48 protein-coding genes and 3 pseudogenes (1 of these 51 running past the window's edge) are annotated in these 57,671 nt (G+C 57.6%); 30 read left to right on the top strand and 21 right to left on the bottom strand.

Annotated elements, in window-relative coordinates:
* Positions 1-1,505: the 3' portion of an IlvD/Edd family dehydratase gene (locus tag D3P04_RS14435; protein WP_119750077.1), read on the top strand. 244 nt of this gene lie to the left of the window's left edge; 1,505 of the gene's 1,749 nt are visible here — the last part of the coding sequence; the start codon falls outside the window, past its left edge; its stop codon occupies positions 1,503-1,505.
* A 30-nt stretch (positions 1,506-1,535) separates the two neighbouring features.
* A complete protein-coding gene (locus tag D3P04_RS14430) occupies positions 1,536-2,300 on the top strand; it encodes an SDR family oxidoreductase (protein WP_119750075.1) in 765 nt (254 codons plus the stop codon).
* 38 nt (positions 2,301-2,338) lie between these two features.
* Here the strand turns inward: D3P04_RS14430 and D3P04_RS14425 are convergent, their stop codons facing one another.
* A complete protein-coding gene (locus D3P04_RS14425) occupies positions 2,339-3,091 on the bottom strand; it encodes a FadR/GntR family transcriptional regulator (RefSeq protein WP_119750074.1) in 753 nt (250 codons plus the stop codon).
* A gap of 577 nt (positions 3,092-3,668) precedes the next feature.
* Here D3P04_RS14425 and D3P04_RS14420 point away from each other — a divergent pair.
* The 9 genes from D3P04_RS14420 (at position 3,669) to D3P04_RS14380 (ending at position 13,654) form a co-directional block, all read left to right on the top strand.
* A complete protein-coding gene (locus D3P04_RS14420; protein ID WP_182912875.1) occupies positions 3,669-4,880 on the top strand; it encodes an acyl-CoA dehydrogenase family protein in 1,212 nt (403 codons plus the stop codon).
* Between the two features lie 46 nt (positions 4,881-4,926).
* Entirely contained in the window at positions 4,927-5,481 is a 555-nt protein-coding gene (locus D3P04_RS14415) for a flavin reductase family protein (protein WP_119750070.1), read from the top strand.
* A 122-nt stretch (positions 5,482-5,603) separates the two neighbouring features.
* On the top strand, positions 5,604-6,734 hold the full coding sequence (locus D3P04_RS14410; protein ID WP_182912874.1) for a sugar ABC transporter substrate-binding protein: 1,131 nt from the start codon (positions 5,604-5,606) through the stop codon (positions 6,732-6,734).
* Positions 6,735-6,793: 59 nt separating this feature from the next.
* Complete coding sequence (locus D3P04_RS14405) at positions 6,794-8,332, top strand: sugar ABC transporter ATP-binding protein (RefSeq protein WP_119750068.1); 1,539 nt, start codon at positions 6,794-6,796, stop codon at positions 8,330-8,332.
* Positions 8,333-8,372: 40 nt separating this feature from the next.
* Complete coding sequence (locus tag D3P04_RS14400; protein WP_220475348.1) at positions 8,373-10,415, top strand: ABC transporter permease subunit; 2,043 nt, start codon at positions 8,373-8,375, stop codon at positions 10,413-10,415.
* An 89-nt stretch (positions 10,416-10,504) separates the two neighbouring features.
* The gene (locus tag D3P04_RS14395; protein WP_119750174.1) at positions 10,505-11,440 is read left to right on the top strand and encodes an acetaldehyde dehydrogenase (acetylating); all 936 of its coding nucleotides are present in this window, start codon (positions 10,505-10,507) and stop codon (positions 11,438-11,440) included.
* Positions 11,437-12,444, top strand: coding sequence for a 4-hydroxy-2-oxovalerate aldolase (gene dmpG / locus D3P04_RS14390; protein WP_119750064.1), 1,008 nt, complete (start codon positions 11,437-11,439; stop codon positions 12,442-12,444). The genes D3P04_RS14395 and dmpG overlap by 4 nt, the downstream gene beginning before the upstream one ends.
* A 48-nt stretch (positions 12,445-12,492) precedes the next feature.
* The gene (locus D3P04_RS14385) at positions 12,493-12,834 is read left to right on the top strand and encodes a RidA family protein (RefSeq protein WP_119750062.1); all 342 of its coding nucleotides are present in this window, start codon (positions 12,493-12,495) and stop codon (positions 12,832-12,834) included.
* Positions 12,835-12,892: 58 nt separating this feature from the next.
* The gene (locus tag D3P04_RS14380; protein ID WP_119750060.1) at positions 12,893-13,654 is read left to right on the top strand and encodes a hydroxypyruvate isomerase family protein; all 762 of its coding nucleotides are present in this window, start codon (positions 12,893-12,895) and stop codon (positions 13,652-13,654) included.
* A gap of 143 nt (positions 13,655-13,797) precedes the next feature.
* Here the strand turns inward: D3P04_RS14380 and D3P04_RS23965 are convergent.
* The 6 genes and pseudogenes from D3P04_RS23965 to D3P04_RS14360 all read right to left on the bottom strand — a co-directional run.
* Positions 13,798-13,872, bottom strand: a pseudogene (locus D3P04_RS23965) (hypothetical protein); the annotation flags it as partial.
* A complete protein-coding gene (locus tag D3P04_RS23585) occupies positions 13,869-14,087 on the bottom strand; it encodes a hypothetical protein (protein ID WP_232845022.1) in 219 nt (72 codons plus the stop codon). The gene D3P04_RS23585 and the pseudogene D3P04_RS23965, both read right to left, overlap by 4 nt.
* A 27-nt stretch (positions 14,088-14,114) precedes the next feature.
* Positions 14,115-14,373 (bottom strand): annotated as a pseudogene (locus D3P04_RS23580) (Fic/DOC family N-terminal domain-containing protein); the annotation flags it as partial.
* Positions 14,374-14,989: 616 nt separating this feature from the next.
* On the bottom strand, positions 14,990-15,151 hold the full coding sequence (locus tag D3P04_RS23395; protein WP_182912873.1) for a hypothetical protein: 162 nt from the start codon (positions 15,149-15,151) through the stop codon (positions 14,990-14,992).
* A 9-nt stretch (positions 15,152-15,160) separates the two neighbouring features.
* Positions 15,161-15,406, bottom strand: a complete 246-nt coding sequence (locus D3P04_RS14365; protein WP_119750056.1) for a hypothetical protein — start codon at positions 15,404-15,406, stop codon at positions 15,161-15,163.
* Positions 15,403-16,917: an FAD-dependent oxidoreductase gene (locus tag D3P04_RS14360; protein ID WP_119750054.1), complete on the bottom strand. Its 1,515-nt coding sequence runs from the start codon at positions 16,915-16,917 to the stop codon at positions 15,403-15,405. Before D3P04_RS14360 ends, D3P04_RS14365 begins: the two co-directional genes overlap by 4 nt.
* A gap of 44 nt (positions 16,918-16,961) precedes the next feature.
* Here D3P04_RS14360 and D3P04_RS14355 point away from each other — a divergent pair, with 44 nt between their 5' ends.
* Together D3P04_RS14355 and D3P04_RS14350 are read left to right on the top strand one after the other, a co-directional pair.
* Positions 16,962-17,450, top strand: coding sequence for a MarR family winged helix-turn-helix transcriptional regulator (locus D3P04_RS14355; RefSeq protein ID WP_119750052.1), 489 nt, complete (start codon positions 16,962-16,964; stop codon positions 17,448-17,450).
* A 271-nt stretch (positions 17,451-17,721) separates the two neighbouring features.
* Positions 17,722-18,039: a hypothetical protein gene (locus tag D3P04_RS14350; protein WP_333473101.1), complete on the top strand. Its 318-nt coding sequence runs from the start codon at positions 17,722-17,724 to the stop codon at positions 18,037-18,039.
* A 2-nt stretch (positions 18,040-18,041) separates the two neighbouring features.
* Here the strand turns inward: D3P04_RS14350 and D3P04_RS14345 are convergent, their stop codons facing one another.
* Positions 18,042-18,677, bottom strand: a complete 636-nt coding sequence (locus D3P04_RS14345; protein ID WP_119750050.1) for a TetR/AcrR family transcriptional regulator — start codon at positions 18,675-18,677, stop codon at positions 18,042-18,044.
* A gap of 100 nt (positions 18,678-18,777) precedes the next feature.
* Here D3P04_RS14345 and D3P04_RS14340 point away from each other — a divergent pair, with 100 nt between their 5' ends.
* Complete coding sequence (locus tag D3P04_RS14340; protein WP_232845010.1) at positions 18,778-19,236, top strand: hypothetical protein; 459 nt, start codon at positions 18,778-18,780, stop codon at positions 19,234-19,236.
* Between the two features lie 859 nt (positions 19,237-20,095).
* Here D3P04_RS14340 and D3P04_RS14335 read toward each other — a convergent pair.
* From D3P04_RS14335 to D3P04_RS14315, 5 genes are all read right to left on the bottom strand, one after another.
* On the bottom strand, positions 20,096-20,956 hold the full coding sequence (locus tag D3P04_RS14335) for an ATP-binding cassette domain-containing protein (RefSeq protein ID WP_119750048.1): 861 nt from the start codon (positions 20,954-20,956) through the stop codon (positions 20,096-20,098).
* Positions 20,953-21,792 (bottom strand): ABC transporter ATP-binding protein, encoded by an 840-nt coding sequence (locus D3P04_RS14330; RefSeq protein ID WP_119750046.1) that lies wholly within the window; start codon positions 21,790-21,792, stop codon positions 20,953-20,955. The genes D3P04_RS14335 and D3P04_RS14330 overlap by 4 nt, the downstream gene beginning before the upstream one ends.
* A 4-nt stretch (positions 21,793-21,796) precedes the next feature.
* Positions 21,797-22,696 carry an ABC transporter permease subunit gene (locus tag D3P04_RS14325; protein ID WP_232845019.1) on the bottom strand — a complete coding sequence of 300 codons (900 nt, stop codon included), beginning with the start codon at positions 22,694-22,696 and terminating at the stop codon, positions 21,797-21,799.
* Between the two features lie 14 nt (positions 22,697-22,710).
* Positions 22,711-23,718 (bottom strand): ABC transporter permease subunit, encoded by a 1,008-nt coding sequence (locus D3P04_RS14320; protein ID WP_119750042.1) that lies wholly within the window; start codon positions 23,716-23,718, stop codon positions 22,711-22,713.
* A 75-nt stretch (positions 23,719-23,793) separates the two neighbouring features.
* The gene (locus D3P04_RS14315) at positions 23,794-25,386 is read right to left on the bottom strand and encodes an ABC transporter substrate-binding protein (RefSeq protein ID WP_119750170.1); all 1,593 of its coding nucleotides are present in this window, start codon (positions 25,384-25,386) and stop codon (positions 23,794-23,796) included.
* Between the two features lie 466 nt (positions 25,387-25,852).
* Here D3P04_RS14315 and D3P04_RS14310 point away from each other — a divergent pair, with 466 nt between their 5' ends.
* The 4 genes from D3P04_RS14310 to D3P04_RS14295 all read left to right on the top strand — a co-directional run bounded on the left by D3P04_RS14310 (position 25,853) and on the right by D3P04_RS14295 (position 32,310).
* Positions 25,853-26,422, top strand: a complete 570-nt coding sequence (locus D3P04_RS14310; RefSeq protein ID WP_119750040.1) for a TetR/AcrR family transcriptional regulator — start codon at positions 25,853-25,855, stop codon at positions 26,420-26,422.
* Between the two features lie 98 nt (positions 26,423-26,520).
* Positions 26,521-27,702: an efflux RND transporter periplasmic adaptor subunit gene (locus D3P04_RS14305; RefSeq protein WP_119750039.1), complete on the top strand. Its 1,182-nt coding sequence runs from the start codon at positions 26,521-26,523 to the stop codon at positions 27,700-27,702.
* A 6-nt stretch (positions 27,703-27,708) separates the two neighbouring features.
* Entirely contained in the window at positions 27,709-30,825 is a 3,117-nt protein-coding gene (locus D3P04_RS14300) for an efflux RND transporter permease subunit (RefSeq protein WP_119750037.1), read from the top strand.
* A gap of 99 nt (positions 30,826-30,924) precedes the next feature.
* A complete protein-coding gene (locus D3P04_RS14295) occupies positions 30,925-32,310 on the top strand; it encodes an efflux transporter outer membrane subunit (protein WP_119750168.1) in 1,386 nt (461 codons plus the stop codon).
* A gap of 473 nt (positions 32,311-32,783) precedes the next feature.
* On the opposite strand, the pseudogene D3P04_RS23960 reads toward D3P04_RS14295, so the two are convergent.
* Positions 32,784-32,981: pseudogene (locus tag D3P04_RS23960) on the bottom strand (hypothetical protein); the annotation flags it as partial.
* 39 nt (positions 32,982-33,020) lie between these two features.
* Positions 33,021-33,854, bottom strand: a complete 834-nt coding sequence (locus D3P04_RS14285) for a serine hydrolase (protein WP_119750035.1) — start codon at positions 33,852-33,854, stop codon at positions 33,021-33,023.
* Positions 33,855-34,229: 375 nt separating this feature from the next.
* Here D3P04_RS14285 and D3P04_RS14280 point away from each other — a divergent pair, with 375 nt between their 5' ends.
* Both D3P04_RS14280 and D3P04_RS14275 read left to right on the top strand, forming a co-directional pair.
* A complete protein-coding gene (locus tag D3P04_RS14280; protein ID WP_119750033.1) occupies positions 34,230-35,189 on the top strand; it encodes a glutaminase in 960 nt (319 codons plus the stop codon).
* 794 nt (positions 35,190-35,983) lie between these two features.
* Positions 35,984-36,970, top strand: coding sequence for a serine hydrolase domain-containing protein (locus tag D3P04_RS14275; protein WP_119750031.1), 987 nt, complete (start codon positions 35,984-35,986; stop codon positions 36,968-36,970).
* A gap of 183 nt (positions 36,971-37,153) precedes the next feature.
* On the opposite strand, the gene D3P04_RS14270 is transcribed toward D3P04_RS14275, so the two are convergent.
* Complete coding sequence (locus tag D3P04_RS14270; protein WP_182912872.1) at positions 37,154-38,140, bottom strand: helix-turn-helix transcriptional regulator; 987 nt, start codon at positions 38,138-38,140, stop codon at positions 37,154-37,156.
* Positions 38,141-38,380: 240 nt separating this feature from the next.
* Here D3P04_RS14270 and D3P04_RS14265 point away from each other — a divergent pair, with 240 nt between their 5' ends.
* Genes D3P04_RS14265 through D3P04_RS14245 form a run of 5 tightly spaced genes read left to right on the top strand, consistent with a single transcriptional unit; the run spans position 38,381 to position 44,544 of the window.
* Complete coding sequence (locus tag D3P04_RS14265) at positions 38,381-40,537, top strand: TonB-dependent siderophore receptor (protein WP_182912871.1); 2,157 nt, start codon at positions 38,381-38,383, stop codon at positions 40,535-40,537.
* 29 nt (positions 40,538-40,566) lie between these two features.
* A complete protein-coding gene (locus D3P04_RS14260; RefSeq protein ID WP_182912870.1) occupies positions 40,567-41,673 on the top strand; it encodes an ABC transporter substrate-binding protein in 1,107 nt (368 codons plus the stop codon).
* Positions 41,670-42,704: a FecCD family ABC transporter permease gene (locus tag D3P04_RS14255; protein WP_182912869.1), complete on the top strand. Its 1,035-nt coding sequence runs from the start codon at positions 41,670-41,672 to the stop codon at positions 42,702-42,704. The genes D3P04_RS14260 and D3P04_RS14255 overlap by 4 nt, the downstream gene beginning before the upstream one ends.
* The gene (locus tag D3P04_RS14250) at positions 42,701-43,495 is read left to right on the top strand and encodes an ABC transporter ATP-binding protein (protein WP_119750021.1); all 795 of its coding nucleotides are present in this window, start codon (positions 42,701-42,703) and stop codon (positions 43,493-43,495) included. The genes D3P04_RS14255 and D3P04_RS14250 overlap by 4 nt, the downstream gene beginning before the upstream one ends.
* On the top strand, positions 43,492-44,544 hold the full coding sequence (locus D3P04_RS14245) for a siderophore-interacting protein (RefSeq protein ID WP_119750019.1): 1,053 nt from the start codon (positions 43,492-43,494) through the stop codon (positions 44,542-44,544). The genes D3P04_RS14250 and D3P04_RS14245 overlap by 4 nt, the downstream gene beginning before the upstream one ends.
* 343 nt (positions 44,545-44,887) lie before the next feature.
* Here D3P04_RS14245 and D3P04_RS14240 read toward each other — a convergent pair whose 3' ends face one another.
* Together D3P04_RS14240 and D3P04_RS14235 are read right to left on the bottom strand one after the other, a co-directional pair.
* Complete coding sequence (locus tag D3P04_RS14240; protein WP_220475346.1) at positions 44,888-45,499, bottom strand: MmgE/PrpD family protein; 612 nt, start codon at positions 45,497-45,499, stop codon at positions 44,888-44,890.
* Between the two features lie 65 nt (positions 45,500-45,564).
* Positions 45,565-46,149, bottom strand: a complete 585-nt coding sequence (locus D3P04_RS14235) for a type 2 periplasmic-binding domain-containing protein (protein WP_119750015.1) — start codon at positions 46,147-46,149, stop codon at positions 45,565-45,567.
* A gap of 223 nt (positions 46,150-46,372) precedes the next feature.
* On the opposite strand from D3P04_RS14235, the gene D3P04_RS23955 reads away from it, so the two are divergent.
* The 5 genes from D3P04_RS23955 (at position 46,373) to D3P04_RS14205 (ending at position 53,074) form a co-directional block, all read left to right on the top strand.
* Entirely contained in the window at positions 46,373-46,561 is a 189-nt protein-coding gene (locus D3P04_RS23955) for an AbrB family transcriptional regulator (protein WP_119750011.1), read from the top strand.
* A 641-nt stretch (positions 46,562-47,202) separates the two neighbouring features.
* Positions 47,203-48,924 (top strand): glycosyltransferase, encoded by a 1,722-nt coding sequence (locus D3P04_RS14220; protein WP_182912867.1) that lies wholly within the window; start codon positions 47,203-47,205, stop codon positions 48,922-48,924.
* A 10-nt stretch (positions 48,925-48,934) separates the two neighbouring features.
* A complete protein-coding gene (locus D3P04_RS14215) occupies positions 48,935-50,827 on the top strand; it encodes a class I SAM-dependent methyltransferase (RefSeq protein ID WP_220475345.1) in 1,893 nt (630 codons plus the stop codon).
* Between the two features lie 379 nt (positions 50,828-51,206).
* Complete coding sequence (locus D3P04_RS14210; RefSeq protein WP_147391947.1) at positions 51,207-52,091, top strand: hypothetical protein; 885 nt, start codon at positions 51,207-51,209, stop codon at positions 52,089-52,091.
* 164 nt (positions 52,092-52,255) lie between these two features.
* A complete protein-coding gene (locus D3P04_RS14205; RefSeq protein ID WP_119750003.1) occupies positions 52,256-53,074 on the top strand; it encodes a Stf0 family sulfotransferase in 819 nt (272 codons plus the stop codon).
* 18 nt (positions 53,075-53,092) lie between these two features.
* Here the strand turns inward: D3P04_RS14205 and D3P04_RS14200 are convergent, their stop codons facing one another.
* From D3P04_RS14200 to D3P04_RS14190, 3 genes are read right to left on the bottom strand one after another with little or no spacing between them, the layout of a single operon-like run.
* A complete protein-coding gene (locus tag D3P04_RS14200) occupies positions 53,093-53,821 on the bottom strand; it encodes a hypothetical protein (RefSeq protein WP_119750001.1) in 729 nt (242 codons plus the stop codon).
* Positions 53,821-54,762, bottom strand: a complete 942-nt coding sequence (locus tag D3P04_RS14195; RefSeq protein ID WP_119749999.1) for an NAD-dependent epimerase/dehydratase family protein — start codon at positions 54,760-54,762, stop codon at positions 53,821-53,823. The genes D3P04_RS14200 and D3P04_RS14195 overlap by 1 nt, the downstream gene beginning before the upstream one ends.
* Positions 54,752-56,518, bottom strand: coding sequence for a glycosyltransferase (locus D3P04_RS14190; RefSeq protein ID WP_182912866.1), 1,767 nt, complete (start codon positions 56,516-56,518; stop codon positions 54,752-54,754). The genes D3P04_RS14195 and D3P04_RS14190 overlap by 11 nt, the downstream gene beginning before the upstream one ends.
* Between the last annotated feature and the right edge of the window lie 1,153 nt (positions 56,519-57,671).

Genomic DNA, 57,671 nt, shown 5'->3' with positions numbered 1-57,671 from the left:
CAGGTGGCTTCCCGGTCGAGTTTCCTGTGATGTCACTTGGCGAGACGCTGCTTCGTCCAACCGCCATGCTGTTTCGTAATCTCGTCAGCATGGATGTGGAAGAGTCAATTCGCGCCAATCCGATTGACGGTGTCGTCCTGTTGTGCGGCTGTGACAAGACTGCGCCTGCCCTCGTAATGGGAGCCGCCAGTTGCGACATCCCGACAATTGTTGTGTCTGGCGGGCCAATGCTGAACGGCAAGTTCCGAGGTCAGGACATTGGATCGGGTACGAACCTGTTCTCCATGAGTGAGGATGTCCGCGCCGGTCGCATGAGTGTTGACGACTTCGTGGGCGCAGAGTCCTGCATGTCCCGCTCGGCAGGACATTGCATGACAATGGGTACAGCATCTACCATGGCGAGCATCATAGAGGCCCTTGGTCTCAGTTTGCCGCATAATGCGGCCATTCCTGCCGTCGATGCACGCAGGTATGAACTCGCACAAAACTCGGGTCGTGAAATTGTCGGTATGGTGCATAACGGAATGCGCATGTCGCAACTCGTGGACCGGCGGTCGTTCGAGAATGCTGTCAAGGTTAACGCCGCCATTGGCGGGTCAACCAATGCCGTAATTCACATGCTCGCCATTGCAGGCCGGATGGATATTTCCCTTTCGCTCGATGATTTCGACGAATGGGGCAGAAATGTCCCACTTCTGGTAGATCTGATGCCTTCCGGCAGATTTCTGATGGAGGACTTTTATTACGCGGGGGGATTGCCTGCCGTCATGCGCGAAATGGGCCGCATGATTCTGCGCGATGCGAAGACGGTGAATGGGCAGACCATCGGCGAGAATATTGCCAATGCTGAATGTTGGAACCGGGAGGTCATCCGGCCACTCGACAGCCCGGTACAGGAAGCTGCCGGAATATCGGTGCTCCGGGGTAACCTTGCGCCAAATGGTGCAATTGTGAAATCGTCCGCCGCGTCCGAAAATCTGCTGAAACATCGCGGCAAAGCCGTCGTCTTTGACGGCCTCGAGGATCTCCGGGCACGGATCGACGATCCGGAGCTAGATGTGGATGCAAATTCAATTCTGGTCATGCGCAACGTCGGATTAAAAGGCTTTCCTGGAATGCCAGAGGTCGGGAACATGCCGCTGCCGACCAAACTGCTTGAACAGGGTGTTCGGGACATGGTCCGCATTTCAGACGCGCGTATGAGCGGCACCGCCTATGGAACGGTGATCTTGCACGTTTCACCGGAAGCGGCTGTGGGTGGCCCGCTTGCGCTGGTGAAAGATGGGGACATGATCGAGATCGATGTTAAAGCACGGCGCATCGATCTCGATGTGTCAGAAGATATTCTTGCCGATAGACAGGCGGACTTGCCCAAACAGCTTCCTCATTCGACTGGTGGCTACGAACAATTGTTCATTAATCACGTGCTGCAGCCCGAGAAAGGGGCTGACTTCGATTTTCTGGTTGGTCGCCGAGGGGCGAAAGTGTCTCAGAACGCGCATTGAAAGTATGCGAATCTCAGAGAGGATCATGAAATGACAGACGAAACCAAGGCGAAAAAAGTGGCAGTCGTTACCGGTGCGGGCTCAGGAATCGGGCGTTTGGTCAGCCTCGGCCTTGTGGCGAATGGATATCGAGTGGTCCTAGCCGCGCGCTCACTTGATGCGCTTGAAAGGGTCGCGCAGGAGGGAGGCCGGCCCGATGATGTTTTGGTCGTGCCGACGGATGTCACCGATCCTGCCGCCGTGGACAATTTAGTAAAGCAGGGCGTTGCATGGGCCGGCCGGGTCGATCTATTGTTTAACAATGCCGGCACATTCAGTGGCAGCACACCAATCGACGAAGTAGAGTCTGGGGATTGGCGCAAAATGATCGACGTCAATCTGACCGGTGCGTTTTACGCCGCCCAGGCCGCCTTCCGACAGATGAAAGTGCAACGTCCGTCGGGTGGGCGCATCATCAATAACGGCTCAATCTCGGCCCAGGTGCCTCGTCCACATGCCATTGCCTATACGGCCTCTAAGCATGCTATCACCGGCTTGACCAAGGGGATATCTCTGGAAGGGCGCAATTTTGGAATCGCCTGCGGACAGATCGACATAGGCAATGCTGCAACATCGATGACTGCAGGAATGGTCACCGGTATGCTTCAGGCTGACGGGAGCCTGCGTTCTGAACCGAGGATGGATGCCTCAAATGTCGTCAACGCAGTGCTTTTCATGGACCACATGCCATTAGAGGCAAACGCTCAATTCCTTACCTTAACGGCAACAAACATGCCCTATATAGGTAGAGGCTGAACTCCTTGCCGTCTTGACGTGTTGCGCTAAGTGATGCGTCAGTGTTCCAGAGCAATCACCGGACCGATGGTCAGCGTTAGCGCCTTGATGTGGGCTCTCATCGCTTGCTCCGCCAAATCTGGATCGCCGGCTTTGATGGCATTGTATACTTGCTCGTGTTCCTGTGAATAACGCTGTATCAAAGGGGGATTTAATTCCTGTGACGTTTTCACTGTCCAGCGCTTATGTGTCTTTAGTCGGATTATCTGATCAATTGTTTTAATTAAGATGCCGTTTCCTGAGGCTTCGGCAACGGCACGATGAAACAACTCATCCCACTTCTCCCAATCACCCCAGTTTTGCGATTCGTATCCGTTAGACAAGTATTTGCCGAGCAGTAACAATTCCTGCTGCTGAGCTCGGACTGCCGCAAAACGCGCGACGATTGGTTCGAAAGACAGGCGTGCCTCAAGAATTTCGGACAAGCTTGTTGACATGGCAAGTGCATTCAGGCTTGCGTCGATGGAAGCTTGGCTGCTGCCGACGAACGTGCCAATTCCAACTTGCCGCCAGATGATCCCATCCGCTTCAAGTTGCTCCAGTGCACCTCTCAGCGTTCCGCGTGATACGCCCAGCAGCTTTGCCAGTTCCCTTTCAGTAGGCAGCCTGCTGTGGATCGGGTAGCGAGCCGACGTGATCCACCCCACCAAAGTCTCGGCAGTAGATTCAGATAACTTCGTCATATCACCACCTCGCTTCGGGTCTTTCTCGAAGAGAATTGAGCAAAGCACGCTCGCATTTGCCACCATCATTTTCCAGCACCGCTAAGCAGCATATCCGCATTGGCCGGTTGCCGGAACAGCTGCAGAGTAGAATCGTCTTATTCCAGTTAAGATCAGGTGGCGCGTCGACCAACAGTAATGTCGAAGGATCCAGGTCAGCAATTATGTGGGCGAACAGTCCTACATCAGAGCCGTCGTCATAAGCTGGCGGATCAGACGCTGTTACAAACATGAAATCATTGCGTAAATGTTCAAGCAGCTTTGCAATTCTGATCGCCGAAACTTGGGATGCAAAATTATACCAATACATGAATTGGTCCAGAAATTCGATTGTTTGCTGGTTTTGCCGCCAGTATGAATGTTCAGAAGAACGAAAGATGAAGAGAAAGACTTCGGTTACTGACACGCGGCCTAGGGAGGTAAGGAGCCTAGTCCAGGTCGTTGTTAAGTAAAACTGTTTACCTAGGCTTCGGAAAAAATTCGGAATCTGCGCTGGAGTTGCTGACCGTTGCCGGCCTGAATGATCAGATTGGTGCCAACTACAGCTCATCCAGTGAGTTCGCGCCTATCCAGTCGGCATGAAAATCAAAACTCGGGGGGAATTACAATGAATATCGTAAATCAAAAGGCAGAAAGCTTCGTGGTCGCTCAAGACCTTGTGGAGAAGGCGCGAGAGGTTATTCCCTATCTGCGTGAAAAGTCGGATGAGGCCAATTCACTCCGCCGCCCGCCTGAAGATGTCAGAAAGATGATGAAATCGAGTGGCTTCTCCCGCCTTTGGATGCCTCGGCGCTTCGGTGGTGCGGAAGGTCCGCTCCGTGCGGGATGCGATATGCTCAGAACGCTCGCGCATGGATGCGGTTCCACGGCCTGGATTACGGTCCAGAACGCGTTACACAATCTCATGCTGGCCAATTGGCCGGTCGAGGCCCAGGAAGAAATCTGGGGGACGACGCCCGATGTCCTGGTTAGCGGTATTCTCATCCCTGGGATCGGCAAGGCGGCCAAGGTCGATGGCGGGTACAAGCTGTCCGGCCGGTGGCCCTTCGTCAGCGGTGTCGAGGTGGCGGACTGGATTATCTTTACCGGCAATTGCACGGACGAAGACGGCACGGTTCACGAGCTTCATTTTGTCATTCCGAAAGCGGATATCGAAGTCCTTGATACTTGGTATACGATCGGCCTGAAGGCGTCTTCAAGCCAGGATGTAAAACTCAACGACGTGTTCGTACCGGAGCATCGGACTGTCGTGGAAGAAGCACTCAAGGGGGGCGCCGATTGCCCGGCCGCGAAGCTCTATGATGGCGTGTGTTATAAGGTGCCGCCTTATTCGATCTTCGGGTGCTTCATCGGCAGCGCGGCCCTGGGCATTTCCGAGGCTGCAGTGGACTACTACATTTCCGGCGCCCGCAAGCGGGTTGCCACCATGGCAAACGGCAAGAATATCGCCAGTTACACGACTCAGCAGGTCAAGGTAGCTGAGGCGCAGTCCGCCGTTATCGCTGCGCGACAACTGATTTATTCGATTCTTGGTGATGCAGAGCAGCTGGCCGAGAGCGGCGCCGGAACCACAGAGGAAGATCGCACACGTTTCCGGGCACTCACCGCCTATGCCAACAAACTGGCAGACTCGGCTGGAGCCACGGTTCTGGAGGCCGGAGGCGGTGGCGTGATCTACGAACGCAACCCGGTCTCCCGATGCATCTCGGACCTCACGGTGACCAACCGTCACATCACTCAAAACTGGGACGTCAACGGCTCTACCTACGGTCGCGCGCTACTGGGGCTGCCCATCGAAAGCCCTATGCTGGAAGATTGAGCGGGCATTCAGAAGGGTGAGTTTGGCGAAGCCAGAAGCTTCAGAAATGAGGAATACGATGTCGAGACAAATTCAAACAGCCGTTTCAAAAAGTCTGGCAACAGTCGCCGATGGCGTCAGTCGGGAAGAATTTCTTCAGGCAATGAAACAGGCCGCATCCTTAGTGTCCGTGATTACCACTACAGTAGGAGGGCAACGAAAGGCGCTTACCGTCGGCTCGTTTCTTTCTGTTTCGGCGGATCCGCCGCTGATGTCTGTTTGTGTGAACCGAAACAGCAGAATGTGCCAGGCGATGAAGGACAGCAAGACATTCGGCATTCATGTCCTCTCTGACGCACAGTCCTATGTAGCGGACAATTTCGCGGGTCGGCCACAATCAGGAGATTCATACGATTTTTCCTGTGTAGAATGGCTGGAGCAGGGAGAAGGCCGTGAGGCGCTGATGGAGGGCGCATCCATTTCTGCGGAATGCGAAGTCGAAACCGTCGTCGATGCCGGATCGCATTGCATATTCATCGGTGCCGTCACCAACATCAAGACAGATGAGAAGCGCCCGCTTCTCTATTGGAACCGGTTATACGGCTTCCCCTCACACGCGTAAAACGCCCTAATATTAACAACGAAGAAAAAATGACCGGTTCGCGCAGCGGAAAAAGACGCTGCGCAGTACGCAGAAGATCACTCTTTTACAATATAAAAAACAGACAGGGAAAGGGAAGAAAAATGATGAATTTCCGCGAAGCAAAGAATGTTGGCCTGTTCCTCGGCGCCGCCGCTATCGGCTGTTGTATTTCTGGCTCGGTAGCGGCTCAGGATGCAAAGCACAAAATCTACCTTAGCATGAGTTATATAGGCAATGATTGGCAATCCGAGTCCGCGAATATGGTTCGCGCAATGGCGATCAGCCCGGAGTTAATCGACAAGATTGACCTACAAGTTCAAGTTTCCGGACCAAATGCGCAGAAGCAGATCCAGCAAATCAATTCCATGGTTCAGGCTGGTGCGGATGCGATCGTGATCTATCCGATTTCTCCGAGCGCCTTGAACAGTGCCATTAAAAATGCCTGCAACAAGGGTGTGGCGATTTTTACATATGACAGCGTTGTCACCGAACCCTGCGCGCATCAGGTGCATGTCGATCAGAAGGCGTGGGGCGTCGAATCCGCAGAATGGTTGGTCGGCCAGTTAGGCGGTGAGGGCAAGATAGTAATGATTAATGGCGTTCCCGGGACGACGACCGACGCAGATCGGATTGCGGGAGCCAAAAGCGTTTTCTCGAAGTACCCGGACATAAAGGTCATCGCCGAAGCGAACGGAATGTGGAGTCAGGCGGTCGCACGAACCGAACTGTCGAAGATTTTCGCAACAAACAGCTGGGACGAGGTGGATGGCATGTGGATGCAAGTTGGTTGCTTCACGGCGAATTCTCTGCAGTTCGAAGCAGGAATTGCTGAAACCGACTTGCGACCCTGCGCCGGGGAAGCCTCCAATGGCGGTCGCGTTCAGATGCTTCCAGTGGAAGCTCAGGTCGATGGGGCCAACGGCCACTACCGGCCTGTCGGTGCCAAGCGCTGGTCGGCTGGCTCCGGTAATTTCACGGGGGCATACGCCCTGAAGCTGGCTGTGCAGAAGCTCGAAGGAGCTGAAGTGCCCCAAGAAGTCATTGTTCCGAACCCGGCAGTCACCAATAAGAATGTGCAGCTTTGCGAGGAAGGGACATGGGAGGAAATGTCCAAAGGCTGCAATGTCTTCAAGCCGAGCATTGTCCCGAACCCTGGTTGGTTTGCTTCGATTTACTCTGATTTGACGCCTGAGGTGGGGCTGTCGGGGGCTCTGGTCGGGCAGCCCGAGTAAATCAGAACAATCGAGCTGGCCTGCGGAACGCAAGCCAGCTTTATTCGGGAGCGAAAACGATGCCTACGACACTATCTCATGAGGCTATATGCGTTTCGGCTGTGAGAAAGGCCTATGGTCCGACCGTCGCGCTTGATGATGTGAGCGTCACTGTCCGCAGCGGAACTGTTCATGCACTGTTAGGAGAGAACGGTGCCGGAAAATCGACCTTCGTTAAGCTTCTTTCAGGGCTGATTGTTCCCGACACTGGCGACGTCAGCGTATTCGGGAAAAATGTCCGGCTGGACTCTCCGCGCGCGGCGCATCGGCTGGGCATTCAAACCGCCTTTCAGGAGATGACACTCCTGCATAATCTCACCGTGCTCGAGAACATGCTTATCCCGAGTGCTCCCGTCTCTGTTACGGGCAGCATCAAACGGAAAAGAGCCAGAATCGACATCTCGCGACATTTCGAGGATATGGGTCTGTCCGACCTGAACCTCGACGACGAGATTGGCGAACTTGAACTTGCCCAGCGGCAAAAGATCGAGATTGCACGTGTCATTTACCGCCGACCGAAGGTCCTGTTGCTGGACGAACCGACCTCTTCGCTCTCGGGGCCGGATGTCGAATGGTTGGGTGAGGTCATCCGGCGTGAAAAAGAGCGCGGGACCACGATCATCTTCATCTCGCACCGTTTGTCGGAGGTCCGGGACTTCTGCGATGACCTGACGGTTCTCCGAGGCGGCACACATATCGGTTCGGGTCGCGTCGCGGACTTCAGGGATGAGGACGTGATCAAGATGATTGCAGGCCGGCCCCTTGTTCATTCGTTTCCACCCCGGACGCAGACGCGACACGCGCTTGGTGATGAAATCCTTTCTCTCGAAAATGCCGGAGCTGAGGGCAAACTCAGAGATGTCAGCCTAAGTCTGCGCGAGGGGGAAATCCTGGGGGTCGCCGGCCTGCAGGGTATGGGCCAGCACGATCTGTTCCTTTCCATTTTTGGTGACAAGCCACTAAGCTCAGGTCGGCTTAAGATTGGCGGGCAGAAGGTTGTCTTTACCAGTCCTCGCGATGCGATCCGGGCTAAGATAGGTATCAGTCTCGTTCCCGAGGAGCGTAAGACAGAAGGCCTTTTTCTCAGATTGAGCGGAACCCATAACGCGACGATTCCGATGATCGATAAATTCACCAAGTTTGGGCTTATCGACCGTAAAAGGGAATCTGCTGAGGTTCGACGCGCCTTCAGCAAGATCGACCTGGTGGAGCGGGCCGAGTGGTCCACCGCCGATACGTTTTCGGGCGGCAATCAGCAGAAGATTGCAATTGCGAAGTGGCTGCTCACGCAGGCGCCGATCCTGCTGGTTTACGATCCGACGCGCGGTGTCGACGTCGGGACAAAAAACGAGATCTACAAGATCTTGCTGAGATACGCCGAGGCGGGCGGTGCAGTCATATTCTATTCGACCGAAATCCCTGAGCTTGTCCATTTATCCGATCGAACGATCGTCTTCTATGGCGGAACGGTGATTGCGGAATATGCGAATGACGCCCTGACGGAAGAAAATATTCTCGCGGCAGCTCTTGGGTCCGCGCCTTTGAAACCTGCAATCTAGGAGGCTAAGCCAAATGGTAGTCCAATCCAGGGCAACGAGGATGGAAGCGCTCACAAAGCTCGCGTTAGGTCGCCATCGTGGATTGATCACCGTGCTGATCGTGCTTGCCATTCTCGCGATAATCATCGTGGGAGCCAGTGCGCATGCGCTGAGCTATTACGATATCTCCCAGATCGTAACGGGCGGGACAACGCTAAGCATCTTGGCCGTGGGGCAGACGCTTGTGGTGCTGACGGGAGGATTTGATCTTTCAGCGGCCGCAACGGTTTCCTTGGTGAATGTCAGCCTGGCAAGTCTGCCTCCCGGCATGGTCACTTCTCCTTTGCTGCTGGGACTTCTTGGAATCGGTATTGGTGCCGTAGTAGGTGCAGTGAATGGCTTTTTTGTGGCCTATATGCGACTACAGCCGATTGTCGTTACGCTGGCGACCATGTTCATCATTCAGGGCATAACGCTCCTGGTGATGCCTACGCCGGGAGGGATGATAGAAGGTTCGCTAAGCGGCTGGTTTGTATCGGACGCTATCCCAGGGATTCTCCCAATGTCTGGGCTGATCATCCTCGTGTGCCTCGCGTGTTGGTATTGGTTGAAGAAAACACCGTTTGGCTTGGCAATCTATGCGGTTGGCGGAGACGCTGAAAGTGCGCGTGATACCGGGCTTAAATCCTCACAAGTGCTTTTTCTCACCTATATGCTGGCAGGCGGATTATATGGCCTTGCCGGGGTTTGCATCAGCGCGCAAACCGGAGCAGGAGATCCGCTGGTCGGCAATCCGATGCTCCTTCAAATGTTTGCTGCTGTCGTCGTTGGCGGGACCATGCTGGGCGGGGGGCGCGGTGGGCTAACCGGCAGCGTTGCCGGTGCGTTCGTACTCATATTAACACTTAATATCCTGCTGATCCTGAACGTATCCGCCTATTATTCGACCGTCGCCGAAAGTTCGATTTTGCTCATAGCTGTGCTGCTGGGCGCCATTCACCGCAAATCAGTTTTGGCGCAGAATCTGTATCGCCTGCGGTCGTATATATCGGCCTGGCGGGAAGGAAGTCTTTCGTCCCAGCTTAACCTTGTCCACAAGAAGCTATCGCTTCCGATTAACGAAAACGAATCCGATGTCGCGCCCCGGCCGACGCTTTCAGAGTGGTGCGCGCGCAATCAGAGGACCATCATGCTGGTGTTACCGGCCTATCTGTCGGTGATGCTCGTCGTAATTGTGACGCAAGCGGTGCTTGGTAACACTTTGCTCAACGGCAATTACTACAATACAGTGCTCGTCCTATCCTCATTCTTGGCCGTTCTTGCTCTCGGGCAAGGTTGTGTGATCCTGACCGGAGGCCTTGATCTCTCGCTGCCATGGGTCATCGCGCTATCAGGTATCGTGGTCAGCAGCATGACGGCGGGTTCGAACCCGGCCCTTCTCTATGCGTTGCCGATCGTCCTTCTGATGGGATGCGTCATCGGCATGGCGAACGGGGCAGGTGTGGTGTTTCTCGGCCTGTCACCTTTCGTCATGACATTAGCGATGAACGGGATTTTGCAGGGCGCTGCTCTGCTCTATTCAAATGGAACACCGGACGGTTTTGCCGACCCCGCGCTACGTCAGTTCATGAGTTCACGGATTCTGGGTATCACGCCAGTTGTGTTGTTCATGCTGGTCTTCGTCATTTTCGCGATACTGCTGACAACGAGAACCGCCTTTGGCCGCAGACTCTATGCGATCGGGAACAGCAGAAGAGCTGCGGTGCTCTCGGGCATCAATGTCAATGTGACGATCATATTGGTTTACATGTTGTCGGGATTTTGCGCGGCCCTTGTCGGCATTCTGCTGAGCGGTCTGGCGGGGCAGGCAAGCCTGGGTATGGGTGATGAATATCTTTTACCCTCGATTGCTGCAGTGGTGATCGGAGGAACGCTCATCAACGGGGGGCGAGGCACCTATGTCGGCATGTTGGGCGGCGTCCTGTTGCTTACTGCACTACAGACACTGCTTTCAGGAACGACTCTTCCGACCTCAAGCCGTTCGATCGTCTACGGCATGGTCATTCTCAGCGCCGTCGTTCTCCTGCGTGAGCGCCGCAGTTGAGGCACATGCAGTGCCTGTTTATCGACGGAGCACAGGGCGCTCAGGCGAAAGGACAATATGTTGCAAATTCTGAAATGGAAGGTCAGGAGATGAAGAAAACAAAGGTGGCGATCATTGGATCCGGCAATATCGGGACCGATCTGATGATCAAGGTTCAACGGTCGAACAGGCATCTGGAAATGGCCGTGCTGGTCGGCGTCGACCCACAATCGGATGGGCTGGCTCGGGCCAGAAAGTTAGGCGTCGCAACGACGGCTGAAGGAATCGACGGATTAAGGCGAATGCCGGAATACGCCGATATTAGCGTCGTCTTCGATGCAACCTCAGCAGGGGCACACAAGGGGCATTCCGACATTCTCGCCGCAGATAGGAAAATCGCGGTCGACCTGACACCCGCTGCGATTGGCCCTTTCGTAATCCCTTCGGTCAATATCGATGAGCATGTTTCAGTTAACAACGTGAATATGGTGACCTGTGGGGGTCAGGCGACGGTGCCGATCGTGGCGGCGCTCAGCCGTGTCGCGCCGGTACCCTACGCGGAAATCGTTGCATCAATTGCATCGCTTTCAGCTGGTCCTGGCACCAGAGCGAATATCGACGAGTTCACCGAAACGACGGCCCATGCCATCGAGGTTGTCGGAGGAGCCAAACAAGGAAAGGCCATCATCATTCTGAATCCCGCCGAACCTCCGTTGATCATGCGAGATACTGTTTTCGCACTCATGGAGGCAGGGCATGAGGATGCTATCCGGTCTTCGGTTCAACGGATGGTTGAAGAGGTCCAGAAATATGTACCGGGTTACCGGCTCAAGCAGGCCGTGCAATTTGATGAAGTTTCCGGAGTGATGCCGAGGGAATTCAGCCCCGACATGAACAAGCAAATGGTCAAGGTCACAGTGTTTCTCGAAGTAGAGGGCGCCGCGCATTATCTGCCGGCCTATGCCGGCAACCTCGACATCATGACATCTGCAGCACTACGCACGGCAGAGAGCATGACCCAACGACGGGAGGAGCTCGCGATATGACGGAAAAGCTTTATATTCAGGATGTAACGCTGCGCGACGGCATGCATGCTATCGTTCACCAATATGGTCTTGATTCGGTTCGTGACATCGCACGGGCACTCGACCAGGCTGGAGTCGGTGCAATTGAAATCGCGCATGGCGACGGTCTTTCGGGGTCGAGCTTCTGCTACGGTTTTGGCCGTCACAGTGACGCAGAATGGATCTCCGAAGTGGCCGAAGTGGTAGAGAATGCACGTCTGACGACTTTGCTCATACCGGGAATTGGGACGATTGAGGATCTGAAACGCGCACAAGGTTGCGGTGTCCAATCGGTTCGAGTTGCCACGATGTGTACTGAGGCAGACGTGTCAGCGCAGCATATTCAGGTCGCGAGGGAACTTGGGCTCGATGTTGCCGGATTTCTCATGATGGCGCATATGACTGACCCGCAAACCCTTGCCGAACAGGCAAAACTGATGGAAAGCTACGGCGCGCAATGTGTCTATGTCACGGATTCCGCTGGAGCCCTGACCATGGAAACCACGCGTGACCGCGTATCTGCGCTGCGCCAGACTCTGTCCCCAGAAACTGAAGTTGGTATCCATGCACATCACAACCTGTCGCTCGGCGTCGCGAATTCAGTCGTTGCAATCGAAGAAGGAGCCCGGCGCGTTGACGCTTCCCTTGCGGGGATGGGGGCAGGAGCAGGAAACGCGCCACTGGAAGTCCTCGTTGCCGTTGCCAACCGGATGGGATTTGACCACGGCTGCGATCTTTACAAGCTGATGGACGCGGCCGATGATCTGGTGCGACCTTTGCAGGACAGGCCGGTCAGGGTGGACCGAGAGACACTGACCATCGGCTATGCCGGAGTCTATTCATCCTTTTTGCGCCACGCCGAGCGGGCATCAGAAATCTACAATGTAGATTCAAGAACAGTTCTGACCGAGCTGGGACGTCGTAAGATGGTGGGAGGTCAGGAGGACATGATCGTCGATGTTGCACTCGACATCGCCCGGGCCTGACATGCTGGAGGCGCAACAGGTTTCATCTACTTCACAGAAAGGAACATCATGATCCACCGTATCGACACGGGCTCCCGGCTAAGTCAGGCGCTCATTCACAACAATATTATGTATACCGCCGGACAAATCGGGGCATCTGGCAAGAGCGTTTCGGAGCAAACGACAGCAATCCTAGCCTCCATAGATCGCCTGCTTGCCGAGGCAGGCAGCAACAAGACAAAGATCCTTCAGGCGACGATCTGGCTCGCAGACATCAAGGATTTCGAAGAGATGAATGCCGTTTGGGATAAATGGGTCGACCCGGACAATGCTCCAGCGCGAGCGACTGGCGAAGTCCGCCTTTCTGATCCATCGCTGAAAGTCGAAATTATTGTCACGGCGGCTGTTTAATCTCTTGGCGCGTTAGAAAATTCGGCCAGTTGGGCAGCTCGCCAAGGAGTTAGTCTGAATGAAATTCTCAGCAAACCTTGGATTCCTGTGGACGGAGTTTGAACTGCCCGAAGCAATTTATCGGGCGGCAGAGGCAGGTTTTCAGGCCGTCGAACTGCATTGGCCATACCAGACTCCCGCTGAGAAAGTGAAAAGGGCTCTTGATGACACCGGGCTCTCTTTGCTTGCTCTGAATACGGCGCGCGGCCGGGCCAGTGAAAATGGGCTTTCAGCACTGTGCGGACGCGAAGCGGACGCCCGTGCAGCAATCGACCAGGCGATCGCCTACGCCCGGGCTGCTGGGGCGGAGGCGATCCATGTTATGTCGGGAAACAGTAAAGGACCGGAAGCTCATGCAGCCTTCCTCTCCAATTTGAAGTATGCACGTGCGAACGCGCCTGAGAACGCAATGATCTTGATCGAGCCGCTGAACCCGCGAGATTGGCCCGGCTATTTTCTGAGTCACTCTGAGCAGGCGATTCAAATCCTAGATTCGCTTCGAGATCCTGGTGTGAAACTGATGTTCGATTGCTATCATGTGAGTCGGACTGAGGGCGATATATTGGGAGGGTTGCAGGCACTTCTGCCGTGGATTGGGCACATCCAATTCGCCTCCGTGCCTGACCGAGGGCCGCCAGATCAGGGTAGTTTTGATTATGCCCAGATGTTTGCTGTGCTCAGGGATTTGAATTGGAGAAGACCGCTTGGCGCAGAATACAATCCTCGCGGTCCGACCGACCAATCCCTCGGTTGGCTACAACCCTTTATCAAAGAAGCATGAACCATGTATAGTAGACGTACTAGACTTGGCCCGCCGCCAGATCGCCTTCTCCCGCCATTCATAAAGCTGCAGGATAATCTGCCCAGTGCCTGAACCCGCGATGTCAGCCGATATGTCACTTCGCGCGGAAATTCGATGCTGACCTCGCGCGCAAGTAGGCCGCGCCGGGTCAGCCCGGCCAGTCGCTCGCTCAGAACCTTGGGTGTGATGCCAGTCAACCGGGCCTGAAGCTCACTGCAACGCAACGTATCATCGGTAAGATTCCATAGATCACGGTCCCGGTGGTGTCGTTCATCAAGACGGTGCCAGGGGTGTTGCGGATATCGAGTTCGACGCCCTTGATGGTGCGGCAGACCTCGACCGCGATGGTCGTCGAGAGCGGGCGCTGCTGCAGCATCCCGAAACCCCGATTCAGGGCGGTGCGATAGCGCAACGCCTCCTTGGTCGCCGGATCGGCTTGGCCACCCGCGTCATTGGCAAAGCGGAACAGCCGGTCTGTGGTGGTGACGATGTTCTCGATCGGAGCTCGCCTGGGCTTCGAGCAGGGGAATTGAGTTGATCAGCACTGCCTGGTTGGGGATGATCTGACCGAAGGTCCGCAACTCCGCCAGAGCAGCTCGTGCCTCTATGCAGGCCTTAAGCACGGGCTTGATCTCTATATCCTGAGCCGGCGGCAGGGCAGGGAGGTCGTTGAACGGGCGGTCTGATCGGAAGGTCATGTTGAGCACTGCTTTTCGATCGACATACGGAACTGACGTGTAGATCTCATCGACAGGTTGGGTTAATGTGTCGATTTTTATTAGATATATCGACGTGTATCGAGGGGCGCAAGTGGCAGGCCATTGGCAAGCAGGTTGAAGCGCATTTAAAAGAAGGACAGGGGGTATTCGCAGATGACGACCGCTGGACCCAATCAGGTGGAAACCATTCCCGGCGATGGCCAAAAGTTCTATTGTTCTATATAGAACAGTATGTTACGTTATGCAGCAAGCTTAGGGATATAGCGCTCAATCAATCGCAAGTATCGTTGGTTGCGAGCCCCCGCAACCAATGCAAACATAAGTCAATCATAATCCAAATATAACAATCGTTTGGACCATTTATGGGCGGGAAAGCGCGTATTTTGGGCTGGTCAGTTCGCGCTCGCCTGTCCCGACCCTGAAATCTCGTATCAAGGTGAAACGGGCAGTCGTGTGTGGAACTCCTGACGTTTTTGGCCGTTTACAGCCCTTCGTCGGTGGGATGGGTGACGCAGCGCAGCTTCACCGAACCAGTCATTCGCTGCGCATGTGAGATCAGAATCGGACAGATATCCTATGCGCTCGTCTCGTCGGATCACGGATTGCCCGAGTTCCCCAGCTCCATCTCTGCATCATGCAGTCGCTGTCTGATCGTAGCGACGAGTTCGTCGCCACCTTCACGTCGGACGTCGCGCATGACGGCAGCGACAGCACTCATTATCCGTACAACGGTGCTGTTGAACTGTAAGCGTTGCATCTGACCCCCTCATTGCGCCCTGCCCAGCTTGCCGATGACTGCGATCAGGCGCGGCAGGGTGATGCCGCCGCCCATCAGTTCGATGGCCGAGGCGCGCAGGACGCCTCCCAGTAAGGTTATGCTCACCACCGAGATCGACCCGATCTGGATAAAACGCATGGGAATTGCGTCGCGACCAGCGCTGGCGGCGGCGATCTGCAGGTTTTCCGCCAGGGCGCGAGCCTGCCCGGCAGCCGATACAATCGCGGCCCTCATTGCTGTGCCTCGCAATACGCCGGTAATCCCATGCGATCGAGGCAGGTTTCGAGCTCTGCGGATCCCGCCGGGCCGAGCGAAAGGACCGCTGCAACATAGCCGTCGGGCCGAACCAGCACGCATTCTCCCTGCGCCAGTTCGTAAGCCGCATCGACATGATCCAAGGCGTCGACGATATCGCCCTTTTCGCCGAGGCGATGGATATGCAGCCCCGGTCGGGGCGCGACAGCGCCTTGTCCGTTGACGAGCAGCGTCCAGTGCGCGCCCCTGAACAGCTGGAACAGCCGCGACGGGTGGCCGGCCGCACCTGCGATCGGTGCGTCCGGAGCGCGGTCGCCCGCCCGAATGCCATCCCTTTTTGGGGAGGATTCCACGTTGACTGACGAATTGGGGTAGCCGATGTCGAGCTGCCGTACCTCGCGCCCGCGCTTGATCTCGCCGCGCTTCCCGGCTTCGAGCAACCGGGTCGAGAGGCCGAGCATCGCTTCGGCCACCGGGCGGCGTTCGCACTCGTAGCTGTCGAGCAGGTCGTCACTCGCGCCGCGCAGCACAGCCGCCAGCTTCCAGCCGAGATTGTAGGCGTCCTGCACGCTGGTGTTCAGGCCCTGACCGCCAGTGGGCGGATGGATATGCGCCGCGTCGCCGGTCAGGAACACTCGGCCGACACGGTAACGCTCGGCCAGCCGAGCGTTCATCGCATAGGCCGAGGCCCAACTCACCGATTGTACGCGAACGTCGTTGCGTTTCGTACGCTCGGCAATCATATGCTGCAGCCCCTCTGCGGAAAGATCGACCTCGCCTTCCTGCGGGACCGGGCCCTGAAGCTGGAATAGGTCTGTCCCTCCAAGCGGGCAGATCGAAAGCATCCATTGCATGTCGCCGTCGTTGAACTGGTGCCACCAGCCACGGTCGAGCCCGGTCAGCGCGACATCGGCTACCATGGCGCCCACGTCCAGCGTCTTGCCAGGAAAACCCACACCGAGCGCGCTCCGCACGAAGCTGCGCCCGCCATCCGCACCGACGAGATAGCGAACGCGAAATGCCTCCTCGCGACCCGGCCCGGAAAGCCGCGCCGTGACGCCGTTGTCGTCCTGCTCGAAACCGACCAAGGCACAGCCGAACTCGACATGCCCGCTCAGTTCGGTGAGCCGTTCTCGCATGATCCGCTCCGTCATGAATTGCGGGATCATCAGGGGGATATGATACGGCTCCGCTGGCATCGGTTCGGGCCTTTCGCCGAAATCCTTTTCAACGAAGCTTCCATCCGGGCGATAGTCGCGCATCATTGGATAGATACCGCCGGCCGCGACGACCTTGTCGAGAATGCCGAGATCTTCGAACACTTCCTGCGTTCGCGGCTGGATGCCCTTGCCTCGCGAGCCGTGGAACGGCTCCCCCATCCTGTCGATGAGCCTGAAGGACACGCCGCGCCGCGCCAGTTCGATCGCCAGCGTTAAGCCAGCCGCTCCCGCACCGCAGACGAGCACGTCTGCCGCAAAATCATTTGGCATATTGGTCTCCATGAGTGTAATATGCACATAATAGGAGGCAAGGCATGTCGTCAACAGAAAAAGTGCAAATTACACATATTGGCCGTCAGATCCGCGAACTCCATGGGGCGCTTATCGAAATCGCGAGCCTCATGAACCGTCCGCAGCGAGACGAGCAGATGGTGCGTGAAGCCGGCATCGCCCTCGACCGTGCGCTCTTCCCGCTTCTCGTCGGGATAGAGCGCCTGGGGCCTATCGGGATCGTGGAACTTGCCGACCGGGCTGGCCGCGACTACACCACCGTCAGCCGCCAGGTGGCGAAGCTCGAAAGCCTGGGCTTAGCCGAGCGCAGGAAAAGCGCTGCCGATCGTCGCGTCAACGAAGCAGTGGTGACGCCGAAGGGCAAGGCGATGACCGACAAAATCGATGTCGCCCGCGAGCGAATGGCCAGCGCCGTCTTTGCAAGCTGGAATCCACATGATGTCGACGAGCTTGTGCGCCTAATGCGCAAGTTCGCCGACGCAATGGGCGGGGAACCGGAAGCACCCGGTTGATCGTCACCGGAGCAGATTGACCCGGGTCGAGTGACGTGGCCGCCACCGTTGGCTGTTCGTTCAACGGTTGGAAGATCACCAGTATCGTTGACGCCGTCTAGTCCGATGATGCCGGGATCAAACGCGACGCGTTCTCGTTAGGAGCGGAGGCGGAGCGCACGCAGCACGCTGTGGAGCGAGATCCCACCGCCCACCGTACAACGCCCGGCAGTACTTCCACTACAACGACCGCTGGGACAACGACCCGAACGACCCCGAACTCGGGACGATTGTGTCCAGCGAAGATGACTCGCGCCAAACCAAATGGATCAAGGCAATGATGCCGCGCCTTCAGATCATGAAGGCGATGCTCAAGCCTTCTGGCGTTCTTGCAATCTGCATTGATGACAACGAGCTCTTCCACCTACGGATGATGTTGGATGAAGTCTTTGGAGAGGAGAACCGGCTGGGGCAACGACGCCAACTGGCTTGCCCCATAGGTTTCCAGCCGCTTGTCCAATATCGCGTTGGCTTCGTTCGGTTCTCGATCCATCGCGAATACGAGGTTGCTGGATTGCATAAGCCGTCCACGCCGCGGGCCTGTCAATAAATCTATCCGGGTTGCGATGGCTCGCGGTGATGCTCCCGCAATTCCCCGATGAACAGCGCCAGTGATCGTTTCATCCATTGGGCGGGATTACCATTGGGCTGCCATTCCGGGAAATGCCCATCCACGAGCATGCGGGCCAGGCCATAAACCAGCGCGCGGCAGGACAGTACCAGCGTGTCGATATCGGCATCTTTCGACAACTGGCCGGTTGATTTCGCGGATTCCAACAGCGAGAGCATGCGTGTCCTGATCTCGTCATTGAGTTCACGCGACCTGCCTTCGAGGCCGACAAGGCTCCGCTGGCTGACGATCTCGAAATGGGCCGGGTTGTCCTGCGCCCATTCCAGGTAGCCCAGCCCGATCCGTTCGAGTTGGTCCAAGGGGTCGTCGTCATGTGGTGCCTGGGCCGCGCGCACCGCCGAGCTCAAGCGTTCCATCGCCTGTTCAGCCACGGCGGCAAGTAGCGCAGATTTGGACGGGAAATGCCGGAAAGGTGCTCCGGGGGACACGCCAGCACGCCTGGCGACCTCGCGCACCGAGACATGTTCGACGCCGCGTTCCTCGATGATGGCGATGGCTGCGGTGACCAACGCATTGGCCAGGTCGCCATGGTGATAAGGTTTCGACTCGTCGGGCATGCGCTTCTCCTCATCCACAAATGTAATCACTGATTATTTACTATGAAAGCCCTCGCGGAATGTTAGAAGTAATCATCGATTACATTTGGAGGAACGACTCATGCGCATTATGACCCGGAGACTTTCGGCCATCCTGACCGGCATGCTGGGATTGGTCGGAACCTCGGCCGTGGCGGAGGACGCGCCGATGCTTCGCATCACCTGGCCGCCGAAAGGCGCAGCCATTCCGCTCGCCGGTGATCCGGAAGGGGCAATCGGTGTGGTCGTGGAAAGCAATTTCCGGCTCATGTCCGCCGGAAGTTGCGGCGATGATCCACGTTGTGGCCATGTGCATATGAAGATCGATCCCGACGGAGACAGCTGCAACATTCCCGGCCGCACCTATAACAGCATGAACAGCGATACTGGCGGAACGCTGATCGTGGCCCGTTTCGGTCATTGCCCGGAACCGGCGGGTGACCATGTCATCGGCGTGTTGCTGGCGGACGATCGACATCAGCCGGTTCTTGTCGATGGCAAGCCGGTCACCGCGTTGGTTCCGGTGACGACACGGCGCTAGAATTGGCAGCTTTGCTTTTCACGCGAGTTTGAACGGTCGGTTTCCTCACTGTAGTGCTCGGAGGTATCGCTCCCGTGATGTCGTCCTTTCGGCAGTCCGAAGCCGACCATGCGGCTCATGCAGCGTGAGCGTCCGGCGAACCCGCCCTTGTGATGTGTCTTGCTGAGGCTTGATGTCCGCTATCGATGGTGGACACCAAGGCCCACTCTATCGGAGATGTCGCTCAGGCTGCGACGGGTTGTTTCGCCCCAGGCTCCGCATATTGCCACGGGAGCAGTTCATTCAGGCGGTTCATTTTCTGATCGTAAGCGTTGCATTTGGCCCCCGCCGAGCCCTCTGAAAGGTCCTTCGGTTGTTTCGAATTCTGTGCGCGTCGGCGGCGAGCCAATCTGTATTCACTATTTCTCGCATGAAATCGAAAGCCATGTCCGTTGTGCATTCAGCAAGGACACGGCCCGGCCAGAATCCGCGTGATTGTTTGCCAGCGCACACCCATTCCAAATTCATGACGTCGCTGACTGCAACCGCATTGCCATAGTCGACCTCCCATAACACCCCTCCATTCGCGATCTCAACAATATCGATGGCAGCGCCATAATTGTGATTGCTCAGACCACCCCGAGCATTGGTTTCGGAGGCCTGCACCGGGATTGGACGCTATATCGGCTTCTATAATATCTGCCGCCCGCATTCATCGCTTGGCGGGAAAACATCCGATCTGGCCTACTCCAACCAGCCGATATCCGAAGCGGGGGCGGTGTAACAGAGGCGGAAAACCACTTGGAAAGCACCCGAAACCTGTTCAGATCGGCCCAACCACCTCTATATCGGTATTGACGGTAAAGCTCTCCCCAATGTCTCAAACCGCCTGACGTTCCCGCGCTTCCCGACGGCGCTGGACACGGGCGCGGATCGCGTCGAGATCGGTGACGGGCGTCGCGGCGAACAATGCCTTGGTATAGGGATGCTGCGGATCGGCGAACAATGCCTCGCGGCTGCCCTGCTCGACGGCTTCACCCTTGGACAGCACCATCACGTCATCAGCGATATAGCGGACGACCGACAGGTCATGGCTGACGAAGACATAGGTCAATTCAAACTCATCCTGCAGATCGGCCAGCAAGTTCAGCACCTGCGCCTGCACCGACAGATCAAGCGCAGAAACGGGCTCGTCCAGCACCAGAAGGCGGGGATTCAGCATCAGCGCACGGGCAATCGCGATCCTCTGCCGCTGACCGCCAGAGAACATGTGCGGATAACGGTTGAAATGCTCGGGCTGAAGGCCGACTTTCTGCAACATCGCTTCGGCGCGCTCGCGCCGCTCGGCTGCAGGCGTCCTGGTATTGATGACCAGTGGCTCCATCAGCACATCGCCGACCTTCTGGCGCGGGTTCAGGCTGCCATAGGGGTTCTGGAATACCATCTGCACCTTGGATCGCATATCAGGTCCCGGCCTGCGGCGGGTGATATCGATCGGCTGTCCATCGATCAGCAATTCACCCTCCGACGGTGGGTCGATCAACGCAATGATCCGCGCCAATGTCGATTTGCCCGAGCCGCTTTCACCGACAATCGCCAGAGTCTTGCCCTGAGCGACGCTGAAATCGATACCTTTCAGCGCCCGGACCTGTTTGCCGCCGGTAAACAGACTGCCGGGGACGTGGTAATCCTGCACAAGCGCGCGGCCTTCGACGACGGCGATATCTTTTGCATCACTCATTCCGCATCCTCCCGCAGAAACATTTCTGACACGGTTGGCAACCGGTCCCCCGTCGCATGTTCCGGCAAGGCCGAGAGGAGTGCGCGGGTATAGGCGCTTTTCGGCGATTCAAACAGGCTCAGCACATCGGCCTCTTCCATTTTCCTGCCCTTGTACTGCACCACGACGCGATCGGCGGTTTCGGCGACCACGCCCATGTCATGCGTGATCAGGATCAGGGCCATGCCGTAATCCTCCTGCAATTTCATCAGCAGATCCAAGATTTGCTTCTGGATCGTCACATCAAGCGCCGTGGTCGGTTCATCCGCGATCAGAAGGCGCGGGTTCGAGGCGATGGCCATGGCGATCATCACCCGCTGACTTTGCCCACCCGACATCTGATGCGGATAGGATTTCAGCTTTTCCTCTGGCTGCGGAATGCCCACGGCGGTGAACAGTTCCAATGCGCGTGCGCGGGCCTGTTTGCGCGACATGCCCAAATTCAGGCGCAAGACCTCCTCGATCTGGAACCCGGCTGTGAACGAAGGGTTCAGCGAGGCGATGGGTTCCTGAAAGATCATCGTGATCTCGCGCCCGATCAGTTTTCGCCGCTGGGACCGGGACATGCGCAGCAGATCACGGCCATCATAGGTCATTTCATCGGCGGTGACGGTGGCGGTATCGGGCAGAAGTCCCATCACCGCCAGCATCGACACCGACTTGCCCGAGCCGGACTCGCCGACGATGGCCAGAACCTCACCCGGATCGACATGCAGATCGATTCCGTCAACGGCGGTAAAGCTGCCCGTCGCCGTGGCGAATTTGACCGTAAGGTTACGGATGTTCAGTTGCGCCATGTCCTCAGCTCCGCTTCAGCTTGGGGTCAAGCGCGTCGCGCAGCCCGTCGCCCATCAGGTTGATCGCCAGCACCGAAATCAGGATGGCAAGGCCGGGGAATGTCACCACCCACCACGCGCTTGAAATGAACTCCCGCGCTTCGGCCAGCATTGTCCCCCATTCGGGAGCGGGTGGTCTTGCACCCATACCCAGAAAGCCAAGAGCCGCGGAATCCAGCACAGCCGAGGAAAAGGACAGCGTCGCCTGCACGATCAGCGGCGCGAGACAGTTCGGCAGGATCGTCCTGAACATCAGCCGCAGATTACCCGCACCAGAGACGCGCGCGGCGGTGACATATTCGCGCTTCTGCTCGGCCATCACGGCGGCACGGGTCAGGCGGGCGAAATGCGGTTGATAGACAATGGCGATGGCAATCATCGCATTGGTCAGCCCCGGCCCCAGCACCGCCACCAGCACAAGCGCCAGCAACAGCGACGGGAAGGCAAGGATGATATCCATCACGCGCATGATGAAATTATCGATCCAGCCGCCGAAGAATCCGGCAATCAGGCCGATAATGGTTCCGCCGATCAGTGCGACGGAAACGACGACGATGCCGATGAACAGCGAATATTGCGCCCCAAAGATCAGGCGGGACAGGATGTCCCTGCCAACGGCATCGGTGCCAAGGAGATAACCTTCGTGTCCTCCTTCCTGCCAGATCGGCGGCACCAGCAGCAGGTCGCGATACTGGGCTGTCGGGCTGTGCGGGGCCAGAAGCGGCGCAAAGATCGCGATCAGCACCAGCAGGATAAACACCACAAGGCCCGCGACCGCTCCCCGGTTCTGGCGAAAATAGAACCAGAACTCGGCAATCATGCGACGGCGGATGGCCGCATCCGAGAGTTTTACAGGCGCGTTCATTTCAGAAATATCGCTCATTTGACGCGTATCCTCGGATTGATGAGGCCATAGGTCAGATCGACCAGCAGATTGACGACCATCACCAATATGGCGATCAGCAGCAGGCCCGATTGCACGACCGGATAGTCGCGGCTTGAAATCGCATCGACCATCCATTTGCCGATGCCCGGCCATGAGAAGATCGTCTCGGTCAGGATCGCGCCGGCCATCAGAACGCCAATCTGCAAACCGATGGTCGTGATGACCGGGATCATCGCATTGCGCAGCGCATGGACACCGATCACCCGGCGCCCCGGCATGCCCTTGGCCCGTGCGGTGCGGACATAATCCTCGCCCATCACTTCCAGCATCGCGGACCGGGTCTGGCGCGCGATCACCGCCAGCGGGATGGTCGACAGCACGATCGCGGGCAGAATCAGATGAAGCACGGCAGATTTGAAGGCCCCTTCCTGACCTGACAGCAGGCTGTCAATCAGCATGAAACCCGTCACATTGGGAAAGTAATACAGATAGCTGATCCTGCCGGAAACCGGGGTCCAGCCCAAATAGCCCGAGAAGAAGATGATCAGCAGCAGGCCCCACCAGAAAATCGGCATCGAAAATCCGACCAGCGCCGAGGTCATCGAGATCTGGTCGAACCAGCTTCCGCGCTTGATGGCAGCAAGAACGCCGACGGGAACCCCGATGATGACGGCGAGAAAGATTGCGCAGAGGCCAAGCTCCACCGTCGCCGGAAACAACGTCAGAAATTCATTCAGGACGGGCTTGTTAGTGGAAAGCGAATTACCGAGATCGCCTTGAAATAGCCGCCCCAGGAAGTTTAAATACTGCATAATCAGCGGTTTGTCATATCCCAGCATGGCCGTCAGCTGGGCATGCCGTTCGGGGGATACCCCGCGCTCGCCCGCCATCAGCAGCACCGGGTCCCCGGGCAGGATACGCACCAGCCCGAAAGCGATGATGGTGATCCCCAGAAAGGTCGGGATCAGATAGAGAAGCTTGGTTAAAATGAAACGAACCATGCGCCTTTTCCTTGCAGAACGCGCGGGGAAAGACGACCCCGCGCGTTCGGTTTCGGTTGAGGAGTTTCCGCCCGATTACTCGGCGATATCGACGGTGTCGAAGACGTAATCACCCAGCGGGCTGATGACGAAACCAGTGACACCTTTCGCCATCGGCACATAAGTGGTCGAGTGGGCAATGGTGAACCACGGGGCTTCCTCCTTGAAGATCACCTGTGCCTCTTCATAGAGTTTGGTCCGCTCTTCCTGATCGGTGGTCCGGGTGGCCTCGCTCAGCAAGCCCGAGAATTCCTCATTGCACCAGAATGCGCGGTTTGCGCCGCCTTCATCGGCCGATGCGCAGGACAGTAGCACCGACAGGAAGTTGTCAGGGTCGCCATTGTCCCCGGTCCAACCCAGAATAACCGCACCCTCCCGGCCGGCTTCCATCGATTTGGACAGATATTCGCCCCATTCATAGGACACGATTTCAACATCCACACCGACCTTGGACAGATCTTCCTGCATCAGTTCCGCCGTGCGGCGGGCATTGGGCATATAAGGTCGCTGAACCGGCATCGCCCAGATCTGCATCTTCAGATCGGTGACACCCTCGTCTTCCAGCATTTTCTTCGCGGCCTCGGGATCATAAGGATCATCCTCGATCGCGTCATTATAGGACCACATGGTGGGTGGCAGCGGGTTCTTGGCAGGTTCGGCCGCGCCCTGAAACACCGCTCCGATGATGGCTTCCTTGTTGATCGCCATATTCAGAGCCTTGCGAACCTTGGGATTGTCGAACGGCTCGACCGTCGTGTTATAGGCCAGATAGCCGACATTCAGCCCAGCCTGTTCACCCAGTTGAAGGTTTGGATCGGCCTTGATCGCCTCCAGATCCGCGGGGGCGGGATAAGACATCAGATGGCACTCGCCTGCCTTCAGTTTCTGTAAACGCACCGCCGCGTCGGGAGTGATGGCGAAAACCAGATCATCCACCAGTGGAGCGGTGCCCCAATAGTCGGGATTCTTCTTGTAGCGGATCACCGCGTCTTGCTGATAGTTGACGAACTGGAACGGGCCGGTTCCGATTGGCGCGTTGTTCAGCGCGGCCATATTGCCGGATTCCTCCAGCGAATCGGCATATTCCTTGGATACGATCGAGACGAAGGGCATGGCGATATTTGCCAGGAACGGTGCTGCCGGCTCGGTAAGCGTGAATTTCACCGTGTAATCGTCCACTTTCTCGATCTTCTCGATCAGTTCGGACATGCTCATCGATGAATAATATTCGTAGGTGAGCCCCGGAATATACTGGTGCCATGGGTGATCGGCATTGGCCTGACGCTCGAACGAGAAGATCACGTCATCGGCGTTGAAATCACGCGTCGGGGTGAAGCTGTCATTGGAATGCCATTTCACGCCCTGACGCAGATGAAAGGTATATTCCTTACCATCCTCTGATATATCCCAGCTTTCCGCCAGTGACGGCTCAACCTCGGTCGTGCCCTTCACGAATTCCGTCAGGCGGTTATAGACCGGATGGGCGCTCGCATCGAAGGTGCCGCCTGCGGTATAAGGCGCGGGGTCAAACCCCTCGGGCGAGGCTTCCGCGCAATAAACAAAGGTCTTTGCTTCTGCCACGGCGGCCGACATGGCGAGCGCCGATGCGAATATGAGCAGTTTTTTCATCGTATTTCCCTTTTCCCTGTTGTGATTCACAATGCATCTGCTGGTTTTACCGATCTGGCGGATCAATTTCATCCCTATGTATCACATTCTCTGCCATTCCCCTGCGTCACTTGTTAGCAGCACTGTTAACAATAGGTGTTATCGACAATATTTTTGGGTTCTTTCAGGGATACCCATGGCATCCTTGGTTCGGGCGCTCGATCTGCGTCCATGAGTTGATCGAAAAGCCCGGCCATGTAGTGTTTCGCCGCAATCTCACCGGCCTCCGGTCAGATCGGCCTCTGGAAGTCTCTGGTTGGATGATTGACCGGGCTCCACTTGCCGCTGAATGAAAATCCCGGGGCAGGTCAGGGAATGCTCCGGAAGAAGAAGCAAATTTTTAATTTGCCCAGCAAAAGGACTACCGGCGGGCTTGACGTGTGGCAACTATTTATTTACGAACGATCGTGTTGAAAAAGGAAAGACCATGGGCCGCAAGCGTAGTATTGATCGTGAATGCCTGATGCAGGCCGTCGAATGTGTTGCGCGTCGTCATGGCGTAAGCGGTCTCAGCATTGACGCCGTTGCAAAAGAGGCTGGCATCAGCAAGTCCAGTGTCGTCTATGATTGCGAAAGCAAGGCCGGGCTTATGGTCGCATTCACGCGCTATCAGCTTGACCAGCATCGCGACAAATTCGAAGAGGCTTATGCCCGGCATGAGGGTAAGCCCAATGCTTGCCTGCGCGCAATGATCGATGAATTCCGCACAGCGCCGACTGACGAAGATATTGCCATGGCGCTTCTGATAAGTGCGGGCATGGGCGAGAGTGCCGAATGCCATGAAATCATGCGCCAGGAACTTCGCGGCGATGCAGAGCGCGTCGCGGCCGGCGCGGCCGAGCCGCGCAAGATGCTACGGGCGCTTCTGACACTGCATGGCATGGCTTTCATGGAATATTTCGGTTTCCATCGTTTCGATGACGTGACCCGAAATGAGATCCTCGATGACCTGATGGCCATCGCGGACAGCGACAAAGGTGCGCCAGCCGACAAATAGTCTTTTCCTCCTCCACCTAATCATCTTCCTCCCCGAAGACCGATCTGAAAGTAAGACCATTGCATTATTCCCGAACGCCTGGCAGGCTTGCCTGCCTGATGGCCGGCTTCGTATTGCTTGCCGGCCCCGTCCTCTCACAGCAACTGCCTCCGCCCGAGGTCAGCGTCCTGACGCTTCAGCCCGAGCCGTTGCCCGTCATCAATGAATTGCCCGGCAGGGTCGCCGCGACGCGCACGGCCGAGGTGCGCCCGCGTATCGGCGGCATCGTCGTCAGCCGGGTTTTCGAACAGGGCAGCACCGTGAAGGCGGGTGACGTCCTCTATAAGATCGACCCGGCGCCCTACGCCGTTCGCGTTGCCAGCGCCGAGGCGACATTGGCCCGCGCGGAAGCCAGCCGCAAGAACGCCGAGGATCAGCTTCGCCGTACCGAGCAATTGCGCGAACGCCGTGTGACTGCCGGGGTCGAACTGGACAATGCCACGACGGTTCTGGCGCAGGCCGAGGCGGATGTGGCAATCGCCCGGGCCTCGCTGCAGGAGGCGGAGCTGAATTTCGGCTATACCGATGTCACTGCGCCGATCGATGGCGTGGTCGGCCGCGCCCTTGTGACAGAAGGCGCGCTGGTGAATGCGGAAACCGACGTCATGGCGACGATTCAACAGCTTGATCCCGTTTATGTGGATGTGACGCAATCATCCGCGGATCTGTTCGCGCTGCGCCGCGCGCGCGATGCGGGGACCCTGATGATGGAGACATCGGAAGAGGCGCAGGTTCAGTTGATCTTCGATGATGGCACGGAATACGCTCATCCGGGCAAGTTGCTGTTTTCCGAGGCGAATGTTGACAGCACAACAGGGCAGATCACATTGCGGGCGGAATTTCCCAACCCGGACGGGGATCTGTTGCCGGGGCTTTATGTCCGTGCCCGGATCGAACAGGCCGTGCGCGAAAACGCTTTGGCCGTGCCGCAGATGGCCGTGCAGCGTGACCAGTCGGGGCAATCCTATGTCTATGTGCTGAAGGATGCCGATACCGTCGAACGCCGTGATGTCCGGCTTGGCCAGACCCTCGACAATCGCTGGCTGGTCGAGAACGGATTGGCTGCGGGTGACAAGGTCGTGGTGGAAGGCGCGCAGAAGCTTTACCCCGACGCCAAGGTCGTTCCCGAGCCGGTGGAACTTGCCCAATCCGCCAAGGCGGATGATGCCGCCCCGGGCGCACAACCTGCGATCGAGGTCGCGGATCGTGCCACCGCCTCTTCGGCTCCGACCAGGGAATAATACCGGATGGCACAGTTCTTTATCCTTCGCCCGGTTCTCGCCTGGGTGATCGCAATCTTCATCGTTATCGCCGGGTTGATCGCGCTTCCGCAGATGCCGATCGCGCAATATCCGCAAGTGGCGCCGCCGCAGATCCAGATATCCACGGTCTATACTGGCGCGACACCGACCGAGATGTATCAATCCGTTGCCCAGCCCATCGAAGAGGAACTTAACGGCATTCAGGGCATCCAGTATTTCGAATCGACATCGGATGTCTCCGGCGCGATTTCGATCACTGCGACTTTTGCGCCGGGAACCGATGTCGGGACCGCGCAGGTCGATATCCAGAATGCGGTAAGCAGGGTGGAGCCTGTCCTGCCGCAAACGGTCGTGGATCAGGGTGTTACCGTTGAAGAGGCCGGGGCCGGGTTTCTGATGATGGTGTCGCTGACCTCGATCGATGGAACGATGGATGCGGTCGCGCTTGGCGATTATATCAACCGCAATGTCGTGGGCGAGATTCGCCGGATCGACGGTGTGGGCCGTGCGCAGGTCTTTGCGTCGCAAGAGGCGATGCGGATCTGGCTTGATCCCGACAAGCTGACCGGTCTGAACATGTCGCCTGCCGATGTGCAGGCAGCGATCCGGGCGCAAAACGCCCAGGTCGCCGCTGGGCAGATCGGCGCTGATCCAAACCCCGTCAATCAGGAACTGACCGCGACTGTTCTGGTCAAGGGACAGCTGACCGAGGCCGAGGAATTCGGAAATATCGTGCTGCGCGCCAATACCGACGGCTCGACGGTACGGCTGCGCGATGTCGCGCGGATCGAGATCGGCGCGGATACCTATAATTTCGCGTCACGACTGAACGGTCAGCCCACGGCGGCGATCGGCATTCAGCTTTCCAGCACAGGTAACGCATTGGCCACCTCGCATTCTGTGCAAACCGCGATGGAAGAGCTGTCGCAGTTCTTCCCCGAGGGGATCGAATATGCGGTCCCTTACGATACGGCGCCCTTTGTCGAGAAATCCATCGAGAAAGTCATCCATACGCTGGTCGAGGCCGTGGCTCTCGTTTTCGTCGTGATGTTCCTGTTCCTGCAAAACTTCCGTTACACGGTGATCCCGACCATCGTGGTGCCGATCGCACTGGCGGGTACGCTCGGGGTGATGCTGGTTGCCGGTTTTTCGATCAATGTGCTGACCATGTTCGCCATGGTTCTGGCGATCGGTATCCTTGTGGATGACGCCATTGTCGTGATCGAAAATGTCGAACGTATCATGGCGCGCGAAGGTCTTCCGCCCAAAGAGGCCACGCAAAAGGCGATGGGCGAGATTTCGGGCGCAATCATCGGCATTACGCTAGTTCTGGCGGCGGTCTTCATCCCGATGGCATTCTTCCCGGGTTCCACCGGGATCATCTATCGCCAGTTTGCCCTGACGATGGTGGTCTCGATTCTGTTCTCGGCCTTCCTCGCATTGACGCTGACACCCGCCTTATGCGCGACATTTCTCAAGCCGATCAAAGGGCATCACGAGAAAAAGGGTTTCTTCGGCTGGTTCAATCGCAAATTCGATGCCGCGACCCAGCGTTACGGGCGTGGCGTATCGGTCCTGACGCGGCGCACCGGGCTGGTGATGCTGATCTATCTGGGCGTCGTGGCGTTGACCGGTCTGGGCTTCACCTCGCTGCCCACGGCATTCCTGCCGAATGAAGATCAGGGCTTCGTCATCGCGGATATCCAGACACCGCCAACCGCCAGTTCGCAGCGAACCGATGCTGCGATCCGCACGATCGAGGAATATTACGGTGAGAACCCGGCGGTTGAGAATGTCGTGGGGATTCGCGGTTTCTCGTTCTCGGGGCAGGGACCGAATGCCGGTCTGGCCTTCATCACCTTTACCGATTGGGCCGAGCGTAACCAATCCGCCAGCGAGATCGCGGATGCTGCCAATATGGCGCTGTTCCAGACCAAGGACGCGCAGATCTATTCGCTTTCGCCACCGGCGATTCCGGGTTTCGGCACCTCGGGCGGCTTTACCTTCCGTCTTCAGGACCGGGGCGGGGCCGGGCAGGAGGCACTTAACGCCGCCGCCCAGCAGCTTATGGACGAAGCGCAGGCGGGTGGTATCGTCACCGGTCTGCGGGTCGAGGGGATGCCTGCCGCGGCGCAGGTCGCGATCAATATCGACCGCGACAAGGCCCAGACTTTCGGCGTGGCCTTTGGCGATATCAACCAGACGATTTCGGCCAATCTCGGCTCCAGCTATGTGAATGATTTCCCGAATCAGGGAAAGATGCAGCGTGTGATCGTGCAGGCACAGGAAGAAAGCCGGATGCAGGCTGAAAGCATTCTTGACCTGACGGTGCGGAATTCGAATGGCGGTATGGTGCCATTTTCCTCCTTTGCGACGCTGGACTGGGATCAGGGGCCAAGCCAGGTGGTCGGCTATAACGGATATCCGGCCGTTCGCATCGCCGGTAATGCGGCAGAGGGCTATTCCTCGGGTGCCGCCGTCGCCGAGATGGAGCGGTTGGCCGCCCAGTTGCCGCAGGGCTTCGCCTATGAATGGACGGGCCAGACGCTGGAAGAGATCAGTTCGGGCAATACCTCGACCATTCTTTTCGCGATGTCGATCCTGTTCGTTTTCCTGCTGCTGTCGGGCCTTTATGAAAGCTGGGCGATTCCGTTGTCCGTGATGCTGGTGGTGCCGCTTGGGGTGATCGGCTGCATCGCGGCGGTGATGCTGCGTGACATGCCGAACGATGTCTATTTCAAGGTCGGCCTTATCGCGATCATCGGGCTTTCGGCCAAAAACGCCATCCTGATCGTGGAATTCGCCAAGGATCTGCGCGAGCAGGGCATGACCCTGATCGAGGCGGCGGTCGAGGCCGCGAAGCTGCGTTTCCGTCCGATCCTGATGACGTCGATGGCCTTCACGCTTGGCGTGGTTCCTCTGGCCATCGCCACAGGCGCTTCGGCGGCCAGCCAGAACGCGATCGGCACGGGTGTCATTGGCGGCATGGTCGCGGCGACCATTCTTGGGGTGTTCTTCGTGCCCGTTTTCTTCGTGTTCGTCCTTGGATTGTTCAGCCGGACCAGAAGACGTGCCGCGAATTCCGAAACGACGGCGGCCTGACAAGGTCTGCCGCGCGCGGGCGGGGATGCTCCGACCCTTGCCCGCGCCTTATCCATTCACGCCCTGATTATCGGGGCTAAGAAAGTTCAGTTGATCCAGATGTCCCAATCCTCAATCCTGTCCCGCCGTATCGTTCTGAGCGGCCTTGCCTCGTCATTTGCGCTGGCCGCATGCAGCCCCGCCGCCTATCGCGCCCCCGAAGCTGACCTGCCCGAGCGGTTCGCTGCCGACAGCCCCGCCCGCCGCGCGGGAACCAACGCGTGGTGGTCGGCATTTCGTGACAGCCGGCTTGACGGACTGGTCGCCGCCGGGCTGGCGCGCAACCTTGATGTGCGGACCGCCGTTTCGGTCATCCGCGAAGCGCAGGCGAATGCGCGGCTGGTCGGCTCAAACGATCTGCCAAGCGCCGATGTTACGGGTGCAGCCTCGCGCGGCGACAGCGAAGGCTCGGGGGCCGTGATCGAGCAAAGCTCGGCGACACTGGGGGTTTCCTGGCTCATCGATATTTTCGGGGCGAACCGGGCGGCGCGACAGGGGGCCTCTGCCCAGCTTGACGCAGCCTATCTTTCGGCCGAGGTCGCACGGCTGACCGTGGCAAGTGCAGTCGCGCAGGCCTATGTGGATGCGCGCTATTACCAGGAAGCCGCGGCCTTGACCCGGCAAAGTCTTGAAAGCCGCAAGCGGACGCTGACCCTGACCCGCGAGCAGGATCTGCTTGGCAGCGTTTCACGCATCGAGGTCTTGCAGGCCGAACAACTCGTGACGCAGGCCGAGGCCGCGCTTCCCGCGCTGGAAGCGGGCTATGATCAGTCGATCAACAGGTTGGCGACGCTGATCGCAAGCCGCAGCGCCGATGTGGCGGCGCGTCTGCAGAAGGGCGGAGGCCAGCCGCGCGCCCGTTATCGCGCCAGCGTCGGTGTTCCTGCCGATGTGGTCCGGGCGCGCCCCGATGTCCGCGTGGCCGAGCGGAATCTGGCAGCCGCCGTCGCGGCAGTGGGCGAGGCGCGGGCGGCCTTTTATCCCAGACTTACGCTGACGGGCAATGTGACCCCGATCGATCTGGGCCGCGCGGGCAGTATGAAGACCTGGGGTTTCGGCCCGCAAATCTCGGTGCCGCTGTTCAATGCCGCCAATCAGGCTCAGCTTTCGGTGGCACAGGCCCGGGCCGAGCAGGCGCGGCTGGCTTGGCAATCGGCGGTTCTGAACGCCGTGGAAGAGGTCGAGAACGCCCTTGCCGGTTATAATCGCGATGCCCGCGCAGTCGATGCACAGTCGCGCCTAGTCGAGAATGCGCGCGAAGCGGTCGATCTGGCCCGGACCTCCTATGAACTGGGCGATGCGGATTTCTTCCCGGTTCTCGATGCCGAACGCACGCTCCTCGAGGCGCGTCAAAGCCTTGCCAATGCCGTTCGCGAACAGGCGTTGAATTTTGTGGCGCTCAGCGCGGCATCCTCGGGTGGGGTGGGGCTTCCGGCGGGCAAGTAATTGAAAGGGTGCCGTGATTGTACAGCTCGTTGTTCAGTTTCTGGAGGCTGAAATATATGCGGTGGGATCTGAGGCAGGAATTCTTCGGGCTCATTCAATGCAGAAACGGGATGAACCAGTAAGCATGACGGATCAATTGCCTGGTGGCTGCCAACTTTGATGTCCGGCATCATGAACCGACGGCAGTCAGCGCCAGATGATGAGGCAGGTGCCCGGTGCTATACGGATCAGCTGGTTGCAGCATTGTGGAAGATGTTAAATGCCCGCGATATTGCGAAGCAGTGCTCAAATTCCACCCTCGAGGTGGAAATTTATAAATAAAATATATACTTAATTGGAAAGTCCGTCCTGTTTGTGCCGCGACCCGAATGTTGCGGGTAGGCGTCGGGTAAGCAGAGATTGCAACGTGACAGTAACGCTTGCAGCAGAGTGCCCCCTTACAATTATCCCATCGCCGCAAGACTCACGCTGGTGTCGTTATCCGACAGTGTATCAAAAGCCCCGTCACCGGTCACGGAGCCTATCTCCTGATCGGATGGGAACTGGTCGAGCAATTCCGGTAACATCGGCGCATCGCCGATATGACTTCCGTTTGCAGGCTCTCGCGAATCAGTGGCGTTCGCCTGCTCATCTTCGATGGCTCGTATCTCTGGCGTTTGCGGATGAATGCCTTCATTGTCATCACCGCCTGAAGGGTGTTTGAACGGCCGTTACAGGCCGGCATTTCTTCCTGTCACCAGCGTTCGGAGCAAACTGCCGGCAGCACGCATGATTTCGGTGACAGCATCTGCGCGGTCGGCCTCGGGGTTCCAGTTGGCGATAAGGCAGTAGCTACAGGCATTCTCGCCCACGAAGAGGCCCGCATCCGCGCGCACGCCGCTATCTGAACCCGTCTTGTTATAAAAGCTTTCAGCCCCATAAGCGGAGCCATGTATCAGGGGATCGAGGTTCAGCGCGGAGGCAATCATGGAATGGTCGGTGCCCGTTCCAAGCCAGTACTCCACCTGTGCATCCACATCCCTGGAAACCAGATTCCGGCGGTGCATGCGTGCGAACAGATCGGTCCAGTCCGATGCTCGTCCCTCGCTGACGGTCGGCGGGTGCGCAGGCCCCCGATCGTCCCTGATATAGTCTGCCAGCAGACTTTCGGAATATCCCAGCACATTGCTCCGGGCCCGCACAGCGTCGAGGCCGACGCGATGCAACAGTGCATTGGTCGCCCAGTTGTCACTGACAGCCGCCACGAGGGTGGCAGCATCGGCAAGAGGAAGGATATCGGTTTTCAGATACCGCCAAAGGCCCGAATCCTGCACTTTTGGAACGTCGCGGCGGTCTATGGGCTCATCAGCTGTAAGCGTCCCCTCACTCAGCCGCGCCGCCACTTCAATAAGCAGGAATACTTTTGCCAGGCTCGCTGTTTTCAATACCCGCGTCGCACCCAGTGAAAAGGCGGTTGTGTTGGTTGGAATGTCGCGAAGCTCGATACTCCAACGGATATCCGGAGTGCGTGCGATCAGACTTTCCAGGCAAGAGCTTTTATTCAATTTTCATCCATTTGTTTGTCATGATTATGGCGGGTCTCGTGGAGGGCGTAAACGTATTTATCACCATTGTCCGGTTGATGGCATTCCGTCAGAGAGGAATGCTTTCGCATTGACCGTCGCCTTTCTGTGGCGCTTTTCGAGCGTGACCGGTAAGCCGGTTTTATGTGCTGTTTCGGACAGGATGCGGCACAAATCCTGTCGGGTCCTGTCGCCGGGCTGGAAAGTGTAAGATTCCCGCTTGTTCCGAAATCACCCGGCCGCCCATGACGGATTTACCCTGGCACAAAGGATGAAATGATCGCCCGTGATGTTCAGTTGCTGCTTGTCCTGATATGATCTTCCGTTACGTCTGCAATTCGGTTCAGGATTAAAATAATGTCCCTTCAGAGATCGCCCCTTTCAAAGGATTTGAAGCGCCGCTTGGACACCGTGCTCAGGGACATTGAAGCGGAATTAAGGGAAAGCACTGAGCGTGGCGAGGTTGCGAACTACATTCCGCCGCTGGCGAGTATCGATCCCGCTAAATTCGGTATCGCGGTTGTCCTGCCTGACGATACGACGTTGCTGGCGGGAGATGCCGATGAAAAATTCTCGGTTCAAAGTATTTCCAAGGTTTTTGCCTTAACTCTGGTTCTTGGCAACAGGGGTGACAGCATCTGGCAGCGTGTTGGTCGCGAACCTTCGGGCGATCCTTTCAACTCCAGCGTCCTGCTTGAACTGGAAAAGGGTATCCCGCGTAATCCATTTATCAATGCCGGGGCGATCGTCGTCGCGGATATTCTGCTTGGTGCTTATCAGCCCCGGGAGACAATCGGTGAGTTTTTGCGGTTCATGCGGTTTGTCACCGCCGATGATGATATCTATATTGATCATCACGTTGCTCAGGCTGAAAATGATTCCGGCTTCAACAACGCAGCTTTAGCCAATCTGCTGAAAGCCAATGGTAATCTTGACGGTGCGCCCGCGCATGTCCTTGGCGTCTATCACCACTACTGCGCACTTGCCATGTCTTGCCGGCAGCTTGCGCGCTCCGGGCTGTTTCTCACCTCATCCGGACGCAACCCGATTACCGATACGCGCATCGTGGCCGCCCAGCGCGTGCGCCGAATAAATGCGTTGATGATGACTTGTGGTCATTATGATGGTTCGGGCGATTTTGCGTTTCGGGTCGGCATACCAGCAAAAAGCGGCGTTGGCGGCGGTATTCTGGCGATTGTACCCGGCATTGCATCAATCGCCGTCTGGTCTCCAGGGCTGAATCGACATGGTAATTCTCTTCTTGGTACGCAAGCATTGGAGATGCTGTGCCAGCAGATGAACTGGTCCGTTTTCTAAGCTTATACTGACATCTGAATAGAGTTCCGATATTCGCCAGGATCAAACACTCACATCTGGCAACCCTATCTGTCAGACGGGGCGATCCACCCGGCTTTGGCAGGATTTGAGCAGGGCGTGGCAATAGTGAACATGTATTTACATCATAAAAAGCCCCGCGCAGGGAGGAGGGAGCGCGGGGCTTCTTATTGCGCCCGCAGGGAGGAGGAGGGCGGGCATAGGCTTCCTGTTGAACTTCGGCCTGTGTTGATAGTTACCTCTTTTCTTCGCGGCACCAATCTTTGGCGTGGAAAATCTGTGGCAAAAGCATCGGATGCTGCTTATTCCAGCAGGTCTCATGCTGCGATGCAGAAACACCGGGCATGAAGAAGCCCGCATCAGGGAACCGGGTTTTCCCGGAAGAGATTTCGGAACGCCGATCATGAAGGTGCTTTTCTGGCTGCTCTGCGAAACCGGAGATATATGAGTCCGGGTCCTTCGGCCGTGAAGACTGCCAAAACCGTCCCCTATCTGGCGCGCGAACGTGATATCCGAGTTGAAAAAAAATAATGACCACGCCTCCGGACGAATCGGCATGCATGCTGAGGACTGAGCGCGACGATCATGATAGGTTATGAATTCATATCCCATAGGGTGCTCCGCATATTGCGGTCCCGAAAACATAACAATCTATTTCAGATGGATGCATGTTCCGGAAAAACGTTCCACAATCACCTGCCCGCGCCGGTTTCTGGCCTGTTAAATTCGCGCCATGCCTGTAAGACAATCGCGCATATCTGCGAGAGAGGTATTTCATGTTGAACCGTCGCGCCTTCTCGGCTGCCCTTTTATCCACGGTTGCCGCCCCCGCCGCGATCCGGGCGCAGGCCCAGACCATAAGTGACTTCCGTTCACAGGCCATGGGACTGTCCCAGCTTCACGCGATCATGGTGCAGCGCGGTAACGATATCCTCGTTGCCGAAGCTCCGCGTGGCCCCGGTCTCGACCGTGCCGCGAATATCAAATCCTGTTCGAAAAGCATTGTGGCGTTGCTGACCGGTGCTGCAATTTCACAAGGGGCCATTGCCGGGGTCAACGCGACGTTGGGATCAGTCGCGCCCGGCATCATCCCGCAGGACGCAACGGCCGGCGTCGCGGATCTGACGATCGAGGATCTGGTTACGCTGCGCGCCGGCCTTGAAGGTACTTCGGGCGGCAATTATGGAAGCTGGGTAAATTCGGGCGATTGGGTCGCGTTCGCTCTGCGCAGGCCGATGATCGCCCGGCCCGGCCAGCGCATGATCTATTCGACCGGCAGCACGCATGTTCTTGGTGCCGCGCTCGCGACGGCGACCGGTGAAAGTCTGCTTGAACAGGCGCGGACCGTTCTTGGCGGGCCGCTTGGGATTGAGATCCCGGCCTGGACGCGCGATCCGCAAGGCTTCTACATGGGCGGTAACGAAATGGCACTGACACCGCGCGCCATGTTGCGGATTGCCGTTCTCATGCGCGACAGCGGACGGTTCGAGGGTCGGCAGGTCATTCCGTCCGATTGGATGCGGGCCTCGGTCCAGCCCCGTACGCGCTCACCCTATTCGGGCCTCAGCTATGGCTATGGATGGTTCCTCAGTGACAGTGGTTTCGTGATCGCCCGTGGTTATGGCGGACAGATAATCGCTGCCCATCCTGAACATGCGCTGGCGGTCGCCATCACGTCGGACCCAAATGTCCCGGCGAGATCGGATGGACATTTCGGACAATTGATGGATTTGCTTGAGGGTGCTGCGCTTGCTTTGACCTGAAGTGACGCGCATGTCGGGTTGGTTCGTCGTGATCCTGCGCCGCATGCAGGACGGCGGCATGACATTCCGGCGGGGGTCGCGTTCGCGAATGGACCTGCAACCCGTTGCATGCCTGATCGCAGGCCGACCCGGTGGGGGAGGATCAATTGGTCACCGGTCAATGTTCAGGAGAGCCCATACCCCTTACTTGCCGACCAGCAGACTCGGGGTGACCGCGAAATGCTTGCGGAACGCCGTGGTGAAATTCGCCGGATGAGAGTAACCGGCGATCATTGCCGCCTCACTGATACCGAACTCGCCACGCATCAGCCCATCTCTGGCGCGCTCAAGCCGAATGCGGCGGACATATTCGAAAACGCCGCAACCTTCATCCTGACGGAACAGCGATTGGAGGCCGCTGACACTGATGGCGGCCTCTTTCGCGATACGGGCGACGGAGATGTCATTGCAGGCTTCCACCGCAATGAACTCTTTGGCCCGCCGCAGTGCCGCAGCCCTTCTTTTAGATGATCCGTTCAGTCCTTCGGTGATCGATGCCTCGCGCTTTGTCGCACAGCATATGGACTCCGCTACGATCTGAATTGTCAGGGCCTCGGTATATAATCTTTGAAGCGGTGTCTTGTCGATGGATGCAGCCATCACGGCACGAACAAGTTCCAGCAATTGCTGCGGCACAAGCCAGCGGTGATCGATCAGGTTCTCGGCGAACAGGGTCTGTGTCGCGCCTTTGTCCCGAGCGGTATCATGACCGTGGATTTCCAGCCATTCCCGCGACGCGTCAATGACCAGGTGAGTGACTTTCTGCCGGGAAAGGGTGCGGCGTGAGAATGTCTCGGCGCGCGCATTCATCATCGTCACCGCGTGGATAGGTTGACTGTCCAAAGCCTGAAACCCAAATCGGCGGTCGCCAATGCAGGTGTCCACCGTACCATTCAGAAAGAAGATGCAGGACAACCCTTCTTCGATCGACGAGTGAACGTCGAACGCCCGTTCTTCGATGAAATCGCCGCCATGCAGGGTCAGTCCGTTTCCCAGTTTTCTTTTCAGGAACCGGCCCGACATCAGTGCCGTGTCGTCGTCGACATCCGATGGGATATCCAGACGGATCTCACGGCTGGCGCAAAGATCCGAAACGGTTACCTGCTCGGCAGGAGCCGATAGGCTGTTCACTGATCCGTGCTCGTACATTCGCCCTGCCTAATCTTCAGTATTTGTTGTTCCGCATAACTCTTTTGCATATGCGCAAAACCCTTTGGCTTGGCGGAAGATTAACAGGCGGCTACAGACTAGGCAATCTTGACTGTTCCTATCAGATTAATCACGGAGCCAGCGATGCGTAACGGAAATTGCAGGTCAGTTTGCAGACGCGTCTTGCAAAATGGCGTGGCCATCCTGTCAACCACAGTATCGATGGCAAGTTTTGCCGCCGCGCAGGAGGTGCGCGATGCCGATGCCGACGGGCAGCCCACAATTCTGGACGAAATAACGCTGAACGCGCAAAATGACGCGACCGGTGGCGACATGCTGATACCGCAAGACAGCCGTTCAGCAACCAAGTCGGATATCCCGCTGACACGGACCCCTCAGACCGTGAACGTGGTGCCACGCGCACAGTTCGAAGCCCAGTCCGCCGATCTGATCACGGAAGCGCTGCGCTATACGCCCGGCGTTATGGCCGAATCCAATGGCTACGACATCCGCTATGACTGGCTGTGGATCCGCGGCTTCGACGCTTATGGCTATACATGGCAGGATGGTCTTCTCCTTCCCGGCGAACCGGCGAATTATGCCACTCCGGCGATTGATCCATTCACGCTGGAGCGTGTAGAGGTGATCAAGGGGCCGGCTTCGGCGCTTTACGGGCAGAATATGCCGGGCGGCATGATCAATCTGGTCAGCAAGCGCCCTCGGTCCGAGGCCAGCCGCGAGGTATTTGCCAAGACCAGCAGTCTGGGCGGCTATCAGATCGGCGGGGATTTTACCGGGCCGCTCAACCGTGACGGTTCGCTAAGCTATCGCCTGATCGGCACTGCCAAGAATATGGGCAGCCAGATTGACCGGGAACGTAATCGCAAGCTGACCTTCGCGCCCAGCCTGACATGGGAGCCGGATGACAGCACCCGCCTGACCGCATTCGCCTATTATCAGAAGGATGAGGATACATTCAGCCCGCGCTTCTATCCGGCACATGGGACATTGCTGCCGAACCCCGCCGGAGAAATCCCCCGTGACCTGTATCTGGGCGATCCGGCGGCGGATGAATTCAACCGCGAATATGCTGCGATCGGGTATGAGCTGGAACATGACCTGACTGCCAACTGGACGCTGCGTCAGAACCTGCGTTATGCGCGTTCCAGACAGGACATGTTCCTTGTGCTGGTCAACCCCGCCTTTTCATGGCCCGGCTGGCCGGGAACCCCGGGACCGGTGATGAACCGCGTCACCGCGGCCTCAGACGACGAATTGCGCAGCCTGGCAATGGATCTCAGCGTCGAGGGCAGGTTCGCAACCGGTTCTGTCGATCATACGGCACTGATCGGTGTGGATTACAGTTGGGTCCGGTCATCGACCAATTTCGGCAACTCGGCCATGGATGTCCCTGTTCCGGGACTGGACTTCACCGATCCGGAATATGGCGGTTTTTCGGTGGATCGTCCGCCCTTTACCCGCTCGGCCGTGCAGAACCGGCGTCAGCTTGGGATCTATGTTCAGGATCAGTTAAGCTGGGGTTCGTGGATTGCGACCGCTGCGCTGCGCTATGACAGATCTGAAATCGATACATTCGATCGTATCGCGGGCGCGCGCCAGCCCGACAATAATGACGACGCCGTTACGGGGCGTCTTGGGATTAGTTACCAGTTTGCGAATGGAATATCACCCTATGCCGCCTATTCCAGCTCGTTCGTTCCGCAATTGGGCGTCGGAGACGACGGCAAGCCCTTCGAGGCAAGCAAAACCGAAATGTACGAGATCGGTTTGAAATATACGCCGCCGGGCACCAGCAACATGTTCACCGCGTCACTATTCCAACTGACCGAGGACAACACCCTGATCCCCAACCCGCTGGATGGCTGGGCGACGATACAGGGCGGAGAACAGCGCGTGCGCGGGCTTGAGCTCGAGGCGAAATTCGCCATGACGCCCCGTCTGGACGTGATCGCGGGCTATGCCTATTCCGACTCGGAAGTGCTCAGTTCGGTTTACGAAAGCGCTGTTGGCAACGAGGTTCTGCGCCTGCCGCGTCATCAGGCATCGCTGTGGATGCAATACAAGGATGCGGGCCTGCCCGGTCTGGATATCAGTGCGGGAATCCGTGGCGTCTCGGATTATCAGTCCAGCCCGCAGCATATCGAGGAATTGCGCATCCCCGGCTATGGGCTGGTTGATCTGGGTGTCACCTATGATCTGGCCGAATCTCCGTGGAAGGTGGAAGGGGCGACGGTACAGCTGCATGCCAGCAACATCTTTGACAGACGCTTCGTCGCGCAGTGCCTTAACCTGACAGGCGGAAGCTGCAATTATGGCGAAGGCCGCACGATCGAGGCAAAAATCGGTTACAAATGGTAATACGCACCCAAAAGAAAGGCGCAGGGCGCGTGCGCGGCATCACCTTCATCATGGCATTCGCGTTCATGCTGTCATGCGGGACAATAGCGCGTGCCGAAATCACGCTGACCGATGCCACGGGGCGCGAGGTGGTGCTGGATCAGCCCGCCCGTCAGATCGGTATCAATGAGGCCGATCTGATCCTGTCGCTGATGCTGCTGAGCGACGATCCCGTCGCGCCGATTGCCGTATGGGGCAGCGCGCAGCGGCTGGATCCCGGTATCAAGGCGGCCTTGCAGGCGAAATTTCCGCAGATCGACCGGATCCCCGAGGCAGGGTCGGCCACGCCGTCGGACTTCTCGGTCGAAGGTGTCGTCGCGCAGGCCCCGGATCTCTATGTCATCCGCATTTTCGATCCCATGTGGGAACCTGTTCGCAAGCGTCTGGAGGCCGCGGGAATTCCGGTGATCTATCTGGACAGCCCGGATCTGCCGGTGACGGCGCCCGAGGATCGCGTAACCTTTTCGCTGAAGCTTCTGGGCGACGCCATCGGTCAAGGGCAGCGCGCGCAGGAATATGAGGAATTCATCGCGCCGCGCTATGCGCGGGTCGCCCGGCTTGTCGCCGATGCCCCGGCCCGCCCGCCGGTGCTGGTCGACGGTCATGCGACACCGGATTGCTGCTGGGTGCCGGGTGCGGGAAATCGGCTGGGCGATCTCGTGGATTTCGCAGGCGGGCAGATCGTCGGTTCGGAACTGGTTTCGGATTATGCTGGCAAGATCGCGGCCGAACATATTCTTGCCGCCGATCCGCAGGTTCTGATCGCGACTGGTGGTCCGCATCTTGCGGCATCGCATGGGCTGGTGCTGGGCGTGGGGCGCGATGACGCTTCGGCGCAAGCCTCGCTCGATTCGGTGCTGGCGACCGGTATTCGCCCGGAATTATCAGCCGTGCGAGAGGGTCGTGCGCATGGCATCCTGCACCTTCTGACGATCTCTCCCTTCGAGGTTCTGGCCGTCGAGGCCTTTGCCCGCTGGATTCATCCCGAAGCGGCAGGCGATATCGATCCCGCCGAAACATTGGCAGAGATGAACCGGCGCTTCCTGCCGGTGCCGCTGGAAGGCACATTCTGGATCGATCAGCAGGCGGCGCCGTGACATCCGTTGCCGAACAGATCGCCGTTTACAGAAGCAGTCAGAGACGGCGCAGGTTGTTCGTCGCATTATTGGCAGCGGGCTGCCTGCTGTCTTTGCTTGCCTCTCTCATCATAGGACCATCGGGAGTATCGCCGGGACAGATTATCGCCGCAATGTTCGGTCAGGGTGATCGGACTACCGGCGTGATCCTGTGGCAACTTCGGCTGCCGATGGCCCTGCTGGCCCTGTTGGCCGGGGCAGGACTGGGCCTGGCCGGAGCCGAGATGCAGACCGTTCTGGATAACCCATTGGCCGAACCCTACACGCTGGGCGTGTCGTCGTCAGCCGCATTGGGCGCGGCGCTTGCCATTGTGCTGGGTATCTCGGTTCCCGGTTTCGGGCTGTGGGGCGTGCCGTTGAACGCATTTCTTTTTGCCTTCGGAGCGCTTTCCCTCGTGCAATTGCTGATCCGGCTGCGTGGCGCGGGCACCGATATGCTGGTCCTGTTCGGGGTGGGGGTCGGACTGACGGCCTCGGCCCTGTTGTCGCTGATCCAATATGTCGCCAGCGCAGATACGCTGCAATCGCTGGTGTTCTGGATGATGGGCAGTCTGACTCGGGCGGATCTGCCGTCGCTGGCCGTTCTGGCTGCGGTTCAACTGGTTGTCATTCCCTGGTCGCTGATGTCGGCGAGGGATCTGATGGCCCTGCGATTGGGTGAGGATCGCGCCCACGCCATGGGTATCGCGGTCGATCGCCTGCGGCTTTTCTCGTTGATCCGCATCAGTCTGCTGGCAGGAACAGCGGTGGCCTTTGTTGGCATTATCGGATTCATCGGTCTGATCGCGCCCCATATCGCGCGGCTTTGCGTGGGTGAGAACCATCGCCTGCTCTTGCCCGCAAGCTGTCTGACAGGCGCGCTTATCCTGTCGCTTGCAGGTATCGCCAGCACTGTGATCGTGCCGGGAGTGATCATCCCGGTCGGAATCGTGACGGCACTGGTCGGGCTGCCGGTTTTCTTTGCAGTCATCCTGCGCCGGGGGCGTATATGACAGCGGATTTGCAGATCAACGGGATAAGCTGCGGCTACCGCAACCGGGCGGTGATCCGAGATATCACGCTGCCATTGTTGGAGCCGGGGGCCATCGTGGCGTTGATCGGCCCGAACGGGGCGGGTAAATCAACGCTGCTGCGGGGGCTTGCCGGATTGCTGCCTGTTACCGGATCGGTGACGTTGGACGGGCAGGAGCTGGTGCATCTGCCCGCGCCACGCCGTGCCGATCTGGTCGGGTTCATGCCTCAGAGCGTGATCGGGCGGGTCGGGCTCAGCGTCTTGGAATGCGTCATGACTGCGCTGCCGCGTCATTCGCCCGATGGCATGGAGGCTGATGTGGCGGCGCTTGCCGTCCTCGCGCGGCTTGGTGCCGACGATCTGGCTAATCGCGCGGTCGGTCAATTGTCGGGAGGCCAACGGCAGGCTGTCGGGCTGGCCGTCGCGATCGCGCGTGATCCAAAGCTGCTGTTGCTGGACGAGCCGACAAGCGCGCTGGATCTCGCCCGCCGCCACATGATCATGCAGCATGTCCGCGATCTGACACATGACGGCCGCATCGCCATCGTCGTGCTGCACGATCTGGCATATGCCGCACAATGGGCCGACCGGATCGCCGTCCTCCACGAGGGCCGGCTATTCGCCTTCGGGACGCCGGACGAAGTATTGACCCCAGACATGCTGCGCCAGGTCTATCGGATCGAGGCACGGGTCGAGCGTTGCTCGGCCGGGCGTTTGCAGATCATGACCGACGGTGCCGCCACACTCACCCAACAGGAAGCCAGAAGATGAGCCACTTGCTGACCGCGCGGGCAGATATCACAGTCAATGAACCCTCAGCTATGCTGAAACGGCTCTGCGAACATATCGCCGAGCACGGGGCAATTTATAGTCGCATGGAATCCCGTCATGACCTGCGTTTTCCCTTCGGCACGGCCCTCCTGCATGAAAATGCCAATCATGTGCGGGTCGAGGTCGCGGGCGGAACCTTTCCGGCATTGTTTGATCTGCGCAGCATCATCGCGGGGCATATGCAGGAATTTGCGGCACAGCCGTTGACCATTCATTGGACAGGTGACGGTGCCAGAATGACACGACCTCCCAATTACCGGATGCTCCGCGTTGTGGAAACGCAGGATCTGACTCCGCGTATGCGCCGCATCTGCTTCGCGTCCGATGATCTCTCGCTTTTCGCAGGGCTGGACAATATCCATGTCCGGCTTGTCTTTGCTCCTGATGGACAGGGGCTGGCCGAACCTCGGATCAGCCCGGACGGCTTGGAGAGTTGGCCGGACGGCCCCGACAAGCCGGAGTTCCGCCGCTATACCATCCGCGACATCGACGTGGCCGCCGGCGTGCTGGATATCGATTTCGTGCTTCACGCCGAGGCTACGGGACCGGGCAGCCGCTTCGCGGAAACCGCTCGCGCAGGCGATCGTATCGGGATGATCGGGCCGGGTGGCGGCAGCCTGCCGCTGGATCGCGACTGGTATCTGCTCGCAGGGGACGAAACGGCCTTGCCGGCCATCGCGCGCTTTCTGGAACTGTTGCCCGATGCGGCGCGAGGGCATGTGATCATCGAGATCGCGAATGAGGCAGAGCGGCAGCCCCTGGCGCATCGCCGCAACATGAAGGTTGACTGGATCCTGCGCACCGACGGTTTTGTACCGGCGTTGCAATGCCATGCTCCACCTGAAGACGCGCAATCCCCATTCATCTGGGTCGGGTGCGAAGACAGCGCCTTCCGCGAATTGCGCAGATATGTCCGAAATGACCTGGCGCTGAAGAAGGGCTATCACAGTATCGTCGCCTATTGGCGTGAAGGCCATGCGGCGGATTAACCTGACGGTACCATCACGGGAGGCTGATCAGTGCGGACATATGCGATGAATCATTACGATCAGCCTTATCCGAGTGGTCAGGCGGAATAGGCGATGCGGCGGCATCATCCGCGCTGCCATCATCCGCGCCACTATCCTTATCTTCCGGAGCTGAAAGTTGCAGCGATAGACCCGAGCCCGGTCATGCACTGACAATTAAATCGGACCAATCAGATGGGGCGGGGCAAGGCATCGCCATCCGAGATGACCGCAGCCGGAAGATCCTCCTGTCGGCCATATTCTTGCGGCAACCGGTATATATTGGCTATGAATCCTGAGCCTAATCCGGCGCCGCCGTTCTCGGTCATGGCGACCGGACGGCATCAATGGGTCCTGATATTTCTATCAGCTTTTCCTCCCAGATGTATCTTTCAGGGACATCGGCAACCATCAATCCGAACTTGCTATCAAGCCAATCCGGTACTGCCTCCTTGATACTGGCGCCAGAAAATCCGTCGCCGGCCCGCTCGATTATATTCCCATCCTGCAAAAGCAGTTTTAGCTTGAAGCCCCATCCTTTCTTCTCGCCATTTCCGCGAATATCGATTGTTTCGGAACATTTCCGAATATGCGGATCATGCAAAAGATCTTCGGTGACCGATCGTGGATCGTCCAAATCCACATGTAGCGCCGCCGCCGTCATGAAGGGCACGCTGTATTGTGCCGACATGATGTCTTCGGGTTGCGGAATATTGTGGTGAGACAAGACCTTATCGCTCATCTCCAGTGAAATTCCGGTAATACCCTGCGGCTTGAGACGGTGTTGCGCTGCAATCTCGCGAAGTGCTTCGGCTGGTCCATGTACGGTGATATGGGCAGCATAGCGCTTGAAGCAGGTTTGCCGGATTTCCCATTTCTCGCCCAGATCACGCGTCAGAAGAGAAGGGTCCGAATGATCGCAATAGGCGTCCAGCAACCCGAAACGGCCTTCCAGAACGGTCAACGGGCCCTCGAATCTGCGTCGGGACAGTGCGGCGGCGGTCATGCCGGCTTGATCCCAAGTAACGAGAAGGACAGCAGGACCGGTAAATCCGACGAGGTTGGCCCAGATGCGCCGTAGATCGGCGGGTTCTCGATGAGTTGCCGGACATTCTCGACGGAATCGTCGGAGGTCGCCGCATCGGTGCTTGCATAGACCAGCAGTCCGAACGGAGACGCGAGGAAGGGGCGGAAGCTTGGCAGGTCATATTCGACCGCCGGGTCTTTCAGCAGATACCGGAAAAAGGTTCCCGTGGCGATTGCGGCGATATCCAGCCCATCCGGATTGGCCCGGGCGGCAAATTGGTTGATACCCCGGACCGAACCACCTCCGTCGATATTCTCGACAATGATGGTCGGCTGGCCGGGAAGGTGCTTTTCCAGGCCGATCGCGAATAACCGGCCATGAATGGTCGAACCGCTCCCCTCCTGATAGGGGATGATCATATTGACCCGCTCGCCAGAGAAGTCGGTTTGCGCCTGGGCAGGCGCGGCAAGCCCGAGGCCAAACCCGGTCACCGCAACAAGCATGCTGCGCCACGCGTTGCGTGAAACCGCAGGCCAAAAATTCGTCAATGTCATGTTCATCTTATCCTCCCTTCATTGATTGCGCCGCGGCGCATGGGTCGTGCTTTCACGCAGCGGAAGACGCGCCCCTCGCGCATGCGAAATCGGCTGCGTTGCGGCCAGCCTGACGACCGAAGGTTGCTCCGCTCATCAGTCCGGTGCCGCTTGCATAATTGTGAAAGAACAGCCCGCCGGCGATCTCGCCTGCCCCATAGAGCCCTTCGATCGGCGATCCATAGATTGACTGCACCTGCGACGAGGTGTCGATCCGGCCAGTTCGGTGCTTGCGATCTCACCCGGCGGATTTTCCGAAATGGCCGCTACCGCGACAACGCTGCATCCGAATGTCGCGCTGGTCACCGTCTTTCATGTCGTCCGCGCTTTCATCATCAACGGCTTTTCGGCGGTGTTCTGGAGGAAATTCGGAACCTGAAATGGTTGCGGACTCCGTTGCACGGATCGCGCCGATCTCCGCAAGAGCGTAAGATAGCCTGGGCCGGGAGCGCAAATAATATACTGATTACTTGTCTCCTGTCTGACGAGCGGGTTTGCGGCACAGAGACATGGCAAAGCAGCGAACCTGATAAGACGGTCGTTTATCCGCCGGAACTGCGGGCTGTGCAGGAAAATGGATAGATCACAATCTTATGGTATGTTACCTGATGAGGCGCAAACCGTTCGAAGGATGCTGTCAGAGAGAGACCATCATTTTCAATACACAACCTTATTAACGATTATCACCCAGAAGAAGCGCAACATCTGCGCGAAATGATCTCGGATTTTAATTCAGTAAATCATTGCGTTGTCAGAAAAGCTATTCAGGGGGGGCGAAATTTGTCTAGCCCAGAAAGTACATGTTGCGCGTTTCGTCATCCGAAAAATTCGACCGAACCAAGCCTGTCAGAGGCGCGTGCGAGATATGAAGAACTGAAGCGAAAGGCACCTCGTCAGGCAAGCGAATTTGCGCTGGCCATGGCGCCGGTATTTGCATCGCGACAGTTCTTTTACAGAAGACTCCTGTCAAAGGATACGGATCTGGACATCCGGCGACAGGCGGCCGCTTCGGCATTGGAAATGGCAAAGAGCGGGGCCAAAGTAGATTACAAGATACTGGTCAGGTCGGCGAAAATACTCGCCGAGCTGTCTGGCGAAGGGACCGGGCAGCGGCTGTTGGACTATCCTGATCGTATCGGTCCGGAAGGAAGCAAGATCGCGCTTCTGGCGGCATTCCATCAAGCAAAACTCGAGCGGCGGTGGGATGATGCCTACAGGATGCTTGCGCAATATGTGAAAGATCATCCGAAGGACGCAAAACGAAGACGCGAACTCGGGTTACTGGCCTATCGCAGTGGATCATGGGGAGAGCGTGCTTCCGCCATTCTCGAACTGAACGATTTTCCCCATGATAAAAAGGCCAAAGAGGCATTCGCGGCTGTCAGTTCCTTTTTTAAGACCTGCTCTGTTTCTTTTGCATCGCCTGCGGATGCCGGACGCCGCACAAATCTGCAAAGCCCGGCATCCGTGTTCCGACATGTTCTGACCTCCTGTCCGCCGGCGCAGGCCGGAAACCGGGAAGGTATTGTCATGATTGCCCCGTCGCTTGCAGGTGGAGGGGCGGAAAGGGTCGCCGCAACGATCTGCGGCGATCTTTCAGCCAGGGGCAAGCCCGTGGAAATGGCGATCTATGATGTGGACGGCAAATCGGGCCGTGATCCCTTGTTCTATTTGCCAATGACGGGCCTTGATCGGGAAGATATCCGCGTGCTGGATCTGACCGCGCCCTTGCGGGAGCCTTTTTGCTGGCTGCCTCCGAACCTGTCCCACAAGTCGCAGGCCATCCATGATTTCCTGATGTGGCGTCGCCCACATACATTATATTTGACGCTGGATATGGCCAATCTGGCTGGCGGCTTTGCGGGGTTGCTTGCGGGAGTTCCGAACATCATTCTGCATTGTCATAACCAACGGCCTTCGGATGTATATGCGGGCCTGGGAATGGAGGGATGGGCTGCCGCCTATCAGACATTGCTTGAACGAGACGAAATTCGCATGATTGCGGTCAGCCAGACCGTCGCCGAAGATTACGCCGACTGGGCTGACATCCGGTCTGACCGGATCGAGATTGTTCGGAATGGACTTGATTTACAGCAGCTCATACGGCCGGATAAACTGTTTCTCAAGACGTTCAGATCCGAACTGGGCATCCCCCGAACATCATTGATCGTAGGAACGGCCTTTCGCTTCGAAGAGGTCAAGCGTCCTGACATTTGGCTTCGAATGGCCGGGCGCGTCGTCAAGAAACGACCGGATGTCCATTTCGTTCTTTTCGGGGAAGGGGCGCTTCTTGAAAGGGAGCAGTTACGGTGCCGGGATTTCGGGATTGAGAAACAGGTCCATTTCGCGGGGCATGTGAACGATCTTTATCATCGGTTGCCTCTTCTGGACGTCTTTGTTCTGTCATCCCGGTCAGAGGGTCTTCCAAATGTCCTGCTGGAAGCGCAGGCGGGAGGCGCGATCCCGGTTACTTTCGATGTGGGGGGCTGCCGGGAAGCGATGAGCGATGGCGTGACGGGGCTTTTGGTTCGCGAGCAGTCGGACGAGGCCCTGGCCCACGCCGTTCTGAAAGCGTTGAACGATGCGGAATGGCGCCATGCGGCGAAGAAGGCAGGCAGGAAGTTTGTTCGCAGTCACTTCTCGGTCAATCGCATGCTTTCCGCCTTCAACAGGTTTATGAGTGCTGCCGAATCCGGCGTTAACCGGCCTATCCAATCACTTGGCGGGCATAGGACAGAATAAGGAAAAAACATTGGAACGTCTTAACCTCGCGCTTCCTTACAGCCCGACCGAATTCGCTATCCACAGTCTGCGCTATCTTCCACTGCGCGGGATCGTGGCGGGCAAGCGTGTTCTTGATATCGCCTGCGGCGAGGGTCTGGGGACGTCGCTGATCAGCAGATGGGGGGCGGCTCATGTGGTCGGCGTCGACGTTGCCGGAACCGCGATTTCCGTCGCCAAGGCGCGTTTGGCGGAAAAAGAAAAGGCGAATGTCGAATTCATCCGTGATGATGCGATCAGCTATCTCGAAAGGACAACAGAGGATTTCGACATCATCATCAGTGCGGAAACCGTAGAACATCTGGAAAATCCCCGCCGCTTTCTGGAACTCTGCAGATCGCGCCTGACAGCGGATGGCAGTTTCGTGGTTACATGCCCCAATGACCACTACTATTATGGTGGCGGGCAGACGATGAACAGATATCATCTTGCCAGCTATCGGTTTGAAGATTTCAAGGCGTTGGCGGAGGACGTTCTGGGGGCCGGAGAATGGGCGCTTGGGGCGCCACTTAACGGTTTCGGGCTGTTTCCGCTATCGATCACCGAATTGGATGCCGGTGATTACCGGGATGCATTGATGCGGCGGCGGGGGCTGGGCGGGGAAACCGTTCCTGTGCCGGATGTGATGCAGAATGGCCTGACGCCAGGCAATTCTCTGTTCTATCTGGGAGCTTGGGGATCTTTGTCGCTTCGCCGGGCATTTGGTGTCGCCATTCCCCGTGGATCAAACCACCGGCTGGGCGATTTGCGCAGTGTATCGGAAGATATCGCCCAAGGTGCCGTTCGCCGCATGGCTCTGGTGCATGACGGCGAGATCACTGCAGACGAAGTCACGGCGCTTCGTGATCTGCTGAGAGGAAAATATACCGTCGAGGCCTTCGCATGGACCGGCGACACGAGGGCGCTGGGGATGGCGCTTCTGAATGGCCCGATATTCGACAATATTCACTTCGAAACCCCGGCGGCTTTCGAGGCCGTGGCAGAATGGATGACCGTGTCGGCTCCGACGTCCGAGTTTCTGGACCGGTATGGCGCGCGCTGGTCTGCGGCGACCCTGACCGTGCGCCCGGATATACAATATCCGTCCGACCACAATCTGGCTTTTGCCGATGGGGCGTTTGGACGGGCCGCAGCGATACGCAAAGCGCGGACGGCTACCGGGGAGCGCGCGGTGCTTTGGTGTGCGGAAGCATCAGGTGCCGGAAACCCGGATGCTGCAGCACCGGTCACTGCGCATCGCATTGCAGTGGTCATGCCCGCCCACGCAGAACGTGAATCCGTGCATGCGCTGATTGCCGCCGCCCAGACGAAAGCCGGATTGACGGGACTGACCATCATATCCATCAATGCCGGTGCACCGCCGCAGAAGATCATGTCCAGTCTGGCGGAAGCAGATGCATTGCTGTGCCTTGACGGGACAGGGACTGCGCGCCGCGCCGCAGAGCAGGCTATTCGCCATGGGCTTGCAGTCATCGTGCCGTCTACGCATCCGCTGGCATCTATACTGGGAGATGCCCAGAAGCCGCTGGTGATGGTACAGCCGGATGTGATCGCTTTGGATCAGGCGCTTCAGATAATCTATCTGGATCCTCGGGTCAGAAGCCGCATCCGGGCCGAGAATCTGGCGCTGGCCGAGCATATGACCACGAATGCGCGAGGCGTTTTCTGGACCCGCGCGCTTGCGCAGGCGCAACTGTCATGCAATCGATACGGCGCTCCCTTGCGGGCGGCGGTGCTGAAGGCCGCGGCGCAGGTTACCCGATCCGTTCCTCCCATCAACCTGCTTGCAATCGAGGCGGAACGCGATGCTCTGCGGGCCGAATGCGAACGTCTGCGGCGCAGGGATCATGACAACACGCAATAGTGGATTCTGTCGCATTCAGCAAAGCGCATCATTGGTATCGGGAGCTTGTCCGCGAAGCTTCGACATGCCGCACATATACGGGAAGATATCGGTTTTATTCATGACTTTAACATCGGCGATAGTCCTCTGAAAATCGGAGCAGACAGAGTTTACCAATTGATTCACGCTACAACTTGAACAATACAAAACGGGCTTTGACAGCATAAGGTGAGAAGGAACCAAAAACGTGCGTTCGGTGATATATGATGGCGACGACCTATGCATTCTTCTCTCCTCCCATGGCGCGGACAAAGGTGTCATAACCTTCGGTTCATGGCTGCGGCAGCCCCTCCAAGACCGCCCGGCCACGGCTGCCAAGGGGTTTGGCGATGGCGTCTTCGTGAACCGTGGGGTTGACGAACTGCACATCGTGCCGCGCCGGAACCACTGGTATCAAAGCGCCGAGATGGCCGAGGCCGAGCGTCTGGCGCGCTCCTTTGCGTCCTCTCGGAAGGTGGTGACATATGGTTCAAGCATGGGCGGTTACGGAGCTGCTCTCATGTCCGCACAGCTCGGCGTGCCTGCCGTGGCTCTGGCGCCCCAATTCTCGCTCGATGCCGGGATCGTTCCATGGGAGACCAGATGGCGCGAAGACGTGCGGATGATCGAGAATTTCGATACAGATGCGATGACTCGCCGGGGACCGGCCAGCGGATATCTTTTCTATGATCCGTTCACGGCGCTTGATGCGAAGCAGGCCAATCTGTTTCGTGGGTGTTCCAATCTCACATTCGTGCCCTGTCCGTTTTCAGGCCATGCCACGAGTTCGTTGGTCAATCGCATCTATTCCCTAAAGCGGCTCGTTCTTGAGGTGTTGGAAGGAAGTTTCTCGATCTCGGAATTCGTCGAAGCGCGCCGCAACTCCGGGCGGGAGCAAGATGATATGTATGTGGCAATACTTTATGTTCAGTCCGTCAACAGAAAGAGGCCGGAAGTCGAAGCATGGGCCGAGACGCGTCTGAGGGATCTCGAAGGTCAGCTTGGAGCCAAAGCGCTTCGCACGCTGTTCTCGTTCGAACTGCGCCGCGGGCGCAAGGATCTGGCGGCGGGATGGGCCGAGGCGGCGTCGCGTCTCTCTCCCGCCACGGCAGGCGACTGCTTTATTGCGGCGAAGCTGGCGACCCATGCCAAGCTGTATGACAAGGCGCGCGAGATCCTCTGTCATGGCCTGTCTATCGCGCCCTCAAATGCTGCTCTCAAGCAGGAACTTGCCTCTCTCGCATGAGACGGAATGGATTCTCGATTTCGAGGAAATCACGATAAAGCGCCGGCATCATTTGATTGCGCGGCGTTGAATTGCCTAGGGGGAGCGTATGCCGGAAACCTCGCCTTGCGGCTGTCCGTCATCTTACGTTAAAGAGAGGCGACATCCGCAAGCGAGGTGAATATATGGAAGATTTTCTCAAAGAAATAAGAGAAATCGTTGGACTTCCCGAACCCGCCATTGCTCGCAATATGCCCGCCCCACTGACCTTTGATATGCCAGGGCAGGGCTTCAGCGATGGTTTCATGAAATCGGCCATCCTGTGTACGGCCCGGTCAGGAAGCTCTCTTCTTTCGGTTGCGCTGGAGGCCTATGGTTTTCAATTCCGAGAGTATCTGAACACCGGCGACTTGCTGAAGAGGGTGGTGCTGGATGCAGAGGTGACACAAACCTCGGATTTGGCGCGTCCCTTTGAACAATTTGCGACGCAAGACGGACGCATGTCGATCAAGATGCCCCCTCTTGGGCTTGTTTTCCTTTTCATGATGGGCGAGTTTCCGAAAAATCTGGATCCATGGCGCTTCGTTTATCTCCGCCGGCAAAATCTGGTTCGTCAGGCCATCTCGGGGGCTGTTGCGCGGCGCACGGGGCAGTGGACACATGTGATGGCGGCAAGATCCGAAATTTCTGATGACGATTATTCATTTGAAGAAATCCTTCGGATCCTGAACTCGGCCAACCAGGAAAACCGTATGATCGAGCGTTTTATCGGTATGCTCGGGCTCCCCGTCTATAATGTCATCTACGAAGAGTTCGTGACCAACCAGAAGGTGGTTCTTGCAGAAATCGCAGCCTTTTTTGGCTGCGATCTGAACAATTATCCCGAAGCCGCGAACCACAAGCCCTGGATCGAGCGACAATCCACCGACTTGAACAAACGATGGGAAGATCGTTTCCGCGAAGATCTGCTGAAGCGGCTTGGCAAAGAGGCGTCAATTGCCTGAAGCGATTGAAGGCGAGGATCACACCGACAATTCGGTGCTGATCTCTCGCTCGGTCGCGATTTGCATCAGTTCTTCGGCATTCTCGACCATGTCCGATAGTTTCGTCGATCCGAATTTACCGCTTGTCACCTTGAAATCGTAGGCCGGGATCCCTGCCTCCGCCAGAATTTCGGTGACGACGCTCTTCATATCTTCGACCAGTTGCTCATAAAAAAAGCTTTTGGCTCCGGCGTCTTGCGTGATCTCCGCAATGTTCTTGCGGCCCCTCTCGATATTGGCGAAGGCGGCCTTCAGGTTCAGGGGATTGATAAAGGGGCGAAACTGTACCTCGAGTCCGCTGGGAATGGACCACGATCGTGTCTCGCCCTTTTCGGCCGCCTCGTTCACCCATGCCCGTGTCCGCAGCGCCGAAACCGCCGTTGCAAGGTCGTCATGCCGGTCGAGGATAAGATAATTTGGTGAGAACCCGGCCATATAATCCCTGAATCCAGCGGCGTCCCCAACCGCATTCGTATTGACGTTAAGGAATATCCGCTCTTCATTGCTTCCGCCGATATGTTCGCGCATCCATTCCAGTTGCGCGGGCCAGACATCCGGCTGGGTGCCGCCCCCACCGATCACCTTTGTCCGGACGGCTGTAAGCGGTTCATTCCAGACCCGGCAGGCGCGGGATTTCTGGACGATACTGTTAACCAGATTGCTGCCGACGCGGCCCCACGGCATGAGAAGCACAGTGATTTGTGACATCAGGCCTTCCTATTATCTTCAAGTGAATTCCAGAGCGATGTCAGTCCATTGCGAAGGCTCGTCTCTGCTTGAAAACCAAGCTCATCATATGCCAGCTTGGGACTGCCCAGCGACATACGGATATCTCCGGCGCGCGGCTTGACATGGGTTATTTCGGTCGTGCCGCGGCCTGCGACGCTATCGATCTCTTTTGCCAGATCAAGCAACGTTTTCTCGGAGCCCGTGCAAAGATTGTAGACCGATGCTCCGCCACTATCCGCAGCTCGGTTGCGAGCGCTGACCAGTCCCCTGGCAATGTCTCCGACATAGATGAAATCGCGGCTTTGCAACCCGTCGCCAAAGACCGTATGCGGCGTGTCCGCCGCGCGGTTGGCGCAGAACTTCGAGATCACCCCGGCATAGGGCGAGCGAGGATCCTGCCGCGGACCATAGACGTTGAAGAAGCGAAGTCCCGCTGATCGCAGCCCGTGGATCTCTGCCATGGCGCGGGCCTGATGCTCGCAGCCCAGCTTGTCGGCGCCATAGGGAGAGATCGGCATGGGCAGGCTGTCTTCGCGGCATTCCGATCCGGAGCGATTACCATAGATCGCGGCGGATGAGGCATATACGACCGGTATTCCTTTTGCTGCGGCGGCACGAAACAGCCCTATCGTGCCGCCCAGATTGATTTGGTGCCCCAGATCCCAGTTGCGTATGCATTCCTGTACGATCACAAGCGCGGCAAGGTGAAAAACGCTGTCCACATCGCGCACCAGATCGGCGACCAACTCGGTGTCAAGGATGTCGCCTTCTACCAGCCGGGCTCCGGCAGGCACATTCTCGCGCGCGCCGCTGGAAAGGTTGTCGAGGATCACAACTTCCTCGCCATCGGCAAGCAGGCGATCGGCAAGGTGACTACCGATAAAGCCGGCGCCGCCGGTCACAAGCGTCTTACGTGTCATTGCAGTCCTTTTTTGTCATGCCGCCGGCTGTCCGAGCCGGCTGGCCTCCGTAAACGAGCTGATGCAGGGCGGTGACCATCCGGTCGAGAGAAAAGATCTCGCGTACGAAACCCATCCCGGCACGTTTCATCTTCAACAGGCGACGGCGGTTCGTCAGCAGCCCGGTGACTTCGGCCGCAAGAGCATCGGCGGTTTTGTCCGAGACGATAAGGCCCGTGCGCCCCGGCATCATCGTCTCGCTACAGCCGCCTACGCCAAAGGCGACCGGTACGACGCCCGCCGCCTGCGCCTCGATCAGCACGTTCGGAAAGCCCTCGGATCGCGAGGAGAGCATCAGGATATCGAACACTGGAAGACGGTGAGCGAGATCCGCAACACGGCCGGGGAAATGCACGCAATCGCCAAGACCCAATTCCTCGGCATATGCGCGGGAAGCCTCCAGAAGAGTGCCGTCGCCATAAAGGATAAAATGGGTCTTCGGCACCGCTTCGCGGATCTGGCGCGCAGCATCCAGCCAGACCAGCGGCTGCTTGACTTCCGTAAAACGCAGTGCCGCGCCAACTACAGGGCTGCGCAGGGGAATACCCAGCTCCCGTCGGATGCTGCGCGGAAGATCATCGTCTGTCGCGTCGTCGATGGTAGAAAAATCGACGCCATTATGGATCACGGTCACTCGGCAATCTGCGGGATCCGTCTTGCACCAGCCAAGGTAGTCGTCCACGGCCGCCTGTGCCACGTTGATATATTGGACATTGGGCTTGGCCAATAGCGCCCGGAATGCGCGATCCCATCCAAATGACAGGCGATCGTGGCCATGCAGGTTAGGTGGGCTCATATTATGGCAATGCAGAACGATTTCCGGCACCCCGGCCATGATTGCGGCAATTCCCCCGGCAATGATCGCCTCATCCAGGGTTATATAAAGGATACGGGGCCGAACCTGCATCAGATCGTCATAAATGGCCTGCGCCCGTTGTGCATAAAAGGGCGGCAACCAGCAGAAAGGTTCGCCGGGCTGCTGTACGGGATCGATGATATGCAATTCATCTTCGCGAAGTCCGGTCAACGGAAGATAAAACAGCGCATTGCCAGCCGCCCCGTCAGTCTTGGAAAACAGCCACAGCTGCGGGCTTTCGTCCGGTTCCATCCTGCGAAACCCCTGGAGCATCGTGGCGACAATCCGCTCCGCGCCGCCTCCGGCCAAAGATCCCGTCAGAAGCACGACTCCTTGCCGCGCGTCCATATCGGGCGGCGGTGCGTGTTCCATTGCGTATTCATAAACCGCGCCGGGCGTCTCCAGCAGTTCCTGCTGCATGATGATGTCATCGGGTGTGGCGGAAGACAGCCCTTGCGCGGCCCGGAACTGCTGAAACAAGTTCAGCATCTCATTGCTGCGGGCATTCCCTTCGATCGACGCCAGGGCCAGAATTTCATTGCAATACCGTCCCCAGCGTCCCGTCTGCATCGCGGCCGTGGCGCGCAGAACAAGGGCCGGCTTATGAGATGGGTATAGCTCGAGATGTGCTGAGGCTTCTTGTAGCGCAGTATTATGATCGCGCTCGCGCCGGGCGAGTTGAGCACGAAAGAAATGTCGCTCTGGCGACGCCTCTATCAGACTGTCGCGCAGATTGACCGCTTCGGCACGTTCCGATGAGGTCGCATCGGGCGAGGCGAGAAGGATGTCGGTAGCCGTGAAGACGGGCTGCAATTGAACGCTGCCCTCCCGCTCCGCGACATCCAGCACCAGGCGCGCCACCCGCAATTCATCCCCGGTTGTTTTGGCAAGATCCAGCGCATGTGAGGGAAAAAATGGCCGGTCCGGATGAAGCGGGATCAGCCTGCATGCCAGATCAATCGCATTTCTTTCATCTACCTGCTTGATGGCGAGCCAATGGGCTCGTGCCTTGGGAAACGGCAGCTGTTCTAAGTTAATGTTTTCGTTAGACAACATGAGGATCCCAAATGGAAGTGGACTAAAATCTCACACTCGGCATACATCTATGGGGGAAAGCTAACTAAAATAAAATCTTCGGCGACTAGGGTGGCGTAAGTACTTGCCACCGTAGTCGCCGCGTAGTGACCCTTTTATGACCGGTATCCGCGCCCCTTTCAAGCTCACGGTGCTTTCGTCTGCCCATCAAAAGGGCAGCACAAGATTGAGGCGGTTTCCCGCGTAATTGCGACAAGGCAGTATGACCGACGCGCGCGCTTCTATCGCCGCTACCGCGTCCCGTACAGCGTGATTGCCCATGCTGTCTGGCTGTCTTTCCGGTTTTCTTTGAGCTTTCGGATGGTCGCGGATCTTCTGATCGAACGCGCCATCCTCGCGTCGCAGCGCACCGGGCAGTGAAGGTATCCGCCGAAAATTTTGAGCGGAAATTCGCGCAACCGATTGGTGATCGGCCAATTGGCGCACTTTGCTCATATCCTGGGGGCAAAGCGCGAGCGGGCAGTGAGGTGCCTCAAGTCACGCGGGCGATCGCAGCGGATCGGCCAAGGTCTGTGGTATAATTTTTGATCTTGTTGGTCGCCGAGGATTCGTTCGGGAGTTTGAGTGATCTGATGATCGGCGGGCGGGCATGTAAGATGCCAGTGCAGTCTCTAATCCTTGTAATGATTCCCATTTCTGATTAAAATGAGCGACGCAGATTGCTCCGCGCCGCTCTTATTTTTAAATTTATTCTAAAATATAGCGATGAAATAGTTTCATTAAATTTCAAGTCTGCATCGAAATATTTTTATATATTCTGATGCGGAGCGGCGAAATTAAATATAAAAAATCTCTCGCATGAATGGCTTGTATTTTCAGGGTGATTTATTTTCAACATCTCCTCTTCTGAATGTATCAGAGGGTTCTGTTCGTGTCACTTACAAACAAAAAAACTAGTTAACCTGCACCAAGACATATT

It is taken from the genome of Paracoccus onubensis, assembly GCF_003591515.1.
Taxonomy (GTDB): domain Bacteria; phylum Pseudomonadota; class Alphaproteobacteria; order Rhodobacterales; family Rhodobacteraceae; genus Paracoccus; species Paracoccus onubensis.
Note: the sequence above shows the minus strand (reverse complement) of the source record. Positions and strands in the feature narration are given on the sequence as shown.

Bases quoted from the DNA above. Each gene is read 5' to 3' on its own strand.
- D3P04_RS14335 (WP_119750048.1), bottom strand. From the start codon at position 20,956: ATGAGTGATGCAAAAGATATCGCCGTCGTCGAAGGCCGCGCGCTTGTG.
- D3P04_RS23395 (WP_182912873.1), bottom strand. From the start codon at position 15,151: ATGCAACGCTTACAGTTCAACAGCACCGTTGTACGGATAATGAGTGCT.
- D3P04_RS14295 (WP_119750168.1), top strand. From the start codon at position 30,925: ATGTCCCAATCCTCAATCCTGTCCCGCCGTATCGTTCTGAGCGGCCTT.
- dmpG (WP_119750064.1), top strand. From the start codon at position 11,437: ATGACGGAAAAGCTTTATATTCAGGATGTAACGCTGCGCGACGGCATG.
- D3P04_RS14420 (WP_182912875.1), top strand. From the start codon at position 3,669: ATGAATATCGTAAATCAAAAGGCAGAAAGCTTCGTGGTCGCTCAAGAC.
- D3P04_RS14205 (WP_119750003.1), top strand. From the start codon at position 52,256: ATGGAAGATTTTCTCAAAGAAATAAGAGAAATCGTTGGACTTCCCGAA.
- D3P04_RS14325 (WP_232845019.1), bottom strand. From the start codon at position 22,696: ATGAACGCGCCTGTAAAACTCTCGGATGCGGCCATCCGCCGTCGCATG.
- D3P04_RS14265 (WP_182912871.1), top strand. From the start codon at position 38,381: ATGGCAAGTTTTGCCGCCGCGCAGGAGGTGCGCGATGCCGATGCCGAC.
- D3P04_RS14385 (WP_119750062.1), top strand. From the start codon at position 12,493: ATGATCCACCGTATCGACACGGGCTCCCGGCTAAGTCAGGCGCTCATT.
- D3P04_RS14300 (WP_119750037.1), top strand. From the start codon at position 27,709: ATGGCACAGTTCTTTATCCTTCGCCCGGTTCTCGCCTGGGTGATCGCA.
- D3P04_RS14400 (WP_220475348.1), top strand. From the start codon at position 8,373: ATGGAAGCGCTCACAAAGCTCGCGTTAGGTCGCCATCGTGGATTGATC.
- D3P04_RS14395 (WP_119750174.1), top strand. From the start codon at position 10,505: ATGAAGAAAACAAAGGTGGCGATCATTGGATCCGGCAATATCGGGACC.
- D3P04_RS14195 (WP_119749999.1), bottom strand. From the start codon at position 54,762: ATGACACGTAAGACGCTTGTGACCGGCGGCGCCGGCTTTATCGGTAGT.
- D3P04_RS14405 (WP_119750068.1), top strand. From the start codon at position 6,794: ATGCCTACGACACTATCTCATGAGGCTATATGCGTTTCGGCTGTGAGA.
- D3P04_RS14235 (WP_119750015.1), bottom strand. From the start codon at position 46,149: ATGAACATGACATTGACGAATTTTTGGCCTGCGGTTTCACGCAACGCG.
- D3P04_RS14200 (WP_119750001.1), bottom strand. From the start codon at position 53,821: ATGTCACAAATCACTGTGCTTCTCATGCCGTGGGGCCGCGTCGGCAGC.
- D3P04_RS14355 (WP_119750052.1), top strand. From the start codon at position 16,962: ATGTCGTCAACAGAAAAAGTGCAAATTACACATATTGGCCGTCAGATC.
- D3P04_RS14305 (WP_119750039.1), top strand. From the start codon at position 26,521: ATGGCCGGCTTCGTATTGCTTGCCGGCCCCGTCCTCTCACAGCAACTG.
- D3P04_RS14320 (WP_119750042.1), bottom strand. From the start codon at position 23,718: ATGGTTCGTTTCATTTTAACCAAGCTTCTCTATCTGATCCCGACCTTT.
- D3P04_RS14425 (WP_119750074.1), bottom strand. From the start codon at position 3,091: ATGATGGTGGCAAATGCGAGCGTGCTTTGCTCAATTCTCTTCGAGAAA.
- D3P04_RS14410 (WP_182912874.1), top strand. From the start codon at position 5,604: ATGATGAATTTCCGCGAAGCAAAGAATGTTGGCCTGTTCCTCGGCGCC.
- D3P04_RS14245 (WP_119750019.1), top strand. From the start codon at position 43,492: ATGAGCCACTTGCTGACCGCGCGGGCAGATATCACAGTCAATGAACCC.
- D3P04_RS14360 (WP_119750054.1), bottom strand. From the start codon at position 16,917: ATGCCAAATGATTTTGCGGCAGACGTGCTCGTCTGCGGTGCGGGAGCG.
- D3P04_RS14330 (WP_119750046.1), bottom strand. From the start codon at position 21,792: ATGGCGCAACTGAACATCCGTAACCTTACGGTCAAATTCGCCACGGCG.
- D3P04_RS14340 (WP_232845010.1), top strand. From the start codon at position 18,778: ATGCGCATTATGACCCGGAGACTTTCGGCCATCCTGACCGGCATGCTG.
- D3P04_RS14365 (WP_119750056.1), bottom strand. From the start codon at position 15,406: ATGAGGGCCGCGATTGTATCGGCTGCCGGGCAGGCTCGCGCCCTGGCG.
- D3P04_RS14220 (WP_182912867.1), top strand. From the start codon at position 47,203: ATGGCAAAGAGCGGGGCCAAAGTAGATTACAAGATACTGGTCAGGTCG.
- D3P04_RS14345 (WP_119750050.1), bottom strand. From the start codon at position 18,677: ATGCCCGACGAGTCGAAACCTTATCACCATGGCGACCTGGCCAATGCG.
- D3P04_RS14310 (WP_119750040.1), top strand. From the start codon at position 25,853: ATGGGCCGCAAGCGTAGTATTGATCGTGAATGCCTGATGCAGGCCGTC.
- D3P04_RS14250 (WP_119750021.1), top strand. From the start codon at position 42,701: ATGACAGCGGATTTGCAGATCAACGGGATAAGCTGCGGCTACCGCAAC.
- D3P04_RS14415 (WP_119750070.1), top strand. From the start codon at position 4,927: ATGAGGAATACGATGTCGAGACAAATTCAAACAGCCGTTTCAAAAAGT.
- D3P04_RS14275 (WP_119750031.1), top strand. From the start codon at position 35,984: ATGTTGAACCGTCGCGCCTTCTCGGCTGCCCTTTTATCCACGGTTGCC.
- D3P04_RS14280 (WP_119750033.1), top strand. From the start codon at position 34,230: ATGTCCCTTCAGAGATCGCCCCTTTCAAAGGATTTGAAGCGCCGCTTG.
- D3P04_RS14315 (WP_119750170.1), bottom strand. From the start codon at position 25,386: ATGAAAAAACTGCTCATATTCGCATCGGCGCTCGCCATGTCGGCCGCC.
- D3P04_RS14380 (WP_119750060.1), top strand. From the start codon at position 12,893: ATGAAATTCTCAGCAAACCTTGGATTCCTGTGGACGGAGTTTGAACTG.
- D3P04_RS14430 (WP_119750075.1), top strand. From the start codon at position 1,536: ATGACAGACGAAACCAAGGCGAAAAAAGTGGCAGTCGTTACCGGTGCG.